56 protein-coding genes (2 of these 56 cut by a window edge) are annotated in these 57,671 nt (G+C 35.6%); 8 read left to right on the forward strand and 48 right to left on the reverse strand.

The genetic code is table 11. The features are described from left to right. Positions 1-3,029, reverse strand: partial view of a DNA polymerase III subunit alpha gene (locus ACZ2M0_RS04425; RefSeq protein WP_490058669.1) — the 5' portion only. The gene continues 112 nt to the left of window position 1, outside the view; the window shows 3,029 of its 3,141 coding nt (coding positions 1-3,029); it begins with the start codon at positions 3,027-3,029; its stop codon lies off the left edge, out of view. 106 nt (positions 3,030-3,135) lie between these two features. Here ACZ2M0_RS04425 and ACZ2M0_RS04430 point away from each other — a divergent pair, with 106 nt between their 5' ends. Continuing rightward, positions 3,136-3,342, forward strand: a complete 207-nt coding sequence (locus tag ACZ2M0_RS04430; protein ID WP_034979269.1) for a YjzD family protein — start codon at positions 3,136-3,138, stop codon at positions 3,340-3,342. A gap of 37 nt (positions 3,343-3,379) precedes the next feature. Here ACZ2M0_RS04430 and ACZ2M0_RS04435 read toward each other — a convergent pair whose 3' ends face one another. The 8 genes from ACZ2M0_RS04435 to uvrC form a co-directional block, all read right to left on the reverse strand. Beyond that, the gene (locus ACZ2M0_RS04435; RefSeq protein WP_490058670.1) at positions 3,380-4,927 is read right to left on the reverse strand and encodes a bifunctional metallophosphatase/5'-nucleotidase; all 1,548 of its coding nucleotides are present in this window, start codon (positions 4,925-4,927) and stop codon (positions 3,380-3,382) included. Positions 4,928-5,006: 79 nt separating this feature from the next. Further along, the gene (rpmF, locus tag ACZ2M0_RS04440; protein ID WP_034979275.1) at positions 5,007-5,198 is read right to left on the reverse strand and encodes a 50S ribosomal protein L32; all 192 of its coding nucleotides are present in this window, start codon (positions 5,196-5,198) and stop codon (positions 5,007-5,009) included. 109 nt (positions 5,199-5,307) lie between these two features. Further along, positions 5,308-5,529 carry a lipopolysaccharide assembly protein LapA domain-containing protein gene (locus ACZ2M0_RS04445; RefSeq protein WP_034979276.1) on the reverse strand — a complete coding sequence of 74 codons (222 nt, stop codon included), beginning with the start codon at positions 5,527-5,529 and terminating at the stop codon, positions 5,308-5,310. Positions 5,530-5,537: 8 nt separating this feature from the next. Further along, entirely contained in the window at positions 5,538-6,332 is a 795-nt protein-coding gene (locus tag ACZ2M0_RS04450; RefSeq protein ID WP_223901802.1) for an SDR family NAD(P)-dependent oxidoreductase, read from the reverse strand. Beyond that, a complete protein-coding gene (gene rnz, locus ACZ2M0_RS04455; RefSeq protein ID WP_223901803.1) occupies positions 6,325-7,266 on the reverse strand; it encodes a ribonuclease Z in 942 nt (313 codons plus the stop codon). Before rnz ends, ACZ2M0_RS04450 begins: the two co-directional genes overlap by 8 nt. 11 nt (positions 7,267-7,277) lie before the next feature. Next, positions 7,278-9,197 (reverse strand): acyltransferase family protein, encoded by a 1,920-nt coding sequence (locus ACZ2M0_RS04460; RefSeq protein WP_223901804.1) that lies wholly within the window; start codon positions 9,195-9,197, stop codon positions 7,278-7,280. Between the two features lie 22 nt (positions 9,198-9,219). Further along, entirely contained in the window at positions 9,220-10,524 is a 1,305-nt protein-coding gene (obgE, locus tag ACZ2M0_RS04465; RefSeq protein ID WP_223901805.1) for a GTPase ObgE, read from the reverse strand. 76 nt (positions 10,525-10,600) lie between these two features. Then, entirely contained in the window at positions 10,601-12,403 is a 1,803-nt protein-coding gene (uvrC, locus tag ACZ2M0_RS04470) for an excinuclease ABC subunit UvrC (protein ID WP_490058671.1), read from the reverse strand. 212 nt (positions 12,404-12,615) lie between these two features. Here uvrC and ACZ2M0_RS04475 point away from each other — a divergent pair, with 212 nt between their 5' ends. Further along, a complete protein-coding gene (locus ACZ2M0_RS04475; RefSeq protein WP_490058672.1) occupies positions 12,616-12,744 on the forward strand; it encodes an SPJ_0845 family protein in 129 nt (42 codons plus the stop codon). Positions 12,745-12,783: 39 nt separating this feature from the next. Here ACZ2M0_RS04475 and yihA read toward each other — a convergent pair whose 3' ends face one another. The 7 genes from yihA to rpsO form a co-directional block, all read right to left on the reverse strand. Further along, positions 12,784-13,368 carry a ribosome biogenesis GTP-binding protein YihA/YsxC gene (gene yihA, locus ACZ2M0_RS04480; RefSeq protein WP_223901807.1) on the reverse strand — a complete coding sequence of 195 codons (585 nt, stop codon included), beginning with the start codon at positions 13,366-13,368 and terminating at the stop codon, positions 12,784-12,786. After that, on the reverse strand, positions 13,358-14,635 hold the full coding sequence (gene clpX / locus ACZ2M0_RS04485; RefSeq protein WP_223901808.1) for an ATP-dependent Clp protease ATP-binding subunit ClpX: 1,278 nt from the start codon (positions 14,633-14,635) through the stop codon (positions 13,358-13,360). The genes yihA and clpX overlap by 11 nt, the downstream gene beginning before the upstream one ends. A gap of 120 nt (positions 14,636-14,755) precedes the next feature. Then, positions 14,756-16,081, reverse strand: coding sequence for a trigger factor (gene tig / locus ACZ2M0_RS04490; protein ID WP_223901809.1), 1,326 nt, complete (start codon positions 16,079-16,081; stop codon positions 14,756-14,758). Positions 16,082-16,224: 143 nt separating this feature from the next. After that, positions 16,225-17,415 carry an elongation factor Tu gene (gene tuf / locus ACZ2M0_RS04495; RefSeq protein WP_045928030.1) on the reverse strand — a complete coding sequence of 397 codons (1,191 nt, stop codon included), beginning with the start codon at positions 17,413-17,415 and terminating at the stop codon, positions 16,225-16,227. A gap of 185 nt (positions 17,416-17,600) precedes the next feature. Beyond that, a complete protein-coding gene (locus tag ACZ2M0_RS04500) occupies positions 17,601-18,434 on the reverse strand; it encodes a tetratricopeptide repeat protein (protein WP_490058713.1) in 834 nt (277 codons plus the stop codon). Further along, positions 18,434-20,218, reverse strand: coding sequence for a ribonuclease J (locus tag ACZ2M0_RS04505; RefSeq protein WP_490058673.1), 1,785 nt, complete (start codon positions 20,216-20,218; stop codon positions 18,434-18,436). The genes ACZ2M0_RS04500 and ACZ2M0_RS04505 overlap by 1 nt, the downstream gene beginning before the upstream one ends. Before the next feature lie 160 nt (positions 20,219-20,378). Then, positions 20,379-20,648 carry a 30S ribosomal protein S15 gene (gene rpsO / locus ACZ2M0_RS04510; RefSeq protein WP_034979304.1) on the reverse strand — a complete coding sequence of 90 codons (270 nt, stop codon included), beginning with the start codon at positions 20,646-20,648 and terminating at the stop codon, positions 20,379-20,381. Between the two features lie 200 nt (positions 20,649-20,848). Between rpsO and rpsT the strand changes: the two genes are divergently transcribed. Further along, a complete protein-coding gene (rpsT, locus tag ACZ2M0_RS04515; protein ID WP_034979307.1) occupies positions 20,849-21,100 on the forward strand; it encodes a 30S ribosomal protein S20 in 252 nt (83 codons plus the stop codon). Between the two features lie 68 nt (positions 21,101-21,168). Here the strand turns inward: rpsT and holA are convergent, their stop codons facing one another. The 9 genes from holA to typA all read right to left on the reverse strand — a co-directional run bounded on the left by holA (position 21,169) and on the right by typA (position 30,744). Beyond that, positions 21,169-22,155 carry a DNA polymerase III subunit delta gene (gene holA, locus ACZ2M0_RS04520; protein ID WP_490058674.1) on the reverse strand — a complete coding sequence of 329 codons (987 nt, stop codon included), beginning with the start codon at positions 22,153-22,155 and terminating at the stop codon, positions 21,169-21,171. Next, positions 22,152-24,440 carry a DNA internalization-related competence protein ComEC/Rec2 gene (locus ACZ2M0_RS04525; RefSeq protein WP_490058675.1) on the reverse strand — a complete coding sequence of 763 codons (2,289 nt, stop codon included), beginning with the start codon at positions 24,438-24,440 and terminating at the stop codon, positions 22,152-22,154. Before ACZ2M0_RS04525 ends, holA begins: the two co-directional genes overlap by 4 nt. Continuing rightward, complete coding sequence (locus ACZ2M0_RS04530; RefSeq protein ID WP_490058676.1) at positions 24,409-25,134, reverse strand: ComEA family DNA-binding protein; 726 nt, start codon at positions 25,132-25,134, stop codon at positions 24,409-24,411. The genes ACZ2M0_RS04525 and ACZ2M0_RS04530 overlap by 32 nt, the downstream gene beginning before the upstream one ends. Before the next feature lie 67 nt (positions 25,135-25,201). After that, positions 25,202-26,248, reverse strand: coding sequence for a SepM family pheromone-processing serine protease (locus ACZ2M0_RS04535; protein WP_490058677.1), 1,047 nt, complete (start codon positions 26,246-26,248; stop codon positions 25,202-25,204). Next, on the reverse strand, positions 26,241-26,735 hold the full coding sequence (gene coaD, locus ACZ2M0_RS04540) for a pantetheine-phosphate adenylyltransferase (RefSeq protein WP_490058678.1): 495 nt from the start codon (positions 26,733-26,735) through the stop codon (positions 26,241-26,243). The genes ACZ2M0_RS04535 and coaD overlap by 8 nt, the downstream gene beginning before the upstream one ends. Continuing rightward, on the reverse strand, positions 26,735-27,286 hold the full coding sequence (gene rsmD, locus ACZ2M0_RS04545; protein ID WP_490058679.1) for a 16S rRNA (guanine(966)-N(2))-methyltransferase RsmD: 552 nt from the start codon (positions 27,284-27,286) through the stop codon (positions 26,735-26,737). Before rsmD ends, coaD begins: the two co-directional genes overlap by 1 nt. After that, the gene (locus tag ACZ2M0_RS04550) at positions 27,283-27,624 is read right to left on the reverse strand and encodes a DUF2129 domain-containing protein (protein WP_223901817.1); all 342 of its coding nucleotides are present in this window, start codon (positions 27,622-27,624) and stop codon (positions 27,283-27,285) included. Before ACZ2M0_RS04550 ends, rsmD begins: the two co-directional genes overlap by 4 nt. Beyond that, a complete protein-coding gene (locus tag ACZ2M0_RS04555) occupies positions 27,614-28,801 on the reverse strand; it encodes an FtsW/RodA/SpoVE family cell cycle protein (RefSeq protein ID WP_223901818.1) in 1,188 nt (395 codons plus the stop codon). The genes ACZ2M0_RS04550 and ACZ2M0_RS04555 overlap by 11 nt, the downstream gene beginning before the upstream one ends. A 101-nt stretch (positions 28,802-28,902) precedes the next feature. Then, on the reverse strand, positions 28,903-30,744 hold the full coding sequence (gene typA, locus ACZ2M0_RS04560) for a translational GTPase TypA (protein ID WP_490058680.1): 1,842 nt from the start codon (positions 30,742-30,744) through the stop codon (positions 28,903-28,905). Between the two features lie 254 nt (positions 30,745-30,998). Between typA and def the strand changes: the two genes are divergently transcribed. The 5 genes from def to ACZ2M0_RS04585 all read left to right on the forward strand — a co-directional run bounded on the left by def (position 30,999) and on the right by ACZ2M0_RS04585 (position 36,640). Further along, positions 30,999-31,553, forward strand: coding sequence for a peptide deformylase (gene def / locus ACZ2M0_RS04565; protein ID WP_046332038.1), 555 nt, complete (start codon positions 30,999-31,001; stop codon positions 31,551-31,553). A gap of 176 nt (positions 31,554-31,729) precedes the next feature. Continuing rightward, positions 31,730-31,954 (forward strand): DNA-dependent RNA polymerase subunit epsilon, encoded by a 225-nt coding sequence (locus tag ACZ2M0_RS04570; protein WP_223901821.1) that lies wholly within the window; start codon positions 31,730-31,732, stop codon positions 31,952-31,954. Between the two features lie 5 nt (positions 31,955-31,959). Next, positions 31,960-33,639: a ribonuclease J1 gene (rnjA, locus tag ACZ2M0_RS04575; protein ID WP_223901822.1), complete on the forward strand. Its 1,680-nt coding sequence runs from the start codon at positions 31,960-31,962 to the stop codon at positions 33,637-33,639. Positions 33,640-33,683: 44 nt separating this feature from the next. Continuing rightward, positions 33,684-34,634, forward strand: coding sequence for a diacylglycerol/lipid kinase family protein (locus ACZ2M0_RS04580; protein WP_490058681.1), 951 nt, complete (start codon positions 33,684-33,686; stop codon positions 34,632-34,634). A gap of 236 nt (positions 34,635-34,870) precedes the next feature. Continuing rightward, complete coding sequence (locus tag ACZ2M0_RS04585; RefSeq protein WP_490058682.1) at positions 34,871-36,640, forward strand: oligopeptide ABC transporter substrate-binding protein; 1,770 nt, start codon at positions 34,871-34,873, stop codon at positions 36,638-36,640. A 123-nt stretch (positions 36,641-36,763) separates the two neighbouring features. Here ACZ2M0_RS04585 and ACZ2M0_RS04590 read toward each other — a convergent pair whose 3' ends face one another. The 23 genes from ACZ2M0_RS04590 to murG form a co-directional block, all read right to left on the reverse strand. Then, positions 36,764-37,186 carry a GNAT family N-acetyltransferase gene (locus ACZ2M0_RS04590; RefSeq protein ID WP_490058683.1) on the reverse strand — a complete coding sequence of 141 codons (423 nt, stop codon included), beginning with the start codon at positions 37,184-37,186 and terminating at the stop codon, positions 36,764-36,766. A gap of 134 nt (positions 37,187-37,320) precedes the next feature. After that, a complete protein-coding gene (locus tag ACZ2M0_RS04595) occupies positions 37,321-38,112 on the reverse strand; it encodes an ABC transporter permease (RefSeq protein ID WP_490058684.1) in 792 nt (263 codons plus the stop codon). 14 nt (positions 38,113-38,126) lie between these two features. Further along, on the reverse strand, positions 38,127-38,834 hold the full coding sequence (locus tag ACZ2M0_RS04600) for an ATP-binding cassette domain-containing protein (RefSeq protein WP_490058685.1): 708 nt from the start codon (positions 38,832-38,834) through the stop codon (positions 38,127-38,129). A gap of 96 nt (positions 38,835-38,930) precedes the next feature. Continuing rightward, positions 38,931-39,326, reverse strand: coding sequence for a DUF1828 domain-containing protein (locus tag ACZ2M0_RS04605; protein WP_490058686.1), 396 nt, complete (start codon positions 39,324-39,326; stop codon positions 38,931-38,933). A 17-nt stretch (positions 39,327-39,343) separates the two neighbouring features. Further along, positions 39,344-41,722 (reverse strand): SF1B family DNA helicase RecD2, encoded by a 2,379-nt coding sequence (gene recD2 / locus ACZ2M0_RS04610; RefSeq protein WP_490058687.1) that lies wholly within the window; start codon positions 41,720-41,722, stop codon positions 39,344-39,346. Beyond that, complete coding sequence (locus ACZ2M0_RS04615; RefSeq protein ID WP_490058688.1) at positions 41,715-42,362, reverse strand: tetratricopeptide repeat protein; 648 nt, start codon at positions 42,360-42,362, stop codon at positions 41,715-41,717. The genes recD2 and ACZ2M0_RS04615 overlap by 8 nt, the downstream gene beginning before the upstream one ends. Next, the gene (locus ACZ2M0_RS04620) at positions 42,359-43,015 is read right to left on the reverse strand and encodes a histidine phosphatase family protein (RefSeq protein WP_490058689.1); all 657 of its coding nucleotides are present in this window, start codon (positions 43,013-43,015) and stop codon (positions 42,359-42,361) included. Before ACZ2M0_RS04620 ends, ACZ2M0_RS04615 begins: the two co-directional genes overlap by 4 nt. A gap of 120 nt (positions 43,016-43,135) precedes the next feature. Beyond that, the gene (gene mnmA, locus ACZ2M0_RS04625; protein ID WP_490058690.1) at positions 43,136-44,260 is read right to left on the reverse strand and encodes a tRNA 2-thiouridine(34) synthase MnmA; all 1,125 of its coding nucleotides are present in this window, start codon (positions 44,258-44,260) and stop codon (positions 43,136-43,138) included. A gap of 5 nt (positions 44,261-44,265) precedes the next feature. After that, the gene (locus ACZ2M0_RS04630) at positions 44,266-44,607 is read right to left on the reverse strand and encodes a DUF1831 domain-containing protein (protein ID WP_490058691.1); all 342 of its coding nucleotides are present in this window, start codon (positions 44,605-44,607) and stop codon (positions 44,266-44,268) included. Positions 44,608-44,661: 54 nt separating this feature from the next. Continuing rightward, positions 44,662-45,813 carry a cysteine desulfurase family protein gene (locus tag ACZ2M0_RS04635; RefSeq protein WP_490058692.1) on the reverse strand — a complete coding sequence of 384 codons (1,152 nt, stop codon included), beginning with the start codon at positions 45,811-45,813 and terminating at the stop codon, positions 44,662-44,664. Between the two features lie 3 nt (positions 45,814-45,816). Beyond that, complete coding sequence (locus ACZ2M0_RS04640) at positions 45,817-46,512, reverse strand: 5'-methylthioadenosine/adenosylhomocysteine nucleosidase (RefSeq protein WP_490058693.1); 696 nt, start codon at positions 46,510-46,512, stop codon at positions 45,817-45,819. A gap of 19 nt (positions 46,513-46,531) precedes the next feature. After that, positions 46,532-46,870, reverse strand: coding sequence for a hypothetical protein (locus tag ACZ2M0_RS04645; protein ID WP_490058694.1), 339 nt, complete (start codon positions 46,868-46,870; stop codon positions 46,532-46,534). A 1-nt stretch (position 46,871) separates the two neighbouring features. Then, positions 46,872-47,435 (reverse strand): NUDIX hydrolase, encoded by a 564-nt coding sequence (locus ACZ2M0_RS04650; protein WP_223901836.1) that lies wholly within the window; start codon positions 47,433-47,435, stop codon positions 46,872-46,874. 14 nt (positions 47,436-47,449) lie between these two features. Further along, complete coding sequence (locus ACZ2M0_RS04655) at positions 47,450-47,656, reverse strand: cold-shock protein (protein ID WP_045928003.1); 207 nt, start codon at positions 47,654-47,656, stop codon at positions 47,450-47,452. Further along, positions 47,656-50,445, reverse strand: coding sequence for an isoleucine--tRNA ligase (ileS, locus tag ACZ2M0_RS04660; RefSeq protein ID WP_490058695.1), 2,790 nt, complete (start codon positions 50,443-50,445; stop codon positions 47,656-47,658). Before ileS ends, ACZ2M0_RS04655 begins: the two co-directional genes overlap by 1 nt. Positions 50,446-50,665: 220 nt before the next feature. After that, the gene (locus tag ACZ2M0_RS04665) at positions 50,666-51,463 is read right to left on the reverse strand and encodes a DivIVA domain-containing protein (protein WP_490058696.1); all 798 of its coding nucleotides are present in this window, start codon (positions 51,461-51,463) and stop codon (positions 50,666-50,668) included. Then, the gene (locus ACZ2M0_RS04670) at positions 51,430-52,197 is read right to left on the reverse strand and encodes a YlmH family RNA-binding protein (RefSeq protein WP_490058714.1); all 768 of its coding nucleotides are present in this window, start codon (positions 52,195-52,197) and stop codon (positions 51,430-51,432) included. The genes ACZ2M0_RS04665 and ACZ2M0_RS04670 overlap by 34 nt, the downstream gene beginning before the upstream one ends. 246 nt (positions 52,198-52,443) lie before the next feature. Continuing rightward, positions 52,444-52,749 (reverse strand): YggT family protein, encoded by a 306-nt coding sequence (locus ACZ2M0_RS04675; RefSeq protein WP_198179360.1) that lies wholly within the window; start codon positions 52,747-52,749, stop codon positions 52,444-52,446. Further along, complete coding sequence (locus ACZ2M0_RS04680) at positions 52,749-53,189, reverse strand: cell division protein SepF (protein ID WP_223901842.1); 441 nt, start codon at positions 53,187-53,189, stop codon at positions 52,749-52,751. Before ACZ2M0_RS04680 ends, ACZ2M0_RS04675 begins: the two co-directional genes overlap by 1 nt. Positions 53,190-53,204: 15 nt before the next feature. Beyond that, positions 53,205-54,539, reverse strand: coding sequence for a cell division protein FtsZ (ftsZ, locus tag ACZ2M0_RS04685; protein WP_223901843.1), 1,335 nt, complete (start codon positions 54,537-54,539; stop codon positions 53,205-53,207). Positions 54,540-54,553: 14 nt separating this feature from the next. Then, the gene (gene ftsA, locus ACZ2M0_RS04690) at positions 54,554-55,912 is read right to left on the reverse strand and encodes a cell division protein FtsA (RefSeq protein WP_490058697.1); all 1,359 of its coding nucleotides are present in this window, start codon (positions 55,910-55,912) and stop codon (positions 54,554-54,556) included. 61 nt (positions 55,913-55,973) lie between these two features. Beyond that, a complete protein-coding gene (locus tag ACZ2M0_RS04695; RefSeq protein ID WP_490058698.1) occupies positions 55,974-56,828 on the reverse strand; it encodes a cell division protein FtsQ/DivIB in 855 nt (284 codons plus the stop codon). 16 nt (positions 56,829-56,844) lie between these two features. Next, on the reverse strand, positions 56,845-57,671 hold the 3' portion of the coding sequence (gene murG, locus ACZ2M0_RS04700) for an undecaprenyldiphospho-muramoylpentapeptide beta-N-acetylglucosaminyltransferase (RefSeq protein ID WP_490058699.1). 280 nt of this gene lie beyond the right edge of the window; 827 of the gene's 1,107 nt are visible here — the last part of the coding sequence; the start codon falls outside the window, past its right edge; its stop codon occupies positions 56,845-56,847.

Raw genomic sequence — 57,671 nt, forward strand, 5'->3', positions numbered from 1 at the left:
AAATTCGATTGAATTTTATCATAAACATTAGGGAAAATTACAATATCCTGCTTACTGGTGGTGTCAGCAAAACTGCCAAAAGCCATTGTTTGACCCTTTTTGGTCCTCACAAGTTTTAATGACATAAGTTTGCCGACAGCTATTCCACCTTCATGAATTTGAAACTCATTTAATGATTTAGAATTAAACTTCTGAGCATATTTTTGAACGGTAATTAATGGAGAAGTGAGTGTAGAAAAGCCTAAAGTTTTTTCTTCCATCAAAGCCATTTCTTGTTTGCTAGGTTCTTTAGCGGGCTTAATGGGAACACCACCTAGCCCTTCTGATAAAGCGAGATTTTCCCCAGTCAATTTAACATTTTCAATTATTTCAGGACAATTCTGTAATAATTCGTTCCGATTTTTGTTAAGCTGGTCAAAACATCCCGATTTAATTAAAGATTCAACCACATTCGTAATGCTATTAGCTTTAATAAATTTGACATCAATCTGACGTAAAAAATTGCTAAGAGAATCAAAAGATTTCGCTTGACGCTTTGCAATTATTTCTTTAAGAAAATCTATTCTAACCCCTTTAATTGCTCGTAGACCAACCAAAATCCGCCCATCAATTACCTGATAAGCTAAATCACTTTTGTTAATGTCAGGTGGCAAAATTTTTACGCCATCCTCTTGAGCGCGCATTATATATTCATTCGCCTTATTTTGATTGCCAATATTAGAATTAAGCATAGAGGCATAAAATTCAGCTGGATAATGAACTTGTAAGTATGCGAGCCAAAATGCGATCATCGTATACGCAACGGCATGTGAACGGTTGAAACCATAATTGGCAAATTGCTCAATATAGTCATATACACGGGTCGCAACCTGAACAGTCCTGCCGTTTTTTACTGCACCGTTGATAAATTTAGATTTTTCCTGTTCAATAACCTTTTGATCTTTTTTTGACATTGCTCTGCGTAAAATGTCGGCTTCTCCTAAAGAAAAGCCAGCCAGAACTCGTGCAGTTTGCATAACTTGTTCTTGGTAAACCAAAACACCATATGTTGAAGACAAAATTGGTTTTAAGCTAGGATCAGGGTATGTGACTTTCTGTATGCCTTTCTTGCGTGCAATAAAAGTTTTGATATTCTGCATTGGACCCGGACGATAAAGTGCATTGACTGCTACCAAATCTTCAAAATTATCTGGATGCAATTCACGCAGAACATTGCGAATTCCACCTGATTCAAATTGAAAGACGAGTTCCGTCTCACCCTTTTGAAAAATACTTAAAGTAGCCGGATCATCTAGGGGGATCTGATTAACATCGATCTTTTTTCCTTGCTCGCGAATCATTTTCTCCGTATCACCAAGAATAGTTAAATTTCTTAAGCCTAAAAAATCTATCTTTAATAATCCTAGTGATTCTACATATTTTTTTGTTTGCTGAGTTATCGGTATTCCCAATTGTCCTGATTGCAAGCCGGCAATGGCGGCAATAGAATTATCGCTAAGAACTAAACCAGCAGCATGGATTGAATAGTGGCGTGGCAGGCCTTCTAATCCACTTGCCGTTTCATAAAGCAACTTGTTCACGTCATTTGCATTCACCAGCATTTGCATTTTTTTGGATTCTTTATAAGCCTGAGCCAGACTTATTTTGCCTTTTGCGAAAGGTACGCTTTTAGACCACTCACTTAATTGCATTTCTTGAAGACCAAATACTCTGCCAGTATCACGCAAAACTTGCTTAGCTGCCAAAGTCCCAAATGTGAGAATCTGAGCAGCATGATCCATGCCGTATTTATTAAACATATATTTTATGACATCATCACGACGATTATCCGGTATATCCAAATCAATATCTGGCATTTCGTGTCTGGCAGGATTTAAAAAACGCTCAAATAGCAAGTTATATTTAATTGGATCAACCTCTGTGATATTTAAAGAATAGGAAACTAACGAGCCACAAGCTGAACCCCTGCCTGGACCCATCGCAATTCCAACTCGATGGCAGTAGTTTACAACATCCCAAACAATCAAAAAGTAATCGTTAAAGCCCATTTGATCTATTACTTGTAATTCATAATTTAGCTGTTTTTGATAGTTAGCAGGAACTTTTCGTTGACCAAAGCGACTTTGTAAACCCTTTTGAGCCAAAAATTGCAGAAAATCCTTGGAAGTTGAATATTGGTCCTGCTTAAATTTAGGCAAAACTGGGGTTTGAAATATAATTTTAGCATTGCAGACAGAGGCGATTTTTTCTGTGTTTTCTAAAGCTTCATCTAAACCTAATTTATGATATCGTTCGCTCAATTCCTCAATAGCAGGCAAATAATGTGAGCCAGATTGTTTAGCCAAATCTGTGATATCTTGTAAAACTTCGCCTTTTTTAATAGCTTGTAAAGTTTTACGTAAAAATTGATCACGAGGTTTTAAATAACAGGTGTCCTCAACGCCTACTAATGGTAAAGCAAACTGCCTTGACAGAGTTTTGACATATTGAATATAATTTTCCTGCTTTTCACTGCCATAGACTCCGATGTATAAGGAACTAGATTTAGGAATTAAGCTAACTAACTGACGCAAAAAATCTGTTCCTAAAGATTCATTTTGCATTTGCAAGTTTAATAATTCACTATGCAAATTTGCCGGTATGATAAATATCAAATCATTTAAATCCTTGGTCAAATCTGCAATAGTTAAAATTTTTTGTTTATTGCCGTTGTCTGTCAAAAGGTTAATTCTACTCGATAAACGCAAGATATTCCGATAACCCTCATCAGTCTTTGCCAAAGCGATAAGATCGTATTGGTGAGCACTGTCAATTAAACCGTTTAATCTTAATTGCATCCCTAAGAGTGGTTTAATACCAACTTTTTGAGCAACTTCAAAAAAATTAACTAAGCCATAGGTTACGTTAATATCAGTTAAACCTACAGCTCCATAACCCAATTCCTTTGCAGTAGTCAGTAAATCTTTAATTTTTACCGGACTGTCTAAAAGAGTAAACGAGCTAAGGTTTTGCAATGCAGCGTATTTCATATTCGAGTCACCTTCCATATAAATTAGTATACCAAAAAGCTATCTTTTGGATTGAAAACCTGCATAATATTTGTTAAAATTCTAGGGTATGAAAGAAGGAAACGCTATGGGTCGTTATATCGTAACTATTTGCTGGAGCGTAGTTTACATGTTAATTGTAGGTTTTATTGCTGCTCCTTTAACCCAACATGTTTTTAATCTAAGTGAAGCTGCTATTGTCGGTTTGATTTTTGGCTTGTTATTTGCAGCCATTATCCCCACCATTACGGCTCATTCTCATAAAGACAAAAGTAAGTATTCTAAACTTAAATAACTAAAAGTCATTAGTTCTTATCTAATGACTTTTTTATTTATTTAAAACGATAATTTTGTGACAAATTAACCTTTGGATGACCTTTAGTCAGAAATTCTTTGAACATTTCCAGATAGTCTTTATCCAGAATTTTTTCAATCTTATTAATGTTGTAAACTGGGTAAAAGCCACCGCCCATAGCACGATAATTATTAACGGCTAAGTGATAATTATTTTGCTCTGAAATTGGTTGTCCGTTTAATTCAAACTTAATTAAACGATTGCCAATAGGTCTTGCAATATCGGCTTCATAATTAAGTGGGTAAAAAAGATCAAAGTTAAAAAGCTGATTGCGATACTGAGGGGCAAACGTAATTTTGCCCCTGTTATCTTTAATTAAAAATTTCAGTGAATATTCGACGATATCGCGTAATTCCTTACCAGTTACTTTAACTATACATAACTGATTTGCAAAAGGATAATTCAGCAAAATATCACGCATTGAAACTTTTTTATTAAACCCTTGAGCTGTTTCACTCATCAATGCTGTTGCTGAGATATCAGCTTTTGTAAAATACAATTGCATGTCTTGCAATAAATTAATAAACGGTGAACCCTTAATCCTAGCTTCATCAGCATTTAAAATAAGAGCAGGTTCATCTAAATAAGCAATTGGCTGGTCAAGCCATTTTTGTGCCTGCTGCTCCAACGATAAACTGGAAACATTAATTTTGCGATCGGGTTCATAGTCTTGAGCATCGATCAATTCAGTAGACATTGACTTTATTTTCTTGCTTTGCTTATCAATATCCAACACTATCTTACCAATCGCTTCTCCGCGATAACCTGGTTGTACAATGGCAGTTTTATGGTCTACGATATTTAGCCTGCGGTGCTGATGCCCTGTCAGCATTACATCAATATCAGGAATTTCCTGTAAAATACGATATCCTTCATTTTCTCCTGTTTGTGGCTCTTTACGTACTCCATTATGAATATCAGCTTCAAAACCGCCATGATAAAGCACGGCTAAGACATCGACTTTAGGCCTTAAAAAAGTTGTTATCTGCTTAACCCGCTCAAAAGCAGACTTAAACTTTAATCCTGCAACATGATCTGCCGGTTCCCATAAAGGCACTCGTTGTGTAGTAATACCAATAATTCCCACCTTTATGCCGTTTTTATTGATAATGATATAGTCTTGTCCAAAAGCTGGCAGATTATTTTTCTTAGCCAATACATTACTATTTAAAAAAGGGGCTTTACTATAAGCTAAATATTTTTTCAAATAGCTTAATCCAAAATTAAAATCGTGATTGCCTAAACATCTTGCATCATAATTAATCAGGTTATAGCAGTCTGCAAATGCTTTTAAATTGGCATCATTATTGGACTCATGTACATAAGCTGCTAAAGGTGAACCTTGAAGACAATCACCAGAATCGGTCACAATCACATTTTCAGCACCATATTTATTTCGCTGCTGCTTTATTATGCTGCTCAGTCTGGCTAGTCCCAAAGGAGCAGAATAAGCATTTTGCTCTTGATAGTCAGTAGACATAATATAGCCATGAATATCACTTGAATGTAAGAAGACGAGTTTCATTTCACCTTTTCCTCTTCCTAGATAAAGAATTGCCAAATTTTTTAGAATAAAAAAGACACCCGCTTTTGGTGTCTTTTAATTATTGATTGTCGTTTGAGTTAGTTTGACTAACAACTTGACGACCCTTGTAATATCCTTTAGGTGAAACGCGGTGGCTTAAGCGATATTCACCAGTGGTTGCATCATAGTGCATTGCTGGTACAGTTAACTTAATATGACCACGACGTGAACGTTTCTTTTGCTTAGAAGTATGTCTTTTAGGAACTGCCATTTAACTGATCTCCTTTTTTGTAAAATTACGATTTTAGGTTACTTAAAAGTACCCAAAATACTTCACGTTTGTTAATGATACTATTGTATCCCAAATAAATCAAGCTATATTAGTTATTCTTGTCTTGATTATGACCATAAGAACCCCAAAAATAACCAATTAGGACTCCGATAATGATCATCAATACTAAAATTATGATCAAAGGTAATTTAAATTGAAATAAGCCAAAGTTAATGGCAACATTATTCGTATTTAAAACAACAAAAATTACTGCCAATAAGGTTAAAATCAATGTAAAAATGAGCTTAATCTGCTTTGTTTTACTTTTCATACTCTGCACTACTTTCTGGAAGCAAACTTCAGCGACAATTCATCACCTATCGTTGGGAATAGGTTATACAATTTAGCTAAAATTGCCAAACTCACTGGTAAATTAAGCTCGCGCTTATTACTGCCAAAGAAATGAACTACTTGCCAAGCAACATCATCCGGATCCAGCACAAATTTTTGTACGCTTTCAGCATAATGCCCGCTTTTATCAGCAATATTAAAGAAATTAGTGTAAACGGGTCCTGGATTAACCGTCATAACCTTAACTCCAAATGGCTTTAACTCCAAACGCAAAACATTTGAAAACTGAATTACAGCTGCTTTTGATGCACTGTATGCTGCTGATTTTACAGTCGGAACCTTTCCTGCAATTGAACCAATATTAATAATCTGTCCGGACTTTTGTTCCATCATTAGTCGACCAACTAAACGACTAAAATACATTAATCCTAAAACATTAACTTGAAACATGGCTGTAACTTCGCGGCGGTTTGATTCTACAAAGTTTTCAAATTTGCCAAAACCCGCGCAATTGACTAAATAGTCAACATGTTTGGTTAATTTGATAATTTTAGTAAAAGCAGCATCTATCTGGTCGCTTTGACTCATATCAGTCACTATTGTGTAGGAATCGGCCCCTGACAGTTCGTGTGCTTCAGAAGCTACCTTTTCCAGTTTTGCTTTATTTCGGGCAATTAAAATAACAGTTGCTCCCCTGCCAGCACTTTCCAGTGCAATAGAATGGCCTATTCCACTTGAAGCACCTGTTATTACAACTACTTTATTTCTAAGAGAATCACTCATCTTTTTCTCCTTTCATCGGAATTACAATTCGGTCGAAATCATTAGCTAATCTAGTATTTGCAAATATTTTTTGTGCCTGATTTTCCAATTTTTTGGCTTTAACACCTAAATATCTAGCGGAAATATGATTTAAATATAAACGTTTTACATTATTATCACGCGCAATTTTTGCTGCTTCTACTGCCGTAGAATGATAATATGAATGAGCTAAATCTGCCTCATTACCGGCAAAAGTAGATTCATGTACCAAAACATCCGCATTCTGTGCTAATTGTGCAATTGCAGGAGTTGCCCGTGTGTCATAAATAATAGTAACAATTCTACCTTTTTTGTTAGGACCCAAAAAATCATTTCCATCTAATATAGTACCATTATCCAAAACAATTTTTTCACCATTTTTAAGTTTACCAAGTAATGGGCCATTAGGTACATTATATTGCGCTAGTTTAGCCATTAAAAGTTCTCCCGGATGATCATCTTCAACTACCCGAAAGCCAAAACTAGGTACACGATGGGCCAATTTTTCTGTATAAACTTTAAAGCCATTTCCATGAAAAATCAAACCACCTTCTTCTAATACAACAAACTTAATAGGATAGCTAATTTTTGTTCGTGAAATTTTCAAAGCTGTTCGTACAAATTGCTCTAAGCCTGCCGGACCGTATATTGTAATCGGCCCAACATCCCCTTGAAATGATCTTGTTGCTAACAATCCTGGCAAGCCAAAAATATGATCCCCATGATTATGGGAAATAAATATTTTAGTGACTTTACGCAATCTAATATTTGTTCGTAAAATTTGATGTTGTGTTGCTTCTCCCACATCAAATAACCAAATTTCATTGATCTCATCAAGCATTTTTAGAGCAATACTTGATACATTACGTTTCTTCGAAGGTTGTCCTGCTCCAGTTCCTAAAAATTGTAACTCCATACTCTACCTATCTAATACTTAGCATTTTCTACTACTTTTTTAACAATTAAAGCACTGTAATGCTTTGACCCTATTGGTGTTGGGTGCGTTTTATCTTCGTAAAACCAACTTGGATGCTTTTCTGCATATGAATGCCAATTAATCACTTTAAAATTATGGTATTTTTTTGCAGCTTCATTCAATAAGTTATTTACCTCATTTTGCCAGGGTTTAGCCGGTACATAAGTATTTATCCAAAATACCTGTCTTTTATGTCCTAACTGCTTCATTAAATCATCTATATCAGACATTTTAAAAGGACCATTAGTACCTAAACCTATTAAGACATTCTTTCCTAAAGCCTTTTCATTCTGATAATGCTTTAGTAAAGCGAATGAAACATTCAGTTGACGTGAAATAGCCGCATCAATCACAGCCTTAGGCAACAAATCTTTCAAATCATTACTAGAGCCCGCCATAACTGAATCGCCAATAGCAGTTAAATCAATTTTACGTGCTAATTGAATTTCAATTTGTGAAATACCATATTTCTCAAAAGATTTTTTTATTGGATGTTTCTTTGCTGCTTGTTTAGCTTCCTTTATTAGTTTAGCTTTTTTTTGCTCTCTCGGACTAATTTTTTGGTATTCCTTAATTAACTCATTATTATCTTTTCTTTGTTGTTTACGATTTGCTCTGATTCTGCGTGCCAGCTGGCTTTGACTGAAATTCTGAGCCTTTGCAGCAGGAGAAATTAAAATTGCAATGCTACCAGTTAAAAAAATCAAGCCTGTGAAAACCGCTTTCGCTTTTTGAAAATAATTTTTTGCTTTTTTATCAAAAATCTGTTGCAAATATTTTTTAATTTTTGGCCAGGAAATTTTGCCACATGGTCGTTCTACCAATCTATATGCAAGCTCACTTAAAATAACTATTAAAACTAGCTCAATAAAACGATAAAGCAAAACATGATCTGCCATATTGGAAACTTTATCCTCAAAAAAGATCATTACTGGAAACTGATAAAGATAAATTTCATAACTTCTCGAACCAATCCAATTAAAAATAGGATTAGTTAACCATTTATTCCAGTGGCTTCCTGGATGAGCAATCACACCCACCAATATTGTTGTAAACAACGTGAACAAAAACATTCCGCCCAAGTATGTAAATGCATTCTCCGCATTCATTACGGGAGAAAGAAACAAAAATATCATTTCACAAAAAGAAATCAGACCAATAATATCTAACGTAATAGAATCATTGCGCTTGATATTGCTCTTCAACTTATTTAGTGGCCAAATCACAGCAAGAGCTGCCCCTAGGCCCAAAGAAAAGAATCTAGTGTCTGTACCGTAATAAATGCGATTAACATCAACCTTGGCGCTAAACATTATTGCCATTTCAACTGCTGAAAGTGCAGATAAAATTAGTAAAATACTAAAAATGTTTTTTCTTTTTTTGCCATATTTCACTAACAAAAAAATAACTATTGGCCATAGTATATAAAACTGACCGTTAATTGACATTGTCCACAAATGGACAAACGGAGATTCGTTGGCGGCAAAGCGCTCAAAGTAACTTTGACCATTTAAAATCTGCCAAAAATTATAAACGTTGAACAAATTGGCCATAACTATTTGACCCAGTTTGACAAGTAAATTACGTTGAAATAAAACAATATATGCTGCAGAAAGCCATAGTACTGCAATCAATGGTGGATATATTTTTTTAATTCTACTCAAATAAAACTTTTTATTATTATAAAAGCCCTTTTCTTCATATGACTTTAGTATTTGGCAAGTTACCAGGTAACCTGATAAAACAAAAAAAATCGGTACGCCAAGATATCCGCCCACAAAAGTATTAGGATCGAAGTGATATAGAATCACGCCGATTACTGCCAAAGCTCTAAGTCCAGAATATCCTGTAATGTATCGATTTTTTGCCATTTTTTCAAAACTTTTCTATTTATTATTGGACAAATTCAAAGTTGAATGAGCCAATTATTACATCATCGCCGTCAACGGCTCCTTTTTCACGCAGAGCATCATCTACTCCCAGATTTTTAAGTTTCCGAGCCAATCTCATAACACCATCCTGATAGTCAAGATTTGTCCGTTCCACTAATCTTTCCAGGTTTTCACCTTTAATCTCAAAAACATGATCTTCCAGTTTTGTGATAGTAAAATCATTCTTTTGTCTTGCCTGATATTTATATTCTTTTACTTCTTGAACAGGCTTTGGTTTCTGCATTGCTCGTTCTTTTTCAACCTGCTCTACTACAGCTGCAGTATCCTGCATTAACTGCTCAATTCCTTTATGCGTCACACTTGAAATAGCATAAACAGGAGTTTGAATTTTCTTAGTTTTCAAATCTTTTTTAAATTGCTCTAATTTTTCATTGGCACCGGGAATATCCATTTGAGTTGCGACAATTATTTCTCGTCTATTCTTTAGATCTTTGTCATAAGTCAATAGTTCCTGACGAATTGTCTGGTAATCTCGGAGCGCGTCCCTACCATTAGCAGGATCCATCGCAACCAAGTGCAAAATCACCTTTGTTCTTTCAATGTGACGTAAAAATTGTATGCCAAGACCAACACCATGACTAGCTCCTTCAATTAAGCCAGGTAAATCAGCCATCGAAAAATCACGACCGTCAGGTAAAATAACCATACCCAAATTTGGCGTTAAAGTCGTAAAAGAATAAGCAGCTATCTTGGGTTTAGCTTTGGTTACAACTGATAACAAAGTTGACTTGCCAACAGAAGGAAAGCCTACTAGACCAACATCTGCTAAAACCTTTAGTTCTAAGCGCAATACTCGGTCTTCACCAGGTTCACCATTTTCAGCAATTTCAGGAGCTGTGTTAACACTAGTTGCAAAGTGAATATTGCCTCGTCCACCTTTACCACCATGTGCTACAACCAGTTCTTGTTTATTTTCAGTTAGATCACCAATTTCTTCATTGGTTTCAAAGTCATAAACAGTCGTTCCAATGGGAACTTTAAGGTATAAATCCTTAGCTCCTCGACCATATTGAGACTTTATCCGACCATCTTCACCATTTTCTGCCTTGAACTTACGGCGATAGCGAAAGTCCATTAACGTTCTCAAACCACTATCAGCAACAAAAATAATACTGCCGCCGCGACCACCATCGCCACCGGCAGGTCCACCATTAGGAACATATTTTTCATGGCGGAAAGCAACCATGCCGTCTCCGCCTTTACCAGCTTGGACTTCAATCTTAGTTTGATCGACAAATGTAGGCATCTAGATTCTCCTTCCGTCTTTCTTAACCATATTACTATACCACAAAAAGTTTGGTCAATTGCGGTAAAAATCAATATTACAAGGTCAATTTAACTGTCTGAGCCTGGGGCAATGTTAATCCGGCAGAACGTAATTCATCAATTGAGGCCTCTTTAATTTTTTTCAAAGAGCCAAATTTTCGTAAAAGCTTATTTCTACTTTTTGGACCGATTCCCTTAATGGAATCAAGTTTGCTCGATAAAGCATTTTTAGCATGAGTCCTCCTGTGGAAGGTAATTGCAAAGCGGTGTACTTCATCCTGAATTCTAGTCATTAAATAGAAGCCCTGAGATTTTGGATCCAAGGGTATTAATTTTAAGGGCACACCATTAATCGGATCTCCATACAAAAGATGGTTGGTTCTGTGCTTGTTATCTTTGACCATACCAGCAACTGGAATATTAAGGTTCAGCTCATTGCGTAGAATATCTTCACAAGCATCTACTTGAATTTGACCACCATCCATCAAAATTAGATCTGGCATTGGTTTGTGTTCCTTAAGCAGTCTGCTATATCTTCTGCGAACAACTTCACGAGTATTACGGACTTCATCGCCACCATTTTGGTGCTCAACTTCACCCTTTAATTTATACTTGCGATATGAATTTTTATCTGGTTCACCATCTTTAAAAACAACTAATGCCGAAACCGGATCAGCCCCTTGAATATGTGAATGGTCGAAACTTTCAATGACGTGACCATAAGGCAACCCCAAGGAATCAAAAATTTCTTTCTGTGCTCCCTTAGTTTTTCTATTGCCTAATTCCAGCAGGCGAAATTTTTCGTCCAGCTTGAGTTTGGCATTGTCTTTTGCCATATTTAATAAAGATCGCTTTTGCCCTCTTTTTGGCGTTCTCACCGGTACATGTAAAACTTCACTTAGCGCCTCATTATCGATTTTGGCAGGTACAAGAACTTCTTTTGGCAGTATTCTATTTCTTTGACCGTAAAATTGCACAATAAACGAGGAGAATGTATCTTCAGGATCATTAGTATCAGTCAGTGGATACATCCTAGTTTCGCTTCTGAGCAGCTTAGCTTGTCTTAAAAAGAAAATTTGAATGGCTATCCATGATTTATCAACATAAAAATTAAATATGTCACGTTGAGTATTGTCATTCGAAATAATTTTTTGCTTCTCGACAGTTTCTTCAATGTAATTAAGCTGATCACGAATTTCAGCTGCTCGCTCAAATTCAAGGTTTTGAGAGGCAGCTGACATTTTTCCGTTAAGATCTTTCTTTACCCAGGCTATGTCACCGTTTAAAAAGCTCTTAATCTTTTTTACTTGTGCTTCATAGACTGACTTTGGTACTGTTTTAAAACATGCTCCCAAACACTGTCCCATATGATAATACAAACAGGGTCTGCCCTGCTTGCCATGGCAACGTCTTAGAGGAAAAACTTTTTGAATAAACTTAAGGGTCGCTTGTGCAGCATAAACATTAGGATACGGTCCAAAATAATAGCCTCCATCTTTTCTAATGATGCTGGTTAACTTAGTTTGTGGATCACGTTCATTAGTAATCTCAATATATGGATACCCGGTTCCTTGTTTTAATTGCACATTGTAATATGGCTGATATTTCTTGATGAGCGTGACCTCAAGTAAAAATGCCTCTTTATCAGTTGAAACTGTGATAATATCATAATCACGAATATCTTCAACCAATTCAGCTCTTCTGCCAATTTGAGTACTTTTGAAATAGGAGCGTACTCTACTCCTAAGATTTTTCGACTTGCCAACATAAATAACCTTGCCGTTTACATCTTTCATTAAGTAACAGCCAGGCTTAGCTGGTAAAAGTTTTAATTTATTTTCAATCAGCTGAGTTGCCAAAAAATCACTCTCCCAAATTCGCTATCATATTTTAACATACAATTTATGGTTTGAAATTTGCTTTTGCTTGGTTACATTTTGATTATTATAAAATTATAATTTCAAAATATAGCTTTACATAATTAATTTTATTTAAAACTAACAAATTAACGTATTTTCTGGCTTGTGCTTTTGTTTTTTATTATAATTAAGATCAGAAAGGAAATATTATCATGGGTTTAACTTTTAAAAAACAAGACGAATTAGAAAAATTATTTGACAAATTTGCCACTGTGCCTGAAGACAAAAAGAAAAAATTAACAAAAAACAAGGAAAAAGTAGTTAAAGATAAAGACAACTAAAAATGGTTCTCAACTGAGAACCATTTTTTCTTGCAAATTTTACAGGTTTTGTTCAATCCATTGCCAAACTTCTTGAACATGTAATTTTTGGACCGAACTAAAAGTAAGAACATCAACATTATCATGATTTAAATCAAATTTTCGCTTTAACATAGTAAGCACTTGATTTTGCTGACTCTTCTTAACCTTATCAATTTTAGTACAAACTACTAAAATCGGTATATTAAGATATAATGCATAATTATACATAGCTACATCATTCTTAGTAGGCTCATGTCTGGCATCCACTAGAATAATTAATCCTTGTAAGTTTGCCCTGGTTTCAAGGTAATCTTGAATCATTGTACCAAACTGTTCGCGCTTTTTTTGCGAAACTTTGGCGTAGCCATACCCTGGCACATCAACCAAATAAAAGTCATGATTTACTAAATAAAAATTAAGTGTTTGCGTTTTTCCGGGTTGTGCCGAAGTTCGCGCTAAATTTTTACGATTCAATAATGTATTTATTAAACTTGATTTTCCCACATTAGAACGACCAGAAAGTGCAATTTCAGGCAAATTATCAGCTGGATATTGATCCTCACGCACAGCACTGATTGCATATGAACTCTCTTTAATGATCATTAGCTGCCTTTATTTCTTCATTATTTTCCTGATCATCCTCTTTACGTCTTGTTACGTTTGGTTCGGCATTTTTTTCAATGACATCTTTAGTAACTTTTACGTTCTCAATATCAGGCTCACTTGGAGTTTTATACATGATACCCATCATTGCATTTTCAATTATAGTCCGCAAGCCACGTGCTCCCATATTACGGTCAATGGCCAAATCTGCTATAGCTTTTAAAGCATCTGGTGTAAATTCTAAGTTAACCTGATCAAGCGACATCAATTTTTTATATTGCTTTACCAGTGCATTCTTAGGCTCAGTTAAAATTCTAACTAAATCATTTCTATCTAACTTATCTAAGGTAGCAATAATTGGAATACGACCAATAAATTCTGGAATCAGCCCAAACTTAACCAAATCTCCTGTCGTTAAATGTTTAGTCCAAGAATCATCTTGCACTTTATTAAGCTCATTTTCAGCACTAAAACCGATTACTTTTTTACCTAAACGACTTTTGACAATTTGTTCGATACCATCGAATGCTCCACCAACTATAAATAAAATGTTGGTGGTATTTATCTGTATTAATTCTTGCTGAGGGTGTTTACGACCTCCTTGTGGTGGAACTGAAGCAATAGTACCTTCCAAAATTTTTAATAATGACTGCTGAACGCCTTCACCTGAAACATCTCTGGTAATTGAAACATTTTCAGATTTTTTAGAAATTTTATCAATCTCATCAATATAAATGATTCCCCGTTCTGCACGTTCTATGTCGTAATCTGCATTTTGCAATAATTTAAGTAAAATGTTTTCAACATCTTCACCAACATAGCCTGCTTCAGTTAAGGTAGTTGCATCAGCTATTGCAAAAGGCACATCTAAAATACGGGCTAAAGTTTGAGCCAAGTATGTTTTACCCGAACCAGTTGGTCCAATCAAAGCAATATTTGATTTTTGCAATTCTGTCGAAGAATCAACATCCATTTGTGTAACGCGTTTATAATGATTATAAACTGCAACTGATAAAATCTTTTTTGCACGCTCTTGGCCAATAACGTACTGGTCAAGCTGCTTTTTAATTTCCATTGGTTTAGGTAAATCCTGTGCTTTTTTTAAAGAATCAGATTTCAGTTCATCGTCAATAATTCTTTTTGATAAGTCTACACATTCATTACAAATATAAACCCCGTTGCCAGCAATCATTTTTTTAACTTGATCTTGTGTTTTGTCACAAAAGGAACATTTAATAACCTCTTGATCAGTAAATTGTGATGCCATTCTATTCCTCCTTGTATCTACAAGTCTAAGGTTAGCATAAAATACGGGTTGTATATGAATTATATGCTTATAAAATAAAAAGGCAGTACGACACCACCTTTTTACTCAAATTTTAAGACTCTACTTTTTATCAGACTTGTTTTCGTCTTTTTTAGTCTTAGATTTAGAAACTTGTTTTGCGTTGTCAGCGACAATATTAATAGCCTTACGTACATTAATGTCATGTGAAAGCATATCATCAGTCAGAGTGCTACGGACAGTTTTTTCATCCATGTTATATTCACTAGCTAGGTTTTTTATTTCCTTGTCAATTTCTTCCTTAGTGGCTTTAATGTCCTCTTTTTTGACAATTGCCTCAAGTACCAGGTTAGTTTTAACTCTTTCTTCAGCATCTTTACCGAATTGTGAACGTAATTGATCTTCTGTAGTATTAGTTATCTTGTAATATGTCTCAGGGCTAATACCTTGGCGCTGCATATTTCCTAAATATTGATTCATTTGCGTATTGATATCTTCTTGAATCATAGCATCTGGAATTTTATCAATAGTAGCATTGGCAACAGCACCTTCAATTGCCGCTTGTTCAATTTCGTCTTGTGCCGCTTCTTCCTTTTGTGCCTTTAAGTCCTTCTTGATCTTTTCTTTTAAATCATCAAGAGTTTCAACTGAGTCATCTACATCTTTAGCAAATTCATCATCTAATTTTGGCAACTGTTTTGATTTAACTTCGTGAACCTTGGTAGCAAAATGAGCTTCCTTACCAGCTAAATCTTTTGCACCATAATCTTCTGGAAATGTTACAACTACATCTACATCATCACCAGCTTTATGACCAATTAATTGATCTTCAAAACCTGGAATAAATGTATTAGATCCTAATTCAAGAGAGTAGTCCTCTGCAGAACCGCCATCAAAAGCTTTACCAGCAACTGTTCCTTTATAGTCAATGGTAACTGTATCACCCTTAGCTGCTGCACTCTTCTTCAATACTAACTCTGCATTCTTTTCACGCTCGTCTTTTAGTTTAGCATCAATATCTTTGGCATATACTCGGGTATTTTGTTTAGGCACTTCGATTCCTTTGTATTCGCCCAGTTTTACCTCAGGTTCAACAGTAACAGTGGCTTTCATTTGCCAATCTTTACCTTTTTCCATTGAAACAGGTAAAATTTGTGGTTGACCTACAGCCGCAATATCAGCTTCTTTAAGTGCTGACTCATAGGCATCAGGTAATACAATATTCAATGCATTTTCATACAATGATTCTTCACCATAATATTGATCAAAAATCACGCGCGAAACATGTCCCTTTCTAAAGCCAGGAACACGCAAACTGTTCTTTACTCTCCTAAATGCTTGATCTAGCCCACGCTTTACATCAGCTTGGGGAATATCAAAAGTAAGTTCACCGGTAGTATTATCGGTTTTATTCCATTTTACAGACATTAATTAAATACCTCCAATGTCAAGTTAAATTGCATCGTTACATACTAAATTATCTTACATTAAACACTCGCAAAAAACAAACTTAGGCAAAAAAAGATGTACTTCTATGAAGAAGTACATCTTTTTAAACTGTTTTTAACGAACTAGTCAAGAATTTCAGTAACTTGACCAGCACCAACAGTACGACCACCTTCACGGATAGTGAACTTAGTACCCTTTTCAATGGCTGCTGGTTTAATCAATTTAACAGTAAATTCTGTGTTATCGCCAGGCATAACCATTTCAGTACCTTCTGGTAATTCAATTTCTCCAGTAATATCTGTAGTGTGGAAATAGAATTGTGGACGGTAATCTGAGAAGAATGGGGTGTGACGTCCGCCTTCCTCTTTCTTCAAAACGTAAACTTGGCCTTTAAACTCGTGGTGAGTTTGAATTGAGCCAGGCGCAGCCAAAACTTGTCCACGAACAACTTGGTCACGGTCAATACCACGAAGCAATACACCAACGTTGTCTCCGGCTTCACCTAAGTCCAAAGTCTTGTGGAACATTTCCAAACCAGTTACAACTGATTTAAGAACTTTATCTACCAAGCCGACAATCTCAACTTCATCACCGATCTTAACTGTACCACGGTCGATACGACCTGAAGCAACAGTACCACGACCAGTAATAGTGAAGACATCTTCAACTGGCATCAAGAATGGCTTATCAGTTTGACGTTCAGGAGTTGGAATATATTCATCAACTGTGTCCATCAACTTCATGATAACTTCTTCTTGTTCCTTGTCACCTTGTAAAGCTTTCAATGCTGAACCACGGATAACTGGAATGTCATCACCAGGATAATCGTATTCAGTCAACAAGTCACGAACTTCCATTTCAACTAAGTCAATCAGTTCTGGGTCGTCAACTAAATCAGTTTTGTTCAAGAAAACAACGATGTAGTTAACACCAACTTGACGAGCAAGTAAAATGTGTTCACGAGTTTGTGGCATAGGACCATCAGTTGCGGCAACAACTAAGATAGCTCCATCCATTTGGGCAGCACCGGTAATCATGTTCTTAATGTAGTCGGCGTGACCTGGGGCATCCATGTGGGCGTAGTGACGATTTTCAGTTTCGTACTCTACGTGAGCGGTATTGATAGTAATACCACGTTCCTTTTCCTCTGGGGCTGCATCGATTTCTGAATAATCTTCTGCTTTGGCCAAGCCCTTTTCTGATAAAACTTTAGTAATAGCCGCTGTTAAAGTGGTCTTACCATGGTCAACGTGACCGATAGTACCAATGTTTACGTGTGGCTTTGTTCTAACGTAATGTTCTTTTTCTGCCATTAAAATGACCCTCCTGTAAATTTGCAAGAAGTCCGTTGAGTAAGTAACGGATAGTTCTCTATTGAATATTGTACTACTTTCATTGGCAAATGCCTAGTATTTTAATGCATAGAGCCATGCCTAATGAAAACGTCCTTTGCTATTATACTAAATACTTTGAAAAAGTAAAGGCATTTTATCCAATTTTATTCGGATATATTATTATCGATTTTCTCAAACAGCTTCTGATTACTTCTACCATCATGATTATCAATATAAGAAGCAATGTCACTGGCAAAACTGTCAGGATCATCAACATACTTATTTAGTTTAGGATAAAGACTCCCTAAAATCAAATTAACTTCGCCTAACACAGCCGGAAGTTGATTAGGCTTGTGGTAGTAACGTGAACCAATACCTGATACAACTTCTCGATACACGGGGTCCTTTTCAAGTAAATTTATTTTTTGAGGAATAAATTGCTCTTCCTGCCCTAATACCAGAACCCTAAATGTTTCCTGAAGTCCCAGTCGAAACAAATCTTCAATTAAAACCAGCCGAATTGCAAAGTTTAAACTGGGATCCAGCAACAAACTCTGAGCAAAATTTTTAAAATTTGGTAAATTTAACTTAAATAATTGTTCGTAATCAGATTTTGTTAGTTTAGCTTTTTGTTTAAAAGTAACCATTATTTTCTGTTGAGCTGTTGAATTAACTGGTTCTACCGAACATGGCAATTCATAGTCAGTAATATTTTTAACTTCTAAAGCTTCAATAAAAAAATTATTTTTTCTAAGAATTTTGCTATATTCAGCAAAAATTTTAGAATTAGTGAAAAGATCCTTTTCTTCTTTAATTAATTCATAAGCAGAATAACTCTGCTTGTTCTTAATATATAGCTCACATAAATTAAGAACAACCTCGTCGCTGTGACCATCCCTTAAAGCTTCTTCAAGATTTTGAATAGCCTGAACCATATCGCCACTTGCTTCATTTCTTTTTGCCAGATTAATTAAATTTTTTTGACTCAGTGATGTCATCATTGATCTTTCTTGATAATTCTTTGACCAGTCTTATTAACATCAACTGGGTGATGAGTTTCCTTTTTTGGCATATCATTTTTGCTATTTCTTTTTTGCATTGCTCGATGTCGGTTTTGGTTTACCTCCATTACTACTGGCAAAACTACTGGCCGCCTATTTGTTTTGCGATAAAGAAACTTTTCCAAATCATTGCGCACATCTTGCTTAATCTCTGTCCAGTCAAATTTTTTGTGCTCAAAATTATTATTAATTGTCTTTTTAATCAGCTCAATGCTGTCACGCATTAACTGCTGATTTGCCTTAATGTATACAAATCCTCTACTTGTAACCTGTGGTTGAGCAATAATTTTTTTCTTACGGCGATCAATTGTCACCACTGCAATAAAGATGCCATCATCAGATAGGACCTCGCGATCGCGTAAAACAATATTACCAACATCCCCGATGCCAGAGCCATCAATCATTGTGTCCTCTCCGGGAACAGGATCTGTCAAATAGAGTCGTTTTTGATTAAAGTCATAGCTTAAGCAATCACCATTTTTAGTAATAAAAATATCTTCTTTTTTGAGTCCTGCCCTGATTGCCAAATCTTTGTGAATTTCCAGTAATCGATATTCACCTATAACTGGAATTAAAAATTGTGGCTTTATAATGTCAATAAGCAGTTGTAAATCACGGCCCGTTGCATGTCCACTGGTATGTTTTGCTTTACCTAGTTGAATTACAGTACCACCAGCACGATAAACCATATCGCTAGTTTGAGCCACAACCGTTTCCACAGAATGAGAAGGCGTCGTCGCAATAAAAACTAGGTCTCCCTTGTGAATCGTAATCATACTGTGACGTTTTTTGGCCATCTTTTGTAAAGAATTTAAAGGCTCACCCATTTGACCGGTTTCAAGAATAACCGTTTTTTCATCAGGAGTTTCTTTTAAATCTTTAACACGCATCAACAAGCCTTTAGGAACATTCAAATAACCAAGATTCATGGCAGTACGGACTATTTTTGCCAAATCTCTGCCCGTCAGCAAAACGCGTCTGCCAGTTTTATGAGCGGCATTTAAGACTTCCTGAATTCTAATCAGATTAGATGCTTTGGCAGCGACGATTACTCTGCCCTTGGCATTCCGAAAAACATTTGTTACATAGTCCCCAATCTCCTGTTCGGCAACATTGGGCAAAGATGCTTCAGCATTTGAAGAGTCACTTAAAAGTGCTAAAACTTTCTTTTGTCCAATTTCTGCTAAGCGGTCTAAATCCGTACGGTACTTAGGGGCTGCAGAAGGATCAAACTTAAAATCTCCAGTATAAACAACTTCTCCTGCAGGAGTATGCACATCTATTCCTAGCGAATCTGGAATAGAATGAGTAGTCGGGAAAAATGATATATTAGCATTTTTAAAATCAATCTCTGTCTCAGCATCAATAACATGAAAAAGACTGTTTTTACAGCGCTTATTTTCCCGTTTAACTGTTATTTTTGCCAGTTCGATTGTGAGCTGTGACCCAAAAACTGGTATGTCATACTTTCTTAAAATATACGGCAAAGCTCCTATAGAGTCTGCATGTCCGTGTGTCAAAAAAATGCCGACCACCTGATCACCATATTGCTCAAAAAAGTCTAGATCCGGAATAACCAGATCAATTCCAAACAATGTGCTGTCAGGATATTTAAGACCTGCATCAAGAACAAAAATTTCATCATTAACTTGAACAGCGAACATGTCTTTTCCTTGTTCACGAACGCCGCTCAAAATCATAATTTTAACTTGATCAGTCATTATATTTCCTTTTCTTTAATTTGCTATTCAGTTGTTATTTATGGATCATGTGATCACAACGTAAAAAGTATCTTTTTTTATTCTAGCATAAAAAGGTATTTTGACAAAAATAAAAAAGCCGATTCCTAATTTGAACCAGCTTTTTTGACATTTCAATTAATTAACGACGCAAACCTAGCTTCTTGATTAATTCACGGTAACGATTAATATCCTTATTTTGTAAATAACGAAGTAAGTTACGACGGTGACCTATTTTCTTCAATAAACCAACATATGAATGATGATCATGTGAATGATTCCTCATATGTTCAGTCAGGTTATTGATATCTGTAGTCAAGATGGCTACTTGAACCTCAGTTGAACCTGTATCACCTTCGTGAGTCGCAAATTTTTGAATTATTTCATCTTTTTCTGCTTTTGAAATTGCCATATTATTTTCACCTTTCACTAGAATAATTGCCGCTAACAACGTTAACCGTCAGGTGTGAGCGCGCAAACAGCGTTAACGGTTCACAACAATAGTATAATACAGACAATTTTTTTAAAAAGCAAGTATTATTTATCTTGCATCTACAATTATCTTTCAGTATAATCTATAAAGTAGAATTACGATCAATGGAGGTGAAATTTATGCCACAAATCAAATCAGCTATTAAGCGTGTTAAGACTCAAGATGCTACAAGAAAGCGCAATGCTGCTCAAATGAATCAGTTGAGAACTGCAGTTAAAAAGTTCAAGACTGCTCAAGCTGCTGGTGCTGAAAACGCCTCCGAATTACACGTAGCTGCTGCTCGTGCATTAGATAAAGCTGCTTCTAAAGGTCTTATTCATAAGAATAAAGCTAACCGTGATAAGAGCCGTTTAGCAAAACTTGCAAAATAATGATCTTGCTTAATTAATAATCAAAAAGACAGAAATGAACTCATTTCTGTCTTTTTATTTACCAAAATTTATACACTGAGAATAAACAGCTTTAAAAAATTATTTTCATGGTATAGTCCGCTCTTATAATTAAAATCCAACTTAATTGCTTGTTCTAATAATTTTGCTACCTTGTCTAGTGATAATCTATTTTTAAGAGCTAACTTAACGCGATAAGGATGAACCCCCAAAGTTTGCACGATTTCAGCTTCACTGCGGCCTCTCTCATTAAGCACCTTAACAATCAAAATCATTTCCAGCTGATTTTCAAATACTGCAAGAATCTGTATTGGATTGTTGCCATTATGCAACTGATTACTTAATCTTACCAGAGCTTCCTGATAATTGTTACTTAACGCCGAATCCAGTATAGCAAAAATATTTTGCGCCAAAGATAAATCAACATTTTTTTCAACTAATTCAGTCGTAATTTTTCTATTGCTTACTACCATTTTCAGTTTATTGTAATTACTTAAAACAGTATCTAGTACTTGATCGCTACGTTCTAATAAAAGCTTTAAAGCAGAACTTGTAATTTGATACCCTTCCATAGAAATCATATTTCTGACAGTTTTACTCAATTCAAATGGTCTGATTTTAGTTTCCACCACATTGAAATTTTTGGTAATAAGCTTAGTTATTTTCTTTCGTCGATCAATTTTTTCATATGAGGCAACGATTACTAAAACATCATCTAGCTCCGCAATATTTGCCAAAACATTCTGCAATTTTGCAATTTGCTTTTGGAATTTTTTAGGTACTTTGGCAGTTAAAAAAAAGGGATTTTTGATCGTTATTATTTTTTTTTGACTAAAAAGGCTCGACTCAGTGAGATCAGCAATTAATTCATCTAATCCTTCTGAATCGCAATCAACAGTGACTTTTTCATATTCTGAGAATTTTGTTTCATGAATATATGAATCAGCAAGATATTCATTTAGGAAAGCGTCGTTGCCATTAATCAGGGTATGAGCAATTTTCGTATTAGAACCTTTAAATAAAGAAAGTAATGTCATTTTTTTGTCACCGGTAAAAATCTCTTAAATTTGGGCCTCGTAAAAGCACCATAAGTCCAAGTAATCATACCACAGTCTTGAGTTGATGCCCACGGAATATGTTGAGCCTGCAAAGTTTCAATTGTCTCTAGGTGAGGATGACCAAAACGATTCTTGCGACCAGCAGAAATAAAAACTCTCTCTGGATGTAGAGCTTTTAAGAATTCTTTATTTGAAGCAGTACGACTACCGTGATGACCTAGTTTAAAGTAATCTGCATGCAAATGATATTGACTTATAATTTCCAACTCTCCTTCTTGACCTAAATCTCCAGTAAAAAGCCACCTTTTACCTGCCAGTTTAAATGTTAGAGAAAGAGAATCTTCATTTTTACCTATGCCTGGCTTAAAAGGATAAACAGTCTGAAAAGATATTTGAGAGTCATTAACTTTATTCCCGGCTAACAATTGTCTAATTTGGCTTTTCTTGATTTTGCCAATGATCCTTTTTTGAAAAGAAGGATTTTGAATCAATCCTTGGGCTATATATAATTTTTTTACTTTGATTTGACTCAAAAGTGGTCTCAAATCACCTACATGGTCTGCATCTTGATGCGTAATAAATATCCCATTAATTTTGCTTATACCTTGAGCCTTCAAAAATGGCAGTGTAATTTTATTAACTTGGGGGTTTATTTTTTTGCCGTTAAAATTAAGTTTTCCGCCGACGTCTATTAAATAAACCTTTCTAAAAAATGGAGTAGAAATAAAAATACTGTCACCCTGACCAACATCAATAAAAGTCACCTGACCTTGAAGTGGAAAATGAATTGTTAAAAAAATTAGTCCGTATGTAAATAAAAGGCAGCCTATGATATTCTTTTTTGTTTTTTGATAGTCTGGCTTTTCATTTATCAAAATCAATATGACAGATGTCAACATTAATAAGAGCAGGCATTGCCACCAGTTTATTTTGCCAAATGTCAAAAGACCAATTTTGCTGTTAGAAATTTGTGCAATTATTTTTTCTCCTTGTTCAAGTATTCTTTCAAATAAAAAACTGCATTTTGGATTAATACCGAAGAATAACAAATTAAAAAAAGTTAAAGGCATCACGACCCAATTGAAATATGGCACAATTAATATATTAAAGAAAACGGTTAATAGATTAAATTGAAAAAAATAAAATAGAAGCAAGGACAATAAAAGGCTATTTAAAGAAAATGACTGCTTAAATTTAGTCATATGGTTAGTCATTTCCAAGCCCAAGGCTAAAATATAGCTTAAAATTGCACCAGTGTTCATCATCAAACGAGGATCAAAAATTAAGTGCAAAACAGCAGTAAGTCCAAGTAAATCACTCTTGTTAATTTGTAATTTGTTTATACTAAGTAGCTGACCCAAAATATAGGTCAAACTTGCTCGGATAAAGCCCACTTGACCATTACTGAGAAAAATTCCTATAAGTAAAATAATTAGGCAAAAAAGAAATGTCTCTTCTTGCGTTAATTTTAAAAAATAGCAACATGTACTGATTAGCAGAGTATAGATACCAACATGTAGACCAGAAATACTCAGAATATGAATTACACCAAGATCGCGATAATTATTTAGTATTGATTGAAATCTTTGACTGGGATTCTCACCTAATATCAGTTCGTTACTAAAAAAAGATAAGATTGGTGGCATTTTTTGCAAAAAAACTTTTAATTTGAACCGCAAATGATGTAAATAATTCCAGATGCCACGCTTTTCAATTTTAACTTTATAACTGGTTAATTTGACTTCTTGAGTAATATTTTTAGAGAGGTAGAACCTTTGCAAATCAAATTGTCCATAGTTAGAAGCTGGTTCAATTAGATTTACATCACCAGCTAAATTATAAAGTACAACTTTGTACCCTAATTTCAATTGTTTTATCTGGCTAGAATTTATTTTTCCAGAAACTTTTATTTTGCCGTCTGCTGCTTGGCCATCAACTGTGAACCAATCGTCAAAAATTTCAACTTGATCAGGATAAAAAGCTATTATTGATCTGGGACTGATTGTAAAGTTAGTTTGCTTTTTATCAATGTAAGTCACAAAAAGAGTTATGAAAAAAACAACCAAAGAAAACCATTTTAAAGAATTAAACTTGTAAAAAAGTAAATATGAAAGATAAAAAGCTATTAATAAACAGACTAGCTTTTCAATTAAGGTATTGCACTGATAATACAAGAAGCTTAAATCAACCAGTAATAAAGCTAATACAAGAAAAAAACCGGGTCTTAGGACATCAAACTTCCAATTGGTCTTTAAGGGCGACAAAAGTTTTTTCTCCAATTCCAGATACTTGTTTTAGTTCTTCTATGGATTTAAATTGACCGTTTTTTTGACGATAAGCAATAATTTGCTGTGCTTTTTTCTCTCCAATACCATTAAGCTGCTGTAATTGTGCTACATTTGCAGTATTAATATTTACTTTATTGCTGGCAGTCGTTTGGTCACCTTTGTTATCACTAATTTCAGCGGAAACCGTGCCAGTGGTATTAGATGAAACTGATTCCACCACTTGTTCTGCTTTAATTTTTTCGCCTTTATAAGGAATATGAATTTTATCCTGGTCTTTTAATATCAAAGCTCGATTAACCCTTTTCAATTGAGCATTGCTTTTAATACCTCCTGCTGCAGCAATCAGCTCATTTAATCTTGCGCCATTTTTAAGTGTGTATACTCCTTGATGATTAACGGCACCTGATATATCACAGGTGACACTTTTAGGCTTAGATGCAGCAATTCTTTCTGTTTTTGTTTCCCCTGAATTCGTTTTGTCTGGCAAATTGTCAGTATTGTCTTTTTTACTCTGCAAAAGCTCAGTATTTTCATCGTTAAAATCATTGATATTTTCATTAGAATCCGATTTTTTGACTTCAAACCAAAAAACAACCATTAAACATGCTAATCCAATAAAAAAATACGTTTTATGCTCATCAATAAAAGTTTTTATTCTTTCCCAATCCATTTTTTCAACTCCTATTTTTAAGTACGCAAAAAAGCCCAAAAAACATTTGGACTTTTTTTGATATTTATCAATAATTTTCTTGTAAATAACGAAGTGCATCTTCAAAGGTACGCACAGGAACAATTTTCATCTTGGTTCCAATTTGCTTGGCTGTCTTTTTAGCAAGCAAATAATTACTTGAACTTTTTTTCATCCCCGCTGTATCAACAGGTGCAAAAAAGACTTCAGCTCCAGCACGATCAGCAGCCACAACTTTTTTATCGACACCACCAATCATACCCACTTTTCCAGATGGACTAATTGTCCCAGTTCCAGCAATCTTATGGCCTTTTGCTAAGTGCTTGCCTGAAAAAACTTCATAACTGGTCAAAGTAAACATTAATCCGGCTGATGGTCCCCCTATTGCTCCGGCATTAATTGTAACTTTTGGCTTTGTCTCAACCTGTATATGTTCTACTAACTGTATTCCTATTCCAGGTTTACCTGTTCCTTCGACCTTAACAATTTTTCCTTTAAAATTGATTTTTTTCTGTTCCCGCAAGACATTAATTTCCGTTTTAGAGCCTATCCTTTTCTTTTGAAAATAATGGATCATTTCTTCTGTCGAGTGAAATTGATGGCCATCAGCACCTAAGACAGTATCTCCGACTTGCAATTTGCCTTTAAAACTTGAGCCTTTTTGCACCTGCATAACGTAAACACCTTGATAGTGGAGTTTTGGTTTTAGTCCCGCCTTTTTGGCCGCATAATAAATTGCATTTTGTTGACTAGTTTGCATATACCAATTTTGTAATTCTTGGTATTGACTACTGCTTGAATCACCTAATAACTCAGTTTTTGGTATACGACTAGCATGTTTTTGGGTAAAACTAAAAAGATATTCCCATACTGTTGCCGGTTGACTTGTTTCACTAACAGTCACTAAATAAAAATTACTTGGCGGCTTAGCCTTACTTTTTACAAATTGGCCAACTGAAACAGCACTGCCAGGCATTTCAATATAATAATTTGTTGGCCAGTTTAAGCCAATAAAAACGAGAAAAAAAGTCAGAATTATAAGTAACCATTTTCGGGTTTTTGAAAACTTCTTGTTCACTTTCTTTTCTTTATTCATGTTTGCTATAACCAATTTTTTCTTTCAATGCCTGTGCCGCTTTAGTCGGCAAGAAGCTCCCAAAATCACCATTAAACTGTGCAATTTCTTTTATAATACTGGACGCAACAAAGCTATTTTCCGGCTCAGTAAAAAGCAAAACGGTACTTATGTCACTTGCCATTTTTTTATTCATTTCCGCAATCTGCTGTTCAAATAAAAAGTCTGTGGTATTTCTTACGCCACGTACAATTGTATTTGCTCCTAAATCGCGTGCAACTTTAACAGTAAGCTGGTCAGGCTTTAGCAGCACTTGAACATTTTTTAGACCTTTAACGGCATCATTAATTAAATCTTTTCTTTCTTTATTTGTAAAAAGATATTTTTTAGCAGTATTGACCATTACCACTACGTATACTTTATCAAATATCGCAGCAGCCTGATTAATTATATCAACGTGACCGTTAGTGATGGGATCAAAACTCCCTGGAAATATTGCTACACTCATTAGTGTTCCTTTCGATAAAAACGAACGATGGTTTTACCCAGATGCTTTTCTTTAATTAGCTGAAAGCTACTGTTTGTTTTTAAAGCCGTTTGATCATCGGTTTCAGCCACTACTACTGCCCCGTTATTTAACAACTCCAGGTCAACCATTTTTGCCATATCTGCCGTAATTTTTTGTTTAGCATAAGGTGGATCTAAGAAGACAAGATCAAATTTCTGCTTGTCTTTGGCAAATTTAGCCAAAGCCGCGTTACTAGACATTTTATATACTGAAAAACGTTCAGGCTCCTTTGTTAAAGCAACGTTTTTACGAATAACGTTAACGGCCTGATAATTAATGTCAACTATAACTGCATAAGAACATCCCCGAGAAACAGCCTCAATTGCCAGAGCACCACTTCCACCATATAAATCTAAAACTGCTCCACCGTTAAAAAATTGACCTAACGAATTAAACAGAGATTCTTTAACCTTATCACTTGTTGGTCTTGTTCTTTGACTTTTAATAGTAAATAAATTGCGTTTGGCATACTTTCCGGAAATAATTCTCATAATAGTTGTTCTGTATCTTCCTGACGTTCTTGTAAAGTTTTTTCGGCTTCTTTTGCTAATTCTGCAATTTGCTTTTCAATATGATCGCTTGAGAGATCAATTTGATTCCAATTTGATTTTTCTACTTTTTCAACAAAATCAAGTGAATTCAGGTCACGGCAAACTTGTTCAATCTCTTTTTTATTGACATACAAAATACAATAAGCAAATTTTTTAGAAAAATAAACAATATCACCATATCGTCTCAATTTATATTGATCACTAATTGAATTCAAATAAACAATAAGACTTTGTCTTTGAATAATATTTTTATTAGCTAAATCTTCTTCAACGCCCATTTGCAAACCTTTCCTCATTTTTAATTCGCTCGTTTGCTGAAATATTTAACACAATTCCGATAGCAGCTGACAAAATTATTAAAGACGATCCTCCATAAGAAATGAACGGTAACGTGACCCCGGTAATGGGTAATAAACCGAGTACAGCACCCACATTAAAAACAGTCTGGGTAAAAATAATTGTTGTTACTCCAAAGCATACTAAAGCATTAAATTGTGAACTCGCATGAATACCAACTTCCATAATACTCCAAATTAAATAAAAAATTAGTCCAATTACTAAGAGTGCACCGATGACACCAATTTCTTCTGCAATCACTGCTAAAATGAAGTCTGTATAAGGCTCGGGCAGATACCCTCTTTTTTGCATGCTATTACCCAGACCTACACCAAATAAACCGCCATTATGAATAGCATAGTATGAGTTAACCAGTTGTGCCCCTCCTTTTTGCTCCAGTTCAAATGGGTGAAGAAAAGAAAGAAAACGACGATACTGGTACTTATTTTGTAGAAATTCAGGATTCCATTTGATAATCAGGAAAACAAGCAGGTAAACTCCGACCGCAATGCCAATAAGACATAAAACTGCATTCTTAGCGGGAACACCAGAAACTGAGAACATGACGATGACAATCATTGCCAAAATAGCGGTACCGCCAAAATCAGGCTCAAGGATAACCAAAAACATCATAAAAGCAGCTAAAATTGCAGGTCTTGATAAGTTTTGAATAATTTGCCCTTTGTTAAAAGAACCATCATGACGATCTAAAAAATAAGCTAAATAAATTATCAAGGATAATTTGGCAATTTCCAGAGGTTGAATCTTAATTATTTTTAAATCAATCCAACCGACAGAACCATTGACTGCAGCAGCAGACCCTTTAAAAATTTTCAAGCAAATCAAATAAAAAAGTAATAAAATGCTGATTCCGAGAAACCAAATGACAAACTTCCGACTCTTGAAAATATTAAGTTTTAAAAAAAAGCAGAGAGCACAAAAAACAAAAACCGCAAAAAAAGCATACATGGCTTGGCGTATACCGTAAAATGCCGGATTAAACCCATTCACAAGCAAAATATCCGAGCTAGCGGAATAGACCATCACTATTCCAAAGACCACTAACAAGATATAGGGCAAGAAAATATTGTAATTTAAATGGTGAAGTTTTTGCCGCACAAGCCGACCTCTCCTTCTGTAATAAATTAACCTTTATTATAAGCATTATAAAACAAAAAGAGCACCACTTCATCAGTGAGTGCCCTTCTTAAAAAAATTATTTACTTCTTATTACGTCTCTTATCGGCTTTTTGTCTCTCAGAAGTGTTCAGAATTTTCTTTCTTAACCTGATTGAATCTGGTGTTACCTCACAATATTCATCATCATTTAAGAACTCAATGGCTTCTTCAAGCGTTAAAGTTTTAGGAGTTCTAATAGCTGCAGCATGATCCTTCCCCGCAGCACGAGTGTTAGTCAAGTTTTTACCTTTGATAACATTAACTGCGATATCACGATCACGAGAGGATTGACCGACAATCATTCCTTCATAAACTTCAACTCCGGCTCCAATAAACAATTCACCACGTTGCTCAACAGTTTGCAAAGAATATGTGGTTGATTTACCCTGGCTAATGGAAACTAAAGCACCATTTTGACGACCAGGTTCCCAGTTCTTAACAACAGGTTTATATGAATCAAAACTATGGTTCATAATGCCGTAGCCACCAGTTTGAGACATAAATTCATTATTATAGCCAATTAATCCCCGAGAAGGAACTAGGAAGTCAAGCCGAGTTTGATTGTTACCTGTGGATGCCATATTCTTCATTTCTCCTTTTCTCTGAGAAAGTGAGTCAATGACTGAACCAACGTATTCGTCAGGCGTATCCACTTGAACAGCTTCAAATGGCTCACACATTTTACCATCAATTTCACGGTAGATAACCTTTGGTCTTGATAATTGCAATTCAAAACCTTCACGCCGCATTTCTTCAACCAAAATTGAAAGGTGCAATTCACCACGACCTGAAACAGTCCACGCGTTTAATTGGTCGGTTGGATCTACTTTCAAAGAAACATCGGTTCTGGTTTGCTTAATTAAACGATCTTCCAACTTTTTTGGAGTAACTTTGTCACCTTCGCGACCAGCAAAAGGTGAATCATTAGCTACAAAATCCATTTGCAGTGTAGGTGGATCAATCTTTAGAAGAGGCAAAGCTTCAGGATTTTCGGCTGAAGCAATAGTTTCACCAACAAAAATATCGTTAATACCACTAATGGCAATAATATCACCTGCTTTAGCTTCAGTAATCTCGTTACGCTTTAAGCCAAAGAAACCGAAAAGTTTGGTAACTCTAAAGTTCTGGGTAGAACCGTCACGCTTCATCACAGTAATATTATCGCCAACTTTAACTCGCCCGCGATAGATACGGCCAACACCTATACGACCAACGTAATCATCCCAGTCAAGCATTGTAATTTGGAATTGCAAAGGTTCATCTGTATTATCAATTGGTGCAGGAATTGATTTAATAATCGTGTCAAAAATAGGATTCATAGTTTCTTCTTGTTTTGACGGATCAGGATCATAAGAGGAGGTACCATTTAAAGCAGATGCATAAACTACTGGGAAGTCAAGCTGCTCATCGTTTGCTCCTAATTCAATAAATAATTCCAGCACTTCGTCAAGAACTTCTTTAGGACGAGCACCAGGACGGTCAATCTTGTTGATAACGACAATTGGCTTAACTCCTGCTTCTAATGCCTTTTTAAGTACGAAACGAGTTTGCGGCATAGTGCCTTCATAAGCATCAACCAATAATAAAGCACCGTCGACCATATGCATGATTCTTTCGACTTCGCCACCGAAATCGGCGTGTCCCGGAGTATCCAAAATATTAATGGTTGTATCACCATATTTAACCGCAGTGTTTTTAGATAAAATAGTTATACCACGTTCACGCTCAATATCATTTGAATCCATCGCACGATCTTCCAAAGCCATATGTTCAGGGAGAGTGTCGGATTGTTTCAACAATTGGTTAACCAGAGTAGTTTTACCATGGTCAACGTGCGCTATGATAGCTATATTCCTAATATCGTTTCTTCTTTTTTCTGACAAAAGTATTCCTCCTCCACTCCTCAATAAAAAAACTGTGACGTGGTCACAGTTTCGGCGGCACGTCAAAAACATGCTGATCGAAGTGTTTCATATCTGTATATTTACGCTCATTGATTTTACCACCTAACAGTTTAAGGGTCAACGTTTATCCCTCTTTTTCAAATTAAAAATTTAGTATAGAATAAAAAGCAGACAAATTAGTTTATTTTATGTTACAAATATAAATATAAACTTTTATGAAAGAGTGAATGTAATTGATTTTAATGAAAGATATTACCCGTGACGGTAACCCAGTATTGCGCAAAGTAGCTAAACCATTAACTTTTCCTTTAAGCGAACATTATCAAAATTTGGCTAAAGAAATGATGGAATATCTAGTTAACTCGCAAGATCCTAAAATTGCAGAAAAGCACCAATTGCGGGCCGGTGTGGGGTTAGCTGCACCACAGGTTGGCGAAAGCGTTCAAATGGCCTCATTATTGGTTCCAAATGACAAAGGCGACATTGTCTTTAAGGAAACTTTTGTTAATCCTGAAATTTTATCTGAATCAGTCAAACAAGCTTGCCTCAGTGAAGGCGAAGGATGCTTGAGCGTTGATAAAGTAATTGATGGCTACGTGCCACGACCTGACAAATTAAAAATTCATTACTATACTGTCTCTGGTGAAGAAAAGACCATTCGTTTAAAAGACTACCCCGCTATTGTTGCATCCCATGAAATTGAACATTTACGAGGACATCTTTTTTATGATCGTATTAATAAGCAGAACCCATTTAAATTAGATGAAGATACAGTAATAATTTATTAATTTTATTAAAAAAGATTTTAGCCGTCATTTATTGTGTTGACGGTTTTTTTAAATATAGCTGGCAAAACTTGATTCTATACTTGTTTTTGCATGTATGGTAGAATTTTACTAGCTATGGGATGCTTTATGTTATCCAAAATTAGAACATTTATTAACTGAATAAGGAGAATACAAATATGATCTACAAAGTTTTGTATCAAAAAGACAAGGTTGTCAATCCTAGACGGGAAACAACCCAAACTCTTTATCTTGAGGCCGACAACATGGTGGCCGCAAGAACAATGGTTGAGGAAAATACCCCCTATAATATTGAACTCATCCAAGAATTGGCTGGCAATTCGCTAACTTACGAAAAAGAACATGCCGATTTTAAATTAGCCACTTTTGAGAGTAAGAAGTAGTCTCTGTGCGTATTAAAAATAATGAAGTTGCTGTAGTTGCAATCGGGGGGTTGCACGAAATTGGCAAAAATATGTACTGTGTACAATACCAAGATGAAATCATCATTATGGATTGTGGCATTAAGTTTCCAGAAGATGATCTTCTTGGTATTAATTATGTGATTTCAGATTATTCTTATTTAATAAAAAACCGCAAAAAAATTAAAGCTCTAGTTGTTAGTCACGGGCACGAAGACCACATTGGCGGGATCCCCTTCTTACTAGAAAAGATCCCGGAAATTCCAGTTTACGCCACCCCATTTGCTTTAGCTTTAATTAAGGGTAAGCTTGAGGAACATGGTATTTTAAGAACTACTGAGCTTCATGAAGAACATGAAGATACTGTACTAAAATTCAAGAAATTGACGGTAACCTTTTTCAGAACTACTCACTCTATTCCTGATACATTAGGTATTGCTGTTCATACACCACTAGGTGCAGTCGTATTTACTGGTGATTTTAAATTTGATTTAACTCCAGTTATGAATCAACCAGCCCCTAATTTCCAGAGAATAGCAAAATTGGGCAACGATGGTGTTTTAGCTTTACTATCTGATTCAACCAATGCTGAAGTCAGCCAGTTTACTAAGTCTGAACGGTTCGTTGCTAAATCTTTACACGACATTATTACTGGAATACACGGAAGAATAATTTTTGCTACTTTTGCATCTAACTTATACCGTGTTTCAACTGCTATTGAAGCAGCTATTGACACTGGAAGAAAAGTTGCCATTTTTGGTCGTAGTATGGAAAATGGTGTGCAAAACGGGATTGATTTAGGTTATCTCAATGTTCCTGATGGTTTGATTGTGGATGCTAACGAAATTAACCATACGCCAGCAGAACAAGTAATGATTTTATGTACCGGTTCTCAAGGTGAACCATTAGCCGCCCTTTCTCGCATTGCCAACGGAACGCACCGACAAATTAGTTTACAGCCAGGCGATACAGTAATCTTTTCATCGAACCCAATTCCTGGAAATACTTTAAGCGTTAACCACTTAATCAACAAGTTAATGGAAGGCGGCGCGAATGTTGTCCATGGCAGAATAAATAACGTCCATACATCTGGACATGGTGGTCAGGAAGAACTTAAAATGATGGTTCGTTTGACCAAACCCAAGTACATGATCCCTGTTCACGGCGAATACCGGATGCAAGTAATTCATACTGAATTAGCACAAGCAGCCGGTGTTCCTGCTGAAAATACTTTTGTCCTTGAAAATGGTGAAGTAGTTTGTTTTGGTCCTGAAGGTTCAAGAATAGCTGGTCACATTCCAGCTGGTGATGTCTATGTTGACACTTCAGGTACTGCTGATGTTGGTAACGTAGTAGTTCATGACCGTCAAGTCTTGTCTGAAGATGGTTTAGTTGTTGTAGTGGCAACGGTTGATTACAAACACAAACGAGTTTTGGCTGGCCCAGATGTTTTAAGTCGGGGATTTGTCTATATGCGGGAATCAACCGAATTAATTAATCAGGCCCAAAAACACATTTATCACGTTATCAAATCTGAGATGGACAAGGTAGAGCATCCTAAAGATAGTGTAATCCGTCATGCAATAGTTGATAATCTTTCAGACTTTTTATATTCAAAAACCAAAAGACGGCCAATGATCTTACCAATGTTAGTTGAGAAAAAATAGTAAAAACCCGTTTAGAAGGGTTTTTATGTAATGAATGAAATTATATGGATAATAAATTAAAAATACATCTTTTAGTCAATGAAGTAGCTGGTAACGGTCGTGCTAAAAAAGTGCTTGAGCAGACAACTTCTTTGTTAATCAACCAAAACGTTAACTTTGACCTGCAAATAAGTAATTACGCTGGTGAAGCTATTCGTCTCGCCCAACATTATGGCAATCAACACCATTTGCCAAACGAAATTTTATTAGTGATTGGTGGCGATGGCTCACTAAATGAAGTTTTAAATGGGATTAAACGTTCAGATAATCCTAGTACTCCTATTGCATACTTGCCAGCAGGAACTGGCAATGATTTTGCCCGTGCCGCTGATCTGACCGCTGATCCTAAAGTGTTACTAGATCACTTTAAGAAAAATTTTGAACCAGACGAGATCGACTGTGGCTCATTTACCCTTCCCAAAATAACAGCAGAACAAAAATATTATTTTGCTAATAGTTTTGGGATTGGTTTTGATGCTTTTGTTAATCATAATAGCAATATTTCCAAGCTTAAAAAGCTATTAAATCATCTTAGCGAGGGAAAATTTATTTACGGCCTTAACGTTGTTGCGAGTGTGACTAAACAGAATACTTTCGGAGTCGAAATTGAACGAAATGGTCAAAAAATATACTTTGATGATGCTTTTATGGTTACTACAACAAATCATCCGTTTTTAGGTGGTGGCCTTCCCCTCTTGCCCAGTGCCAAAATTGATAGTCACAAAATTGACACTGTTATAGTAGAAAAATTTAGTTTGGGTAAACTAGTAAAGTTATTTATTAACCTACTAAAAGATGGCTCACACGTTAATGATCCACAATTTCATTATTTTGAAGCTGACAAAATTAGGGTTACTACCATGAAAAAAGAATACGCCCAAGTAGACGGAGAAGAAATTAAACCAAACCTTTTTAATATTGAGTTTTCTGTCTCAAGCTTTAAGCTTTTACGCTAATAAAAATAATTAAAAATTTATTATAATAATTTAACCAACCAAGCAGAAGATGGCTTGGTTTTTTTTATATCTGAATCACATAATTAATTTACTTTTTTCGTTAAAGCAGATAAATTATATTAAAATAATTAGCTAAAAGTTAATTTTAATTTATTACATTTAAAATATAATTTTAATGTGATATTATGGGAATTGTTACATCATTATAAATTAGTACTCATAAGGGATGAAGAATCATGAAAAAAAGCAATGTTTTAAACTCTATTGGTATTTTAGTGGCTACAACTCTAACTCTTACGGCATGTGGTAAAAGTAACAGTAATCAGGAAAATAATGCAAAAGAAGCAAGCAAATTTCCTGCAAAAATGCCTGATAAGCCAACCCGACAGGGTGGGACGGTTAGAGTAGCTCTGCAGACCGATACACCTTTTACAGGTATCTTTTCTGATCAATTACAAGTAACTGCAACTGATGCTGATCTTTCCTCCCCTGGATCTGAATCCTTATTTGATACAGATGACAACTATCGTTTCACTAATAAGGGACCTGCAACTTTGAAAATCAATCAAAAGAATAAAACTATTACAATCGAAGTTAAAAAAGGAGTTAGGTGGTCAGATGGTCAGCAGGTAACGGCTAAGGATGTAGAATATCCCTATGAAATATTATCTAATAAAGGCACTGATTCTCAAAGATATTCCAGCCAGTTTGAACTTATTAAAGGCCTAAAAGAATATCATGAAGGAAAAGCTAAGTCTATTTCAGGTATTGAAATGCCTGATGGCGCAAATGGCAGAAGAGTTATTTTACATTTTAAGCAATTAAAACCAGGGATGTACAATAGTGGAAATGGCTATTTTTCAGAATATACTGCTCCTTATCATTACCTAAAAGACGTCCCTTTTAGCAAATTACAATCATCTGATAAAATCAGGAAAAAGCCATTATATTTTGGCGCCTATAAGTTAGAAAAACTAGTTCGTGGTCAATCAGCTATTTGGGTACCAAATAAATATTATTGGCGTGGTATGCCAAAGCTGGATAAAATTATTTATCAAGTGGTTTCGCCCAACTCATCATCGCAGTCAATAAAGAGTCATAAATTCGACGTCATTAATGTTGTAAATTCCCAATGGGATGAAGTGAAGCATACTAAAAAAGTTAAGTTTATTGCAGAAATCCCTCTTTCATACTGGTTTATTGGTTTTAAATTAGGTAAATGGGATGCCAAACATAATAAAAGTATTATGAATCATAATAGCAAGATGAACAATAAATCGTTGCGTAAAGCCATTGGTTATGCCATGAATGTTGATGAAGTCACTAAACATTACACCCACGGCCTAACTTTTCATATAACCACATTAATTCCTCCTCAATTTGGTGACTATTTCAATAAAAATATTAAGGGTTATGACTATAATTTAAAAAAGGCTAACGATATTCTTGATAAAGCCGGATATAAAAAGAAGGGTAAATGGCGTGTTCAACCCAACGGCAAACCTTTAAAAATTACATTTATGGCCAAAGCTGGTGATGCAACACAAGGGCCAATTATACAGAACTATATTCAACAATGGCATAAAATAGGACTAAATGTTAATTTATTGAATGGTCGATTGACTGAAACAAATTCATTTTACGACAAGCTTAACAAGGATGATCCGCAAGTCGATATGTTTGAAACAGGATGGTATATGTCCACAGAACCATCACAAGATGGTATGTATGGTGATAGCACCGCAGCCAACTACGATCGTTTCGTGACACCGGAAAATACTAAATTAGTTAAAGAAATGGATTCGCAAAAAGCTTTTGATCATAAATACCGTGTGAAGGTCTTTCATGATTGGCAAAAGTATATCTTTGATCAAGCTTACATGATTCCAACAGTCAACTCTTATAAGATCAGAGCAATCAATAATCGTATTTCAGGTTATTCTCTTAAACCATCTGAAAACAACAATGGACATGTTCTCTGGTACAAAGTAGGATTCGTTAAATAATTATAAAAAGGATAATAAATAACTTCATGGTGAAGTTATTCATTATCCTTTTTTATGAACTAGCTGCTTTAGAAAGTAAACTTTAAAGCATCATTTGCTTGTCAAAGTATTTTGTTAATTTAATTATCTGGAAACAATTTTAAATTTATAGCAATTAAAACTCATTTGTTTAAGTAAGCGACTTAAATTACGCTTTTTAAAGTGTTTACCAGAGCTTAAAATCGAATAGTGGCCGCCTTCATCGACTAAATTGTCTTGAGTTAATTTGAAGCCATTATGTTTATAAAATAATAACCTATTGCTCCTCTGAGAATAATTCTTTGCTGTTTTAATAACCGGTTCAATGTCTAAAACAATTTCCTGATTTGGATGGTGCTGTTTCATCAGGTTTAAAGTCTGACTGCCATAGCCCTTGCCACGCCAAACTGGGTCAACTGCTAAATAACCAATATAAATAATCTTTTCGGCATATGTCCAAAAAATTAACCCGATGAAATCATCATGGTCATAAACTGCTTGCAAACTAACTCTTTTTTGCAATGCCATCGCTAGCAACCCGACAAATGGAAATCGTTCATTTTTGGGGAATGCATTCAAATATAATTTTTTTACTTTAAAATATCTCTTTGTCCCCCATTTAACATTTCTGAACGTTAAAATAAATATCACCTTTCTTTAACTTAAAATGCATCAAATGAGCCGTTTTTGCGCTCTTTTTTAATACAATAATTGAAAATCAATATACCAAACAAGAACCAAATTACATTTACCACTATCAATAACATCAGTTTCGACAATGAAACTCCATGACCAAGAAATATTTGCCGCACTATTTCGACGCCACCGACATAGGGAATGATCTCCTGAAACGCATTATATACTGGTAAATAAACATTTGACAACATGAGCAATAAAGCCTGCAAAATAGTAGCCCACTGACCCATTCTTTTAAATCTAATAGAACCAGAAGCAAAAATCATTCCGATGCCAAACATTCCTAAGTTGGAAATTAAGGAAAAAGCAAACGTCAATAATATAGCTTTTAATAATTCCGCTACTGTAAACATTGAAAAAAACGAGGCTACAATGCCTATAATTAAAAGATAAATCCAAACAAATAAGTTTTCTGCCAAAGTTTGAATAAAGTATAGAACCCACAAGGGAAAGACGGATTGCGTTTCACTTTCAAGCAGACCAGTTCGCTCATCAGTCTCCACCCCATTACTGCATCCACCCAATGAGGCAATACCAATACTCCAAAACAAAAAGCCAACAATAGTAAATAAAACTCCTTGTTTGGTACCATAGGCCTGGCCCAATTCGGCAGGCTTGGTGAAAAGGATAACAATTAAGAAAGCTCCAGCATATAAAACAAGCGAACTGATAGCAGAATTAACATAGCGCATTTGCAGTTTTAGCTCTAAATATAATTGTACCCAAAAAATATTAAATAGTTTTTTAACTTTTTTCATTTTGCTTCCTACCTTTACTTATAAATTTCATGGTATTCAGAAATTAGGTCATTTTCAGCCATTTTATGTTCAACATTTTTCTCTATTTGGCCATCCCTTAAAAAAAGATAATGATCAACAACTCCAGAAAGCATTTGAGTGTCATGCGATGAAATAAAAATAGTATTCCCGTATTTATTTTTTAAATCCAGAATAAAGGATGCTAAATCTTCTTGGGCCGCTATGTCAAGTCCGTTTGAAGGCTCGTCCAAAAGTAAAACTTCTGTTTCCATTGCAGCTCCCACAAGGATAGCAGCCTTTTTCTTCAAACCAGTAGACAAATTTTGAAAATAAGTGTTAAGTTCATTTGAAAAATTGAAATCCTGCGCCATTTTTCGAATATTGTTTTCTGTTTTTTTAATACTAATTCCTTTAAGTGAAGAAAAATACATCCCATTTTCAAGGGTATTTAACCTGTACATTAGACCCCTTTCACCTGAAGCGACGAAAGTGGTATGCAAACTGGACCACTTAACATATGGTTCGTTAGCCTGGTCATTTTTGATCAATCCTTCGGTTGGTTCCAATACCCCCGCAAGCAACCTTAACATGGTTGACTTGCCCACACCGTTAGGCCCTACCAAACCAATTACTGTTGGTTCTAAAGGAATTTTAAAATTTAGGTTATAAAATACAGGCTTCTTACCATAGTTTTTCTTTACCTTATCAAAAATAATTGCCATAAAACTTACTTCCCTTGATTAAATAAAAAGATATTAATAATTTAATCATTAAATTTTAAAATTAGCAATAAAAAAATAGTATCTAGTGATAGCTTTTTAATTAAGATATGAAACGTTTACTTCTAATTGTCCTAACTGCATAACCTTTTCAGCCAAAGTTTGTTCATCACTTTCACAGCTGATCACTCCATTTTCAACATTAAAAGAAAAGCCACTTGCTGTGACTAAATCCGCGCATGCAGCAATCAAATCTTCATCACTTGCGCTGGGATCTAATTTAAAAAGTGTACGACCATCATCAGTAACATTATAAGTTTCAAACCCAGTTTTCTCTATAAAACAATATACGGCTTCGTCAAATGAATCCTTAAAAATAGTTTCAATTTCAAGAGTATCCGGACCAAAATTTAAAATATGTGTGTTTGTGGTAATCCATTCTGTAATTTCTTTTTGCAAGTTTATGCAAGCTTGCACTTTTTTTATCTTTGCCATTGTTTTAAAAAAGTCCCTTATCTTGTTCGTGTTTCTAATTTAGTGTCTTTCATCCCAATCAAAGGATCAATTTGACCCGAATAAATCAACTCCGGTGTTAATATAAAATCCTGAGTTGGATCTTCAAGCACATCAGAATTTGTTTCTCCTTGGTCATTTTTATTTTTACCTGAATCTTTTTCTGGGACAGTTTTATCTTGCACATTTAGTATTTTTTGTAATTTAAAAGTTAATCCTGTCTGACGGTCATTACCCGAAGTATTAAAAGCCATTTCATAAGCGCGGGGGTCACCGATTAAAACTAAATTTTTTTCTGCGCGAGTAACAGCAGTATACAATAAGTTGCGCTTGAGCATAACATAATTTTGCATAGTCAGGCTCAAGATAACTAGCGGAAATTCAGAGCCTTGAGCTTTGTGAATGGTAATTGCGTATGCTCTAGTTAAATCAAACAGATCTTTTTTGCTGAAAGTTATTTCTCTGTCATCAAAATCAGCCACCATGCATTTTTGAGAATTATCATTATCAATTGCCAGGATTTTACCGATTTGGCCATTATAAATATCTTTTTCTGGATTATTTTGTAATTGCAAAACGCGGTCACCAATGCGGAAAATTTCATCGTGTACTTCCAGTGTTTTACTGTTTTGCTTTGAAGGATTAATAATTTCTTGAATAACATTATTCAAATTGGTGACGCCACCATCGCCCTGGTACATTGCACCTAGTACCTGAATATCATCCGGATTAAAGCCCTTTGCTAAAGCTCGCTGGACAATTTGACTAACAACATGCGAGACTTCATGCGGTGGACATGAAATAAATGAGTAGTTTTTGGTCTTTTTAAATAATTCCTGGGGATTTTTTCCTTCATTAATGTCATGCGCCAACGTAATAATGCTGGAATCGTCTCCTTGACGGTGAATTTGCTTAAGAACGGTAGTAGGAAAGGCCTGTGATTTGATTAAATCAGCAAAAACATTTCCTGCACCAACTGATGGCAGCTGATCCTTATCACCAACAAAAACAATATGCTTAGTTTCGTTAATGCTGGAAACCAGTTGCCTAAACAAAAACATGTCTACCATCGACATTTCATCAATAATTAAAATTTCACCATTTAATTCATTCAGATCAGTTGCATCATTTTCACCAATTCCTAAACCCAGCAAACGATGGATAGTTTTGGCTGTAATTCCAGTAATCTCTTCCATTCTCTTAGCTGCACGACCAGTGGGAGCAGCAAGTAAAAATGGCGGGTCTGTACTATAAAGAGACGATGATGGTATTTCTGCCAGCTCTTTCAATGCTAATAAAATACCGTTTATGATAGTGGTTTTCCCAGTTCCGGGACCACCAGTTAAAATTGAGATTGGATTAGTCAGTGCGTTTTTTATCGCTGCTTTTTGAGTATTATCATAGTGAATTTTCAACTTGGTTTCAGCGTGAGTAATAGCAAGGTTTAGTTCTTTTTCATTGTAATTTGAACTCTTTTGCTTTTTTTCCACTAGATTTTTCATTGCGTTGGCAATATCAGTTTCAGTTTCATATATTTCTTGCAGCGCTGCGTTTTCACCCATTACCACGACTTTACCTTGATGCTGGAGATTATTAACGCAAGTTGCTATCGTATCATACTCATTAATTTGCAGTAGCTTGCCTGTTTCTTCAAGTAGTTGCTCAAGTTTGACGAAGGTATTGCCTTCTTTAGCTACTTCATCAAGTAAAATTTGAAAAATAGCGCCGTTAACTCTTTTGGAGTCATCGAGAGCCATTCCTAATTTACTGCCGATTCGATCGGCACTCTTAAAAGCATAGCCTGTAACTTCAGCAATTGAGGCATAAGGATCCTCTTCAAGTTTAGCTAAAGTTTCGCCATGATAAAGTTGATACAGTCTACTTGCTACTTTTTTATTCAAGCCAAATTGAACCAGCTTTAATACAGTTTCAGAATACGAATCCATTGAGCTGACACCGTTTAACAAACTTTGTTTTTGCTTTTTCGAAATAGACAAAGTTCCAACTTTTTCAGGGTTTTCCTTTAATATTGTTAGCGCATCCATTCCTAAATCTGAAATTATGGTATCAGCTGCTTTTTTGCCAATCCCGGGAAACTTACTGGAACTTAAAAAATTAATAAGACTCCCCTTTTCACGAGGTAAAGCCAATTTATAATTATCGCAGCGAAATTGCAGGCCAAATTTATTATGCACAATTAACCTTCCTGAAAAAGTATAAGTTGCACCAACTTGGACGTCACCAAAACTGCCGGTCACTTTAATATCTTCACGATCATATTTTTCTAATTTTCCAATTATAGCAACATCAAGTATTTTATAAAGGTCTTGATCGTTTTCAAAAACTATTCGGTTGATTTTCCCAGTAAATTCAGTCATTTTTCTTTCTCGCATCATTCACTAATTTTAGTAACGAAGAATATTTTTTTTGTTCTTGTGCAAAAATTTTAGGATCTTGTTTTTTTGACTTTGCCAGATATTTTTCAGCTTCTTGGCGATCTCTAGTTAAAATTGTGATACCCAGCATGAAATTGATTTTGGCTGACCTTTTTTCAGTAGCTATTTCTTTATAAGTTGACTCTGCTTCCTTAATTTTGCCAAGGCTTAGCCAAATGTCACCTATTAATTCCAAGACTTTTGCATCAACTTTTTTAATTGTTAAAGCGTACGCCAATGCTTTTTGACTTTGACCAACTTTGTAAAAAACAAGTGCTTTTTGGTATAAAACTAAATCATCATTAGGAATTTGATTAAGTATATTTAATGCTGTATCAAATTTACCCTGTAAATAATAACAAACTGCCAAATCATAATCTAAATCTTGAGGATGAGCAACTAACTTTTTTGCTTTTTCTAATAGTTCAGTAGCTTGTTCACTACTTCCCTGTTCTATTAAATAAGTCGCTAATTTTAAATAGTTTTCACTATTATGTGGTTGTTCATCAATTTTTGTTATTAATTCGTGTACCTTTTTGCTTACTGCGCTGGCGTTAGCAGCCTTTTCTCTTTTTTGTGTCATAATGAATCCGAGTCTTCCATTTTTCTGTCCAAAAACTTTGTCTCATTCCATACCAGAGCTTTAAAAGTTTTGCCCCTATCTTTTGTTTCCAAAATAGTAAGGCTGGTATTGCTTAAACCACCATTGTGGCGGATATCTGGCAGCGAATAACCCAATAATCCACCCATAATCGCTCCCAGAGCTGCCCCATGGCTCACCGCTAATACTTTATCGTCTATCTTAAATTGCAACCCAACATCTTTACCAAAGCTTTTGCCACGTGCAATTACCTCAGGGTAATTTTCTCCTCCGATGCTGTGGCCATCATATTTATCAGGTTTATCCCAAATGTCACTTACTTGCTCAGGATACCTGGCTTTGGCTTCGGTAAAAGTAAGACCTTCCATTTTTCCCAAATCAAATTCTCGCAAACGTTCGTCTATCTCGACGGAAAATGGATAACCCATTTCTTTAGCGAGTCTTTCTGCCGTCGTCCTAGCCCTTTTAAGTGGACTTGAATAAATGCCAGCAAATTTAATTTCACCTAAAAAACTGCTTAATTTTTGAATATCAGTTAAGCTTTGCTTTAAAAGTGGCGAATCACCGTGAGCTCCTTGAAAGCGCTTCTGTAAGTTCCATTCTGTTTTACCATGTCTGACGAAATAAATCTGCATTCATTAATTACTCTTTTCTGTAACTGTTATTTTCTAGTTTATCATTTAATAGTTTAAAAGAAAAAACGAAGACAAATAAAAAAAGAAAATGCACCTAAACATTTTCCTTTCAAATTTCTATTAAACTAGTTGAAGCTGACGATCATTTTGGTAGGCACAATCAATGTTGCCGCCACCTAAACATTCCTCACCCTGATAAAGAACAAGAGCTTGTCCAGGAGTGACAGCACGAGCAGGTTCATCAAAATATACTTTTGCCTTGTTTTTCGCTGCATCATAGAACACTGTCACGCCAACATCAGGCTGACGATAACGAAACTTGGCGCTGCAATGTATCTTAAAATCGTGATCGGGCTGTCCAGTAAAGAAGGACATATCACTAGCCTCCAATTCAGTGGCATAAAGCAATTTACTATCATATCCTTGCTCGACGATCAGCTGATTTTTTTGCAAATCCTTACCGACTACAAACCAAGGAGCGGTTGATTCTTTTGTTGAACCCAGTCCTAATCCCGATCTTTGACCAATTGTATAGTACATTAAACCTGCATGATGACCGACTACTTTTCCAGTCGGTGTGACCATGTCTCCAGACTGGGCAGGCAAAAATTCACTCAAAAATTTACGAAAATTTCTTTCCCCAATAAAACAAATACCGGTAGAATCCTTCTTTTTGGCAGTAGCCAGGTCATTTTTTAGCGCAATTTCACGCACTTGTGGCTTGGTTAAGTTGGCCAACGGAAAAATAACGCGACTAATCTGATTTTGGTTTAACTGACTTAAAAAGTATGTTTGATCCTTATTGCCATCTTTAGGGCGCATCATATGAGTGATACCATTTTTATCAGTAATGGTTTTTGCATAATGGCCCATCGCAATATAATCTGCATCAAGATTAAGTGCAAACTCTAAAAATGACTTGAACTTTATCTGACTGTTGCACATTACATCTGGGTTGGGTGTGCGACCTTTTTTATATTCGTTTAAAAAATATTCAAAAACGCGATGCCAATATTCCTTTTCAAAATTGATTGAATAATAAGGAATTCCGATTTGATCAGCGACTCTTTTTACATCTTCGTAATCATCAGTAGCCGTGCAGACCCCGGAATCATCAGTGTCATCCCAATTTTTCATAAAGACACCAATTACATCGTATCCTTGCTCTTTTAAAAGAAGTGCTGAAACGGAAGAGTCTACTCCACCACTCATACCAACAACAACTCTGGTTTTTTTCTTTACCAAATTAATCAATCCTTCACAGCAACAATAATATTACGCTCCTCTAAATCCTTTAATATATAATCTAAAAGTTCAACTGTGGGAGCTAATTTCTCATTCTTAAAAATGTTGACCTTTTGCAAACCATTTTTGTCTGTGACCACCATGGTCAGATGGGTCATCTCTTTATTTATAGTCATCTTCAATTTAGTTGGAGCATTATACGGCGAATCATTATAAAGTGGATGTTCATAATTAAAATTACCCTTAACGGTTTTAACAAAACCAGCATCAATTAATGCATATAACTTAAGATCTGGACTAAGGCTAAACTTGCGTTTATCACCATTAATAATAACTGTATTTGCCATAATTCTACCTCACTTACTAATAATAAGCATATTTAACTAAAAAAGCAATTATTTTTATTTATTTTGAATTTTACTCACTATTTTGGCTAGTTCCTTTGCGAAGACTTGCACTTCATCTTCGGTAGTATAGCGTCCGAAAGAAATGCGAATAGACTCATTTATTCTCGCAGAATCTTTACCAAAACAGGCCACTAAAACATGGGATGGCTCAATTGAACCGGCAGTACAAGCAGAACCCCCAGAAACTGCAAAACCAGCTAAATCCAAATTTGTCTGCAAAACAGTCGTTGAAACGCCATTAAAATGCAAGTTCAACACGTGATGAGAATCAAATTTTGCAGTTCCGCCGTTAACTTGATATTTCACTTTAGTTAGGTTAAGTTCATCCAAAATAATATTTTGCAAGTTCTGATATTTAGTTTGCAAATTTTCTTTATCTATTGCTGTGATTTCACTGATAGCTTCACCAAAACCCGCAATTCCTGGTACATTTTCTGTTCCCGCTCTACGCTTAGTTTCCTGTTCTCCACCATAAATAAGAGGTGGCAAATTGAGCGAGTTTTTTTCATATAAAAAGCCAAGGAATTTGGGTCCGTTGATTTTATGAGCGGAGGTGGATAACAAGTCGATATTCATCTTAACAACATCAAGATCTATATTGCCCAGTCCTTGTACAGCATCAACATGAAAATATGCATTACTTTTCTTTACTATATTACCAATTTCAATAAGTGGATTAATTGTGCCCAATTCATTATTAACAGCCATAATGGAAACCAAAGTAGTTTGCGGAGTTAGTGCATCTTTTAAATCTGCTAGTGAAATACGACCATTATCATCAACATTAAGGTATATGACTTCATAACCCTCATTTTCTAAGCGTTGCATTGGCTTTAAAACAGATGGATGTTCAATCTTAGTTGTGATGATACGTTTGCCGATATTTTGCCGACTATGAGCAGTCCCAAAAATAGCAGTATTATTACTTTCTGAACCACCAGAGGTAAAAATTATTTCATTTTCTTTGGCGTTAATTGCCTTGGCGGCTTTTTGCCTTGCTTGATCAATCACATGGCGGGCTTTGCGTCCCAGTTCATAGGTACTTGAGGCATTACCAAAATTGTTTTTCATTTGCTCAGTTATCACGTCGATTACATTGGGTGACATTGGTGTCGTAGCGGCATTGTCCAGATAAATTTCTGTCATTTGTTAATTCATCTTCTCTATGTAAGTACAAATAATTTTAGCAGCCTTAGCTCCCACTTTTTGAGCAAAATGATCAAAATCCTCGTTTGCGTCTTGATTACCATTGTCAGAAATAGCACGTAAAGCTATCAAAGGTTTTTTAAAATGATAAGCTACCTGAGCAAAAGCGGCTCCTTCCATTTCAACACCCAATGCGTGAGCAAAGTTTTGCTTAATTTCATCTTTTTGCTTCTGAGAGCCAATAAAGGAATCACCGGTAACAATTAAACCCTCTTTAAATTCAACATTGTTTTCTTGCAAAAACTGTGCAAATTGCTTTCTTGCAGAAGAATTTAATTCAAATTTAGCTGGTTCGCCAGGTATTTGTCCCTCAACATAGTCACCTGCTAACGTATTGTGAGCATCATGATATGCAAATGAATCAGCTAAAATCAAATCTTCCTTATGAACTTCTTCTTGCAAAGATCCCGCTGTACCTGTCATGAAAACTAAATCAATATCGACATTGCTTAATAGACTAGCTAAGTTCATAGCAGCCTGTACTTTGCCAATTCCGCTTAAACCAATATATAAATCATTGTGGTTAACGCAAAAATGCTCGAATGTAGTAGATCCGAACATTTCTTTGCAACCAGAGTGAAAATACTTATGATAATATTTAGCCTCAATTTCCATTGGGACAATAATTGCTATCTTCATTTTTACCCTCGTTTTTATTTTATAAGTGAAATAACGCCAATAATACCAAAATAATTAAAACAGCAACAAGCAAAATTGCACGATTAAGTTTGCCTTTCAGCTTTAATGCTTTTTCTTGACTCGTGGTTAACTGAGACTGAGATTTGCTCTCTTCTCTTCTCGAAACCTGTTCCCGTTTTTTTACCCTTGCGTTTTTAAAATCATTTGCTTGTACAACTTCATCATCATCACGGGTAAAATCAGGGTTAACATCAACCTCTTCATCACTATCGTCAAAAGCAGATTTAATTGTATTTAAAAAGTTTTTACTTTTTTTATGTTTTAATTTTTTTCGGTAATCAGATCGTTTTTCAGTCATTTTAATCCTTTGCGTCAGCACCCGTAATTAGCATGTTCTCCCAGACACTCATTGCATATAATGTCTTGGCATCAACGATTTTACCTTGTGCCGAAAGTCTTTTCAACTCTTCCAAACTATACCAATGACTTGTTAAAAATTCATCGGGATCAAGCTCCCTTTTATCAGTCAGTTTAGTTAAAGTATCGCAATAGAATAAGTAGAGTTTTTCATTAGTAAAACCGGGAGATGAATAAAACTCTGTTATTTTTTCCCAGTATTCAGCACGATAGCCGCCCTCTTCATTTAACTCTCTTTTCATCGCATCCAGTGGACTAGCGTCAGTATCATCAATTAAACCTGCTGGAATTTCTAAAGTTAATTCTTTGATCGGTTCACGCCATTGTTCGACTAGCAACATTTCCTGTTTATCATTTACTGCAATGGCAGCTGAAGCAGGCTGATGCTTAACTATTTCCCGCAAGGCAGTTTCACCATTAGGCAATTTGATCGTTCTCACTGAAAGATCAACAATACGACCCGTAAAAATTTGTTTTGAAGAGATTTCAGTTTCTGTTAAATCCATTATTCACTTTCCTGTTAATCAGCTAAATATACGTTGACACATTGTAAACCATTCTTACCTTGAGCGAGCTGATATTTGACTTTTTGTCCGACACGTAAGCGACGATATCCTTCTTCTTTAATAGCAGTATAAAAGACAAAGTACGCTTTCTGATTTTCATCGTCAGTGATAAAACCAAAACTACTGTTTTGATCAAACTGTTTTACTTTACCGTAACGCATTATTCTTCCAAGCCTTCTTGCACTGCTTCAGGATAATCTTCTTCAACAATTTTAGCACATCTACCGCAAAGCATTGGAACTTCGCTGTCAGCTCCAATATCGGTTCTGATCATACGGCACCGAGGACAAACTTCACCTTCCGCATGTTCAACCACAAATGCACCATTTGGTAATTCTTCAGCGTTTGCCGGTGCTTCACCGTCAGCAATAGTTAATTTGGAAACTATTAAAATTTGTCTGAAGTTTGCATCAAGGTTGGCTAAAACTGCTCTCATCTCATTCGTCGGGTAAACTGTAACTGCTGCTTCAAAAGATTTACCGATTAACTTTTGATCACGCGCTTCTTCCAAGACTTTCAAAACATCATCGCGGAAATTCATAAATTTCTTCCAGTTGTTAAGGAGTTCATCATGATTTGCATAATGCCCAATTTCAGGCATTTCAGCAAGTTGGACATAATCTTCCTTTTCCTTTAAGAAAGACCAAACTTCTTCCATAGTATGTGGCAAGATTGGTGTCAAAACCTTAGCTAACTTAACTGTTGCATCATAAATTACTGTTTGCATCGATCTTCTGGCATGACCATTTTTGCTCTCAATATAAAGAACATCTTTGGCAAAGTCAAGATAAAATGCTGATAGATCATTAGAAATAAAGGCAAATAGCTTTTTATAAACATTATTAAAATCGTAACGCTCATAACTGTCAAGACAAATTTTAACCAAATCGTTGAGTTTAACTTCCATATACTGGTCAATGGAGTTTAGATCTTCATAAGCGACTCTATTTGTTTGCGGGTCAAAATCAGAAGTATTAGCCAACATATAGCGGAAAGTATTTCTTATTTTACGATAACTCTCAGAAGTTTGGCGCAAAATATTTTGTGAAACAGCAACATCAGAAGTAGTGTCTACGGAAACTACCCACAAGCGAATAATTTCTGCTCCCATTTGTTTAATGACATCATTTGGTGAAATTACGTTACCTAATGATTTAGACATTTTATGCCCTTTTTCATCCAAAACAAAGCCTTGTGACAAAATACCGCGATAAGGTGCCTTACCCGTGGCAGCTACAGCTGTAATCAGACTTGAATTGAACCAGCCACGGTACTGATCACTGCCCTCAAGGTAGAGATCACATGGGAAATTCAAATCTGGTCTTTTAGCCATAACAGCTTGATGAGATGATCCGGAATCAAACCAAACATCTAAAATATCTTTTTCCTTTGTAAATTTGCCATTTGGTGAATGCTCAGAGGTAAAGCCTTCTGGTAATAATTCCTTAGCAGTTCTTCTATACCAAGCATTTGATCCTTCTTTGGCAAAAATCTGAGCAATATGCTCAATAGTTTCTGGTGTGACAATCGCAGTACCATCTTCTGCATAAAAGATTGGCAATGGAACTCCCCATGCACGTTGTCTTGAGATTACCCAATCACCACGATCCTTAATCATATTGTGCAAGCGCAATTGACCCCAGGATGGCGTGAATTTAACCTTATCAATTTGATCAAGAATCTGTTGGCGGAATTTTTCAACTGAAGCAAACCATTGTGTAGTAGCTCGATAAATCACAGGTTTCTTTGTACGCCAATCATGAGGATAAGAGTGCGTGAAGAAGCTAAGCTTAAGTAAATTGCCTGATTTCTTTAATTTTTCACTGACGACTTTATTAGCATCATCATAAAACAACCCTGCTAAATCTGGATCGTTAATATCTTCAGTGAAACAACCTTTGTCGTCCATTGGGCTGTACACAGGAATACCATATTTTTGAGCAACATTATAGTCATCTTCACCAAAGCCGGAAGCAGTATGAACTAAGCCGGTACCATCGCTAGCAGTAACATGCATGGCATTCATAAGCAGAGAGTCACGGTCATATAAAGGATGCTTGGCAACCATATGATCCATTTCAGTACCCTTAAGATGTTGACCTACTTCATAGTCCTTCCAACCTAATTCTTCAGCAACAGCTTCTAAACGTTCAGTTCCAATAACGTAACGCTTATCACCGACCTGAGCTACAGAGTAATCAAACCCTGGATTTACTGTAATACCCTGATTAGTAGGGATGGTCCAAGGTGTAGTTGTCCAAATTAAGAAATATGTATTTTTCGGATCTAAAATGCCCTTACCGTCTTTTACAGGAAATGAAACATAAATCGAAGGTGACTTAATATCATGATATTCAACCTCAGCTTCTGCCAATGTTGATTCACTTGAAGGTGACCAATAAACAGGTTTCTTACCTTTATAGATATAACCCTTTTCATACATTTTACCAAAGACACGAATTTCTTCTGCTTCATATTCAGGTTGATAAGTAATATATGGGTGGTCCCAGTCTCCCATTACTCCCAAACGCTTAAAGTCAGTCATTTGCTTTTTAACTTCTTTACTAGCAAAATCTTGACAAAGCTGACGGTAATCCGCAAGATTCATCTTTTTGCGATCAACGCCTTGTTTGGTTAATTGCTGTTCAATTGGTAAACCATGAGTATCCCAACCAGGAACATAGGGAGCATAATAGCCGTTCATATTTTTAAAACGAACAATTATGTCTTTTGAAACCTTATTCATAGCGTGGCCAATGTGAATATTACCGTTGGCAAAAGGAGGACCATCATGTAAATCAAATCTTGGCTTTCCTTTATTCAGTTTTAATCTTTGTTCATATAATTTGTTTTCTTCCCACTCTTTTTGCCACTGCGCTTCGCGGACTGGCAAATTACCCCGCATCTTAAATTTGGTTTTACCCATATTAAGTGTATTTTTCACTCTCATTTTTTAATCCTCCCTATAAAAAAATCCTCGTCCTAAGATTAGGGCGAGGTTAATATCGTGGTACCACCTAAATTGAGTTTTAAACTCCACTTAATGAGTTACGTATCGTGCAACTAACGTAACAAACCATCTTAAACAGCTGATCAACCTTTGAGCTCTTATATTAGCCTTACACCATCGCTAATTCGCTGAATTGCTCGCAAGTTTTACTGTCAGTTTGTTATTTATGATTTTTATAGTCACTGGGGAAAATAACAGTAGGTCCGGAACCGTTGTTAGAATCGTTAACATTTTCTGTGTTAACAGTTTCAGTATGCGGACTGTCACCCGACATCGGTTGAGGACTATCATTATTTTCATCAATGTCTTCCTCAAAGTTTACTTCATCATCAATGTCATTGTCAAGTTCATCGTCAACATCTTCGTCTTCATCGATATCATCATCAACATCTTCATCTTCATCAGTTAGCATTATTGGTTCAGCCCCATCTGGGGGATAAAATCGCTCAGTATCAAAGTATTGATCAAGTGCCTTTTGCCAGTTTTCATCATTGAGATTTTCAATTGCTTTTTGTAAAAGATCTTGAATATAAGAGCGATAACCAGAAGCTTCCTTTTTCACACGTTCGTAATCAGACTTAATAGTTTCAAGCTGTTGGCGTTGATAATCAGTATCAATTTTTGCTTGTTCAGTAGTATTATTAGCTTGGACTGTAGCATCATTGATAATTCTTTCAGCCTTAATTTTAGCGTTACCCACAGCTTCTTTGGTAGCATTTTCATTCTGCTGGAATTGTTTAACTTGCTTTTGTAAGTCTGAAACTTGTTCTTGTAAATGCACAATTTCATTTTTCAAGTCAACTGTTTGATCCAGTGCATCCCCATAATCGTTGATTATTTGATCTAGAAAGCTGTCTACTTCATGCCTGTCATAGCCACTTAGTCCTCTCTTTTTGAACTCTTTGTTATGAATTTCAAGCGGAGTCAATCTCTGTGATTCTTTCTTTTCGTCTGCCATAGCTTATACACCACCTTATGTTTGCCTTTTCTTGTAGTTGAAATATCCGTAATTTTACATCTGCCAAAATGTCTTAGACTAAGGACATCATCTTCATCAACCATTATATTAAAATCTTTGACAGTATGCCAATTTAATTTAACCAAATTATTAGAAATATTTGCTTTTATTTGCTGTCTGCTTTCATGTGTGATTGAGGCTAAGACTGCATCCAGTCTCAGTGAGGAAACGATAGCAGTTAACATTTCACTTTCATCATCAGCCAATATTACTTTTTGATTTAAACTTGGTCTTATCCTAACTTTTGTTTTACCAATATGGTTTATTTCATTTTGAAAGAAATCTTTCAGCTCACTTTTTGCAAAAAATTGCCACTTGCCATTGCCATCTGTGATAATATCGCCAAAGGTTGAAGTTTCTATACCTGCATTAGCTAGACTTCCTAAAATAGCACTATGTGATAAACAGGCGAATTTTTGAGGATATTCAACATTAAAAACAGTAACCTGATAAGAAGAAGGTGCAATGGTGTCCCAATCTTCAGTTATATATACTCTCTTTTTTTCAGCATTTAAGTATCCACCAAAGCTCTGCAAACAAACTTCAGTACCAGCTATCTTTTTAAGAATATCTCTTTCACCGGGATCCAAAAAATCTGTTAAAACTTCTTCATGTTTGCCCAGAACATTGTTTATAAGTCCATTCATCTTATCCACTGTTTTTTGGTCAGACAAATCATCTTTAAATAAAACATTCTTGGCGTAAAAACTTCGCTTTGCTATATTTTTTGTCTTCACACAATTCCCCCTGCTATTGAAGGTGAAAGACAGATTGGTCTTTTCTTACATCATTATAGCATTAAGTCTAAAAGTCATTCATCTTAAAATGACAAGCAATTTGTATTATTTAACAATAAATAAAGAGCTGATAAATCAATTTAGCGATCTAAGGAAATTTATCAGCTCTTTATAAAAATTAAATCAAACAAACAACCTAAATAAAATGTTTGCGACCCATTTTAAAACATAATATTGCACAAAATAGAGAAACAATAAGCCAATTAAAAATGAAATATCTAATCCAGTAGCATTAGATAGTCTTGCAATCGGTCCTTTACGAAAAAGGTTTAAATATGGATCAACTAATAAGTCAATAATACGACCAACAGTCGAATCGCGTAAAGAAGGAACCCAACTTAAAATTGCATCGATTACCATAATGATGCTATAAATCCATATTATATAATCTAGAATATAAATGCCGTAATATATGATATTTGCTGCCATTAACTTAAAGTATCTTTCTTATCAACTAGGTCACTAATTTTGCCATTAGTAACGAATTTAGGAGGTGTTGCTAAAAATATTTTATCGCCAATACGCTGTATTTCACCATTTAGGGCATAAACTGTACCTGTAATAAAATCAACCACTCTTCGAGCAGAAGCATCTTCCATCCTGCTAAAATTAATAATCACTGCTTTGTTATTCAACAAGTTTTGTGCTACATCTTTAGCATCAGAATAAACACGTGGCTCATAAAGAACAATTTTGCTTTTAGCCGCATTCATGCCGGATTTTATTGAAACTACATTGTCACGATCAACAGCACCAGCAGAATAATTGTCCTCATTATTTAATTGTTGCTCTTCTGCATATTCGTCATCCAGCATTTCATCGTCATCGTTTGCAACACCGAAAAACTTACCTATTTTACTAAAAGCCATCTCTCTTGCCTCCCATTAGTTTTCACTACGATGCCTGAAAAATGGTATATCATCAGTATCATCGTCATCAAAAGCGTTGGTTTCAATTTGTGAAATACTACTTTGATCGTCGTCATCAAATGAACTTGATCTTTGCTCTTGATTTGAAACAGAAGGAGTCGAGCGACGATTCCCTTCGTTATCATTATCCAACCCCCAAACACTTGTGGGATCAACCATAGGCCTATGCTTTGGAGCGGTTTGAACAGTTTGGGCACCATCATCAACTGCAGGCTTGGGTTCAACTGGTCTTTCAGCTGAATTTGTTCTCTGCATAGATGAATTAGTTTGACTAGGTTGTGACTTTATCTGGTGACTATGACCAGGGAGCTGCTTTGAGGCTTCCTCTTCTGCTTGTGAATTGATTCCTGTAGCAATAACCGTTACAACAACCTCATCCCCTAAATTAGGATTGATGGATGTACCAAAAATAATGTTAACATCATCGCCTGCAGCTTTTGAAACAATTTCAGAAGCATCCTGCGCTTCAAATAAAGTCAAATCTGGTCCACCAGTGATGTTCAGGAGAACCTGCTTGGCACCATCAATTGAAACTTCAAGCAATGGTGAAGAAATGGCCAGCTTAGTTGCTTCAACAGTCCGGTTTTCTCCACTTGCACGACCGATACCCATTAAGGCTGCACCTTGATTTGCCATAACAGTTTTAACATCAGCAAAATCAAGGTTAACATAGTCAGTTGAAGTGATTAAGTCAGAAATGCCTTGAACACCTTGTTTCAAAACATTATCAGCTTCTTTAAAGGCATCCATCATAGGTGTCTTTTTATCAACCATTTCTAGTAAACGATTATTGGCAATGATAACAAGCGTATCAACATACTGCTTTAGTTGGGCAATGCCTTCGGCAGCATTTTTGGACCTTTTTGGACCTTCGAAGGTAAAAGGACGAGTAACAACGCCAACAGTCAAAGCACCGGTTTCGCGGGCAATTTTGGCTACAATTGGTGCGGCACCAGTTCCAGTACCGCCACCCATACCGGCAGTAATGAAAATCATATCTGCACCCTTTAGCGCATCTTCAATGGTTTGCTCACTTTCTTCAGCCGCTTTTTGTCCTACTTCGGGATGAGAACCAGCTCCAAGTCCTCTCGTCAATTTTGGCCCTAACTGAATTTTATTTTCAGCTTTATTACTATTTAATGCCTGTACATCCGTGTTAGCAGCTACAAAGGAGACTCCCTGCACGCCATCATCGATCATTCGATTAACAGCATTACCACCAGCACCGCCGACACCAATAACTTTGATGACAGCATTTTTATTGTCGTCAGAATCGAATGTAAAATCCATCTAATTAACCACCTTTAATCAAAGAACTTTTTGAAGAAGTTCTTAAAGCCTTTATCTTTATTTTGCGTATTATTTTTTGGTTTACTTTGCGTAGATCTCTCCCGCTTTAGTAACTCATGTCTATTATATTCTTCTTTTCTTTTAGTTTCATTAACAGCAGCTGTTCTTTTCGAAGTTTTTGTTTTTTCTTGAACAGTTCTTTCTTCTTGACCAAATGAATCCTTGCCATATATGGCGCTAATTACTAAAAAATCAATATCAGACATTTTATATGCATAGTTAACGACACCATATGCAGCTGAGTAAATTGGATTGCGCATTCCAATCTGATCAGGTTGATAAATTCTGGCTTTGACATTTAAAGTATTGGCTATTATGCTATCAAAACCTTGCAAAAGACTGCTTCCACCAGTAATAATGACGCCGCCAGGCAGCTTTAAAGCATCATGCTTATCTAGTCCCTTTTCAATTCTATCAATAGTCTGCATAACTCTAGCGTTAATAATTTCACTTAAATAGCTCTCGTCAACCATCTGTTGACCATTTGAACCCACACTATTAACAGCAAATTTATTTTTAGCAGAAGCTAAATTCGGATCCGCATAGCCATAGTCAAGTTTAATTTGTTCTGCATCTTTTTTGGACGTACTAAGAACAACAGAAATGTCATTGCTAATGTCACTGCCACCTTCAAAATCAATATTAGCATATTTAATCTGATTATTGTGAATAACAGTAGCAGTAGTCACACCACCGCCTAAATCAAGAATAATTGAGCCAAATTGCCGCTCACTTTCATTTAAAGCTACGCTGGCAATGGCAAGTGGTGTGGGAACAAAAAAGTTATTAGAATAACCGGCACGCTCTATTGCTTTTTTAATATTATGCAAAGGACTGGCCGGAGCTGTTAGCATGATGCCTTGTACCGACAGGGAATGGGCAATCATTTTACGGGGATCATCAACCTCAGTTTCACCATCAATTAAAAAGCGGCTTGGCAAAAAAGCAATAGGTTCACGTTCGTTTTTTACTGCAGACCTGATTGCAGCGCCCACTACGCGTCTGACATCATGGTTGCCAACTTCCTGACCATTATCGCTTACATTAACCAAATCGCTTGCAGTTTCCAGTTGAAGCATACCTACCGGTATGCCTGTTACAACCCGATAAATCTTTGCGTTTGTTTTTTTGGCTATTTCCTTTAAGGCTCTACTAATAGCAGCTGCTGTTTCATCGATATCAACTATATTGCCATGGCGCATTCCTCTATTGGGAACTGCTACAGCTCCAATAACCTTACCAGAATCTGCTACAACCGCTTTCACGCTTGTGGTACCAATATCTAAGCCCACTAATAAATTTGTATTGTCCAAAATTTACCCCCTGTCGGTGCTCTTTACAAAAATTTTACCATAAAAGTAGCTTAAATTCAGCCTAAGTTAAGCCATAAGCTCTTTTTTCACTTGGTGTAAGCGGTCTGCTAAACGCACCTACTTCCAAATCAATTAAAGTATTTTTCCCCACTTTAGTTTTTATTTTATTATAGTACTTTAATTTACTTTTGAGGGTAGAAACGTTGCCAATAACTACATTTCCGTTTTTCATTAGAAAAATAACTTGTGACTTTCTCCTTGTGTTGCCACTTAATAATTTTATCTGGCTTTGAAAATCTGCCGGCAAACTATTAAACAAGTGAAGAGTTTCTTGCAACGACAATTCATGGTTGTATCCCACAAAAACCGGCTTATCAGGGCTTACTTTTGACCACGGAATTACTTGCGTGCCTAATTTGCCATGTGAAAGTATCTTCCGATATCCCTTGGCATTTTTAACGTAACCAATTGTATGGTATTCGTCAATATTAAGAACTAAATTGTTAAAATTCTTAACATGGACATTTATGTTTTTTATCTCAGAGTATCTTGAAGACAATTTTTGGTCTATGCCGTTCTTATTGAACAGATGGTCAATCACTTTATCACTTGCTTTAATATCAGCTGTTTTCACTACTTCCCTTATTGGCAAGTCATTTTCTCCTTTTATTTGAATGCTTTTCACATTTGCCAAAGGAGAAATATAATATCCTAGTCCCAAGATAGCTAAAACGGAGATGCCAACAACAAGTCCTAGACGTTTAAAGAGCGCAGACTTACGCTCACTATGTAATTTTGATAACGAGGCAGAGACTTTTGCTTTAGCTTTAGACTTTTTCTTCTGATTAGTTTCGTGGTCTAAATAAGGCGATAGCTTTTCTTTGGGATCAATTTTTGTTACTCGCTTCTTAGTCAACTGCCTCACCTTCTTCTTACTTAGATAAATCTTGCATTACTTTAATTACTTCATCAGAAGCATCAGGAACGCCTAATTTCTTTGAAGCTTTGCTCATTTCTGTATAATATTTACGGTCTAAAACGATATGATCAATCGAGGAAATAAAATTATTGATATTAAGGTCGCTTTCTGCAATTACCGTTGCAGCGCCTGCTTTTTCCAAGTCAAGAGCATTTTTCATTTGATGATTATGAGTAACATTAGGACTGGGAATTAATATGGCGGGAACACCTAAAGCCGTAAATTCCGCAATACTGGTTGCTCCGGATCGCGAAACCACACAGATCATTTTAGGCAGAAGTGCAGGCATATCCTTAACATATGGCAAAATCTTAATAGTCTTACCGTAATCTATATTAGCCAGTTTTTCGTGAATTTCTTTAAAATAATATGTTCCAGTTACCCAAATTATCTGATACGGTTTTTTTTGCAAACGTGTCAACGACTTAAGCATAATTCGGTTAATGGCTAAAGCTCCACGAGATCCCCCGAAAACTAATACTGTAGGTATAGTTGGATTTAAATCCCATTTACTTTGCATGTCAACTTTTGCTGATGATAAATTCAATACCTGTTGAGAACGTGGGTTTCCGGTTTTTATTAATTTTTTCTTCTCAGAAAACTGTTTAGCGGCATCATCAAACGTATAACAAATCTTATTTACATAGTGGCCCAAAAACTTATTAGCAACCCCAACTACTGAATTCGATTCATGAATCAAAGTTGGTATTTTCATTTTAGCTGCTTCATAAACTACGGCACCACTCACGTAGCCTCCAGTGCCCATGACAATATCTGGCT

Source organism: Lactobacillus sp. VURO6/B1 (VP7), assembly GCF_058139575.1.

Excerpts from the sequence above, each read along its gene's own strand:
- ACZ2M0_RS04530 (WP_490058676.1), bottom strand. The coding sequence starts at position 25,134 with ATGGATTGGGAAAGAATAAAAACTTTTATTGATGAGCATAAAACGTAT.
- coaD (WP_490058678.1), bottom strand. The coding sequence starts at position 26,735 with ATGAGTGTAGCAATATTTCCAGGGAGTTTTGATCCCATCACTAACGGT.
- obgE (WP_223901805.1), bottom strand. The coding sequence starts at position 10,524 with ATGCCTACATTTGTCGATCAAACTAAGATTGAAGTCCAAGCTGGTAAA.
- ACZ2M0_RS04655 (WP_045928003.1), bottom strand. The coding sequence starts at position 47,656 with ATGCGTTACGGTAAAGTAAAACAGTTTGATCAAAACAGTAGTTTTGGT.
- ACZ2M0_RS04630 (WP_490058691.1), bottom strand. The coding sequence starts at position 44,607 with ATGGCAAATACAGTTATTATTAATGGTGATAAACGCAAGTTTAGCCTT.
- ACZ2M0_RS04675 (WP_198179360.1), bottom strand. The coding sequence starts at position 52,749 with ATGGCAGCAAATATCATATATTACGGCATTTATATTCTAGATTATATA.
- ACZ2M0_RS04460 (WP_223901804.1), bottom strand. The coding sequence starts at position 9,197 with ATGGCAAAAAATCGATACATTACAGGATATTCTGGACTTAGAGCTTTG.
- ACZ2M0_RS04570 (WP_223901821.1), top strand. The coding sequence starts at position 31,730 with ATGATCTACAAAGTTTTGTATCAAAAAGACAAGGTTGTCAATCCTAGA.
- ACZ2M0_RS04585 (WP_490058682.1), top strand. The coding sequence starts at position 34,871 with ATGAAAAAAAGCAATGTTTTAAACTCTATTGGTATTTTAGTGGCTACA.
- ACZ2M0_RS04680 (WP_223901842.1), bottom strand. The coding sequence starts at position 53,189 with ATGGCTTTTAGTAAAATAGGTAAGTTTTTCGGTGTTGCAAACGATGAC.
- rnz (WP_223901803.1), bottom strand. The coding sequence starts at position 7,266 with ATGGAGTTACAATTTTTAGGAACTGGAGCAGGACAACCTTCGAAGAAA.
- ileS (WP_490058695.1), bottom strand. The coding sequence starts at position 50,445 with ATGAGAGTGAAAAATACACTTAATATGGGTAAAACCAAATTTAAGATG.
- rpmF (WP_034979275.1), bottom strand. The coding sequence starts at position 5,198 with ATGGCAGTTCCTAAAAGACATACTTCTAAGCAAAAGAAACGTTCACGT.
- yihA (WP_223901807.1), bottom strand. The coding sequence starts at position 13,368 with ATGATCATTAAAGAGAGTTCATATGCAATCAGTGCTGTGCGTGAGGAT.
- ACZ2M0_RS04505 (WP_490058673.1), bottom strand. The coding sequence starts at position 20,218 with ATGACTGATCAAGTTAAAATTATGATTTTGAGCGGCGTTCGTGAACAA.
- ACZ2M0_RS04580 (WP_490058681.1), top strand. The coding sequence starts at position 33,684 with ATGGATAATAAATTAAAAATACATCTTTTAGTCAATGAAGTAGCTGGT.
- ACZ2M0_RS04665 (WP_490058696.1), bottom strand. The coding sequence starts at position 51,463 with ATGGCAGACGAAAAGAAAGAATCACAGAGATTGACTCCGCTTGAAATT.
- rsmD (WP_490058679.1), bottom strand. The coding sequence starts at position 27,286 with ATGAGAATTATTTCCGGAAAGTATGCCAAACGCAATTTATTTACTATT.
- ACZ2M0_RS04430 (WP_034979269.1), top strand. The coding sequence starts at position 3,136 with ATGGGTCGTTATATCGTAACTATTTGCTGGAGCGTAGTTTACATGTTA.
- ACZ2M0_RS04600 (WP_490058685.1), bottom strand. The coding sequence starts at position 38,834 with ATGGCAATTATTTTTGATAAGGTAAAGAAAAACTATGGTAAGAAGCCT.
- rpsO (WP_034979304.1), bottom strand. The coding sequence starts at position 20,648 with ATGGCAATTTCAAAAGCAGAAAAAGATGAAATAATTCAAAAATTTGCG.
- ACZ2M0_RS04635 (WP_490058692.1), bottom strand. The coding sequence starts at position 45,813 with ATGACAGAAATTTATCTGGACAATGCCGCTACGACACCAATGTCACCC.
- ACZ2M0_RS04550 (WP_223901817.1), bottom strand. The coding sequence starts at position 27,624 with ATGGGCGTTGAAGAAGATTTAGCTAATAAAAATATTATTCAAAGACAA.
- ACZ2M0_RS04605 (WP_490058686.1), bottom strand. The coding sequence starts at position 39,326 with ATGGCAAAGATAAAAAAAGTGCAAGCTTGCATAAACTTGCAAAAAGAA.
- ACZ2M0_RS04450 (WP_223901802.1), bottom strand. The coding sequence starts at position 6,332 with ATGAGTGATTCTCTTAGAAATAAAGTAGTTGTAATAACAGGTGCTTCA.
- rpsT (WP_034979307.1), top strand. The coding sequence starts at position 20,849 with ATGCCACAAATCAAATCAGCTATTAAGCGTGTTAAGACTCAAGATGCT.
- tig (WP_223901809.1), bottom strand. The coding sequence starts at position 16,081 with ATGTCTGTAAAATGGAATAAAACCGATAATACTACCGGTGAACTTACT.
- recD2 (WP_490058687.1), bottom strand. The coding sequence starts at position 41,722 with ATGACTGAATTTACTGGGAAAATCAACCGAATAGTTTTTGAAAACGAT.
- ACZ2M0_RS04650 (WP_223901836.1), bottom strand. The coding sequence starts at position 47,435 with ATGGATTTAACAGAAACTGAAATCTCTTCAAAACAAATTTTTACGGGT.
- ACZ2M0_RS04595 (WP_490058684.1), bottom strand. The coding sequence starts at position 38,112 with ATGAAAAAAGTTAAAAAACTATTTAATATTTTTTGGGTACAATTATAT.
- ACZ2M0_RS04645 (WP_490058694.1), bottom strand. The coding sequence starts at position 46,870 with ATGACTGAAAAACGATCTGATTACCGAAAAAAATTAAAACATAAAAAA.
- ACZ2M0_RS04640 (WP_490058693.1), bottom strand. The coding sequence starts at position 46,512 with ATGAAGATAGCAATTATTGTCCCAATGGAAATTGAGGCTAAATATTAT.
- ACZ2M0_RS04535 (WP_490058677.1), bottom strand. The coding sequence starts at position 26,248 with ATGAATAAAGAAAAGAAAGTGAACAAGAAGTTTTCAAAAACCCGAAAA.
- clpX (WP_223901808.1), bottom strand. The coding sequence starts at position 14,635 with ATGGCATCACAATTTACTGATCAAGAGGTTATTAAATGTTCCTTTTGT.
- tuf (WP_045928030.1), bottom strand. The coding sequence starts at position 17,415 with ATGGCAGAAAAAGAACATTACGTTAGAACAAAGCCACACGTAAACATT.
- ACZ2M0_RS04445 (WP_034979276.1), bottom strand. The coding sequence starts at position 5,529 with ATGAAAAGTAAAACAAAGCAGATTAAGCTCATTTTTACATTGATTTTA.
- ACZ2M0_RS04475 (WP_490058672.1), top strand. The coding sequence starts at position 12,616 with ATGGGTTTAACTTTTAAAAAACAAGACGAATTAGAAAAATTATTTGAC.
- ACZ2M0_RS04620 (WP_490058689.1), bottom strand. The coding sequence starts at position 43,015 with ATGCAGATTTATTTCGTCAGACATGGTAAAACAGAATGGAACTTACAG.
- ftsZ (WP_223901843.1), bottom strand. The coding sequence starts at position 54,539 with ATGGATTTTACATTCGATTCTGACGACAATAAAAATGCTGTCATCAAA.
- ACZ2M0_RS04435 (WP_490058670.1), bottom strand. The coding sequence starts at position 4,927 with ATGAAACTCGTCTTCTTACATTCAAGTGATATTCATGGCTATATTATG.
- ACZ2M0_RS04590 (WP_490058683.1), bottom strand. The coding sequence starts at position 37,186 with ATGGCATTGCAAAAAAGAGTTAGTTTGCAAGCAGTTTATGACCATGAT.
- holA (WP_490058674.1), bottom strand. The coding sequence starts at position 22,155 with ATGACATTACTTTCTTTATTTAAAGGTTCTAATACGAAAATTGCTCAT.
- ACZ2M0_RS04615 (WP_490058688.1), bottom strand. The coding sequence starts at position 42,362 with ATGACACAAAAAAGAGAAAAGGCTGCTAACGCCAGCGCAGTAAGCAAA.
- ACZ2M0_RS04500 (WP_490058713.1), bottom strand. The coding sequence starts at position 18,434 with ATGACATCACTGAGTCAAAAAAATTTAATTAATCTGGCAAAAAGAAAT.